The sequence below is a fragment of the Streptomyces sp. NPDC104371 genome (assembly GCF_055583785.1).
In genome coordinates this window covers 1-57,316 of record NZ_JBVJNF010000004.1, presented here as the reverse complement: position 1 = coordinate 57,316, position 57,316 = coordinate 1, and the positions used below count along the sequence as shown (strand labels likewise).

General features: G+C 71.4%; 46 protein-coding genes, 3 tRNA genes and 1 pseudogene (1 of these 50 cut by a window edge). 31 read left to right on the top strand and 19 right to left on the bottom strand.

Annotated features, from left to right (window positions below):
• From ACZ60T_RS14245 to ACZ60T_RS14235, 3 genes are all read left to right on the top strand, one after another.
• Positions 1–563: the 3' portion of a TetR family transcriptional regulator gene (locus tag ACZ60T_RS14245; RefSeq protein ID WP_469666131.1), read on the top strand. 79 nt of this gene lie to the left of the window's left edge; 563 of the gene's 642 nt are visible here — the last part of the coding sequence; its start codon lies beyond the left edge, outside the window; its stop codon occupies positions 561–563.
• 121 nt (positions 564–684) lie between these two features.
• On the top strand, positions 685–1,893 hold the full coding sequence (locus ACZ60T_RS14240; RefSeq protein ID WP_469666129.1) for an alpha/beta hydrolase: 1,209 nt from the start codon (positions 685–687) through the stop codon (positions 1,891–1,893).
• 98 nt (positions 1,894–1,991) lie between these two features.
• Positions 1,992–2,858, top strand: coding sequence for a DUF4429 domain-containing protein (locus tag ACZ60T_RS14235; protein WP_469666127.1), 867 nt, complete (start codon positions 1,992–1,994; stop codon positions 2,856–2,858).
• A gap of 19 nt (positions 2,859–2,877) precedes the next feature.
• On the opposite strand, the gene ACZ60T_RS14230 is transcribed toward ACZ60T_RS14235, so the two are convergent.
• Positions 2,878–3,894: an aldo/keto reductase gene (locus ACZ60T_RS14230; RefSeq protein ID WP_469666126.1), complete on the bottom strand. Its 1,017-nt coding sequence runs from the start codon at positions 3,892–3,894 to the stop codon at positions 2,878–2,880.
• Complete coding sequence (locus tag ACZ60T_RS14225; protein WP_469666125.1) at positions 3,891–4,337, bottom strand: MerR family transcriptional regulator; 447 nt, start codon at positions 4,335–4,337, stop codon at positions 3,891–3,893. Before ACZ60T_RS14225 ends, ACZ60T_RS14230 begins: the two co-directional genes overlap by 4 nt.
• Before the next feature lie 95 nt (positions 4,338–4,432).
• On the opposite strand from ACZ60T_RS14225, the gene ACZ60T_RS14220 reads away from it, so the two are divergent.
• Positions 4,433–4,900 (top strand): GNAT family N-acetyltransferase, encoded by a 468-nt coding sequence (locus tag ACZ60T_RS14220; protein ID WP_469666124.1) that lies wholly within the window; start codon positions 4,433–4,435, stop codon positions 4,898–4,900.
• A 19-nt stretch (positions 4,901–4,919) separates the two neighbouring features.
• Positions 4,920–5,744, top strand: coding sequence for a serine hydrolase domain-containing protein (locus ACZ60T_RS14215; protein ID WP_365619558.1), 825 nt, complete (start codon positions 4,920–4,922; stop codon positions 5,742–5,744).
• 71 nt (positions 5,745–5,815) lie between these two features.
• Here ACZ60T_RS14215 and ACZ60T_RS14210 read toward each other — a convergent pair whose 3' ends face one another.
• A complete protein-coding gene (locus tag ACZ60T_RS14210) occupies positions 5,816–6,472 on the bottom strand; it encodes a pirin family protein (protein WP_469666572.1) in 657 nt (218 codons plus the stop codon).
• An 85-nt stretch (positions 6,473–6,557) separates the two neighbouring features.
• On the opposite strand from ACZ60T_RS14210, the gene ACZ60T_RS14205 reads away from it, so the two are divergent.
• The 5 genes from ACZ60T_RS14205 to ACZ60T_RS14185 all read left to right on the top strand — a co-directional run bounded on the left by ACZ60T_RS14205 (position 6,558) and on the right by ACZ60T_RS14185 (position 11,560).
• Positions 6,558–7,763, top strand: coding sequence for a PucR family transcriptional regulator (locus tag ACZ60T_RS14205; RefSeq protein WP_365619555.1), 1,206 nt, complete (start codon positions 6,558–6,560; stop codon positions 7,761–7,763).
• Positions 7,764–7,852: 89 nt separating this feature from the next.
• The gene (locus ACZ60T_RS14200; RefSeq protein ID WP_469666123.1) at positions 7,853–8,767 is read left to right on the top strand and encodes an ACP S-malonyltransferase; all 915 of its coding nucleotides are present in this window, start codon (positions 7,853–7,855) and stop codon (positions 8,765–8,767) included.
• A 19-nt stretch (positions 8,768–8,786) separates the two neighbouring features.
• Positions 8,787–9,818: a beta-ketoacyl-ACP synthase 3 gene (locus ACZ60T_RS14195; protein ID WP_469666122.1), complete on the top strand. Its 1,032-nt coding sequence runs from the start codon at positions 8,787–8,789 to the stop codon at positions 9,816–9,818.
• A 103-nt stretch (positions 9,819–9,921) separates the two neighbouring features.
• Entirely contained in the window at positions 9,922–10,170 is a 249-nt protein-coding gene (locus ACZ60T_RS14190) for an acyl carrier protein (RefSeq protein ID WP_252427114.1), read from the top strand.
• A 118-nt stretch (positions 10,171–10,288) separates the two neighbouring features.
• Positions 10,289–11,560, top strand: coding sequence for a beta-ketoacyl-[acyl-carrier-protein] synthase family protein (locus ACZ60T_RS14185; protein WP_469666121.1), 1,272 nt, complete (start codon positions 10,289–10,291; stop codon positions 11,558–11,560).
• Positions 11,561–11,647: 87 nt separating this feature from the next.
• Here ACZ60T_RS14185 and ACZ60T_RS14180 read toward each other — a convergent pair whose 3' ends face one another.
• Positions 11,648–12,142 carry a DUF3145 domain-containing protein gene (locus tag ACZ60T_RS14180; protein WP_252427118.1) on the bottom strand — a complete coding sequence of 165 codons (495 nt, stop codon included), beginning with the start codon at positions 12,140–12,142 and terminating at the stop codon, positions 11,648–11,650.
• Positions 12,143–12,382: 240 nt separating this feature from the next.
• Between ACZ60T_RS14180 and ACZ60T_RS14175 the strand changes: the two genes are divergently transcribed.
• The 5 genes from ACZ60T_RS14175 to ACZ60T_RS14155 all read left to right on the top strand — a co-directional run bounded on the left by ACZ60T_RS14175 (position 12,383) and on the right by ACZ60T_RS14155 (position 19,456).
• On the top strand, positions 12,383–13,270 hold the full coding sequence (locus ACZ60T_RS14175) for an SGNH/GDSL hydrolase family protein (protein ID WP_469666120.1): 888 nt from the start codon (positions 12,383–12,385) through the stop codon (positions 13,268–13,270).
• 9 nt (positions 13,271–13,279) lie between these two features.
• Positions 13,280–14,254 (top strand): aldose epimerase family protein, encoded by a 975-nt coding sequence (locus tag ACZ60T_RS14170; RefSeq protein WP_469666119.1) that lies wholly within the window; start codon positions 13,280–13,282, stop codon positions 14,252–14,254.
• Between the two features lie 84 nt (positions 14,255–14,338).
• Positions 14,339–17,287, top strand: a complete 2,949-nt coding sequence (locus ACZ60T_RS14165; protein WP_469666571.1) for a beta-galactosidase — start codon at positions 14,339–14,341, stop codon at positions 17,285–17,287.
• A 40-nt stretch (positions 17,288–17,327) separates the two neighbouring features.
• Complete coding sequence (locus ACZ60T_RS14160; protein ID WP_469666118.1) at positions 17,328–17,924, top strand: hypothetical protein; 597 nt, start codon at positions 17,328–17,330, stop codon at positions 17,922–17,924.
• A gap of 83 nt (positions 17,925–18,007) precedes the next feature.
• Positions 18,008–19,456: an acyl-CoA synthetase gene (locus tag ACZ60T_RS14155; RefSeq protein WP_469666117.1), complete on the top strand. Its 1,449-nt coding sequence runs from the start codon at positions 18,008–18,010 to the stop codon at positions 19,454–19,456.
• Between the two features lie 82 nt (positions 19,457–19,538).
• Here ACZ60T_RS14155 and ACZ60T_RS14150 read toward each other — a convergent pair whose 3' ends face one another.
• Positions 19,539–23,183 carry a S8 family serine peptidase gene (locus ACZ60T_RS14150; RefSeq protein ID WP_469666116.1) on the bottom strand — a complete coding sequence of 1,215 codons (3,645 nt, stop codon included), beginning with the start codon at positions 23,181–23,183 and terminating at the stop codon, positions 19,539–19,541.
• 324 nt (positions 23,184–23,507) lie between these two features.
• Between ACZ60T_RS14150 and ACZ60T_RS14145 the strand changes: the two genes are divergently transcribed.
• The 3 genes from ACZ60T_RS14145 (at position 23,508) to gap (ending at position 26,792) form a co-directional block, all read left to right on the top strand.
• A complete protein-coding gene (locus ACZ60T_RS14145) occupies positions 23,508–24,545 on the top strand; it encodes a rod shape-determining protein (RefSeq protein ID WP_365619525.1) in 1,038 nt (345 codons plus the stop codon).
• A gap of 173 nt (positions 24,546–24,718) precedes the next feature.
• Positions 24,719–25,684 (top strand): GlxA family transcriptional regulator, encoded by a 966-nt coding sequence (locus ACZ60T_RS14140; RefSeq protein WP_469666115.1) that lies wholly within the window; start codon positions 24,719–24,721, stop codon positions 25,682–25,684.
• 109 nt (positions 25,685–25,793) lie between these two features.
• Positions 25,794–26,792, top strand: coding sequence for a type I glyceraldehyde-3-phosphate dehydrogenase (gene gap, locus ACZ60T_RS14135; protein WP_365619521.1), 999 nt, complete (start codon positions 25,794–25,796; stop codon positions 26,790–26,792).
• A gap of 356 nt (positions 26,793–27,148) precedes the next feature.
• On the opposite strand, the gene ACZ60T_RS14130 is transcribed toward gap, so the two are convergent.
• Both ACZ60T_RS14130 and ACZ60T_RS14125 read right to left on the bottom strand, forming a co-directional pair.
• Positions 27,149–27,799 carry a response regulator gene (locus tag ACZ60T_RS14130; protein ID WP_469666113.1) on the bottom strand — a complete coding sequence of 217 codons (651 nt, stop codon included), beginning with the start codon at positions 27,797–27,799 and terminating at the stop codon, positions 27,149–27,151.
• Positions 27,787–29,025: a sensor histidine kinase gene (locus tag ACZ60T_RS14125; RefSeq protein ID WP_365619517.1), complete on the bottom strand. Its 1,239-nt coding sequence runs from the start codon at positions 29,023–29,025 to the stop codon at positions 27,787–27,789. Before ACZ60T_RS14125 ends, ACZ60T_RS14130 begins: the two co-directional genes overlap by 13 nt.
• 134 nt (positions 29,026–29,159) lie before the next feature.
• Between ACZ60T_RS14125 and ACZ60T_RS14120 the strand changes: the two genes are divergently transcribed.
• Together ACZ60T_RS14120 and ACZ60T_RS14115 are read left to right on the top strand one after the other, a co-directional pair.
• Positions 29,160–29,648 carry a hypothetical protein gene (locus ACZ60T_RS14120; RefSeq protein WP_469666112.1) on the top strand — a complete coding sequence of 163 codons (489 nt, stop codon included), beginning with the start codon at positions 29,160–29,162 and terminating at the stop codon, positions 29,646–29,648.
• A 542-nt stretch (positions 29,649–30,190) separates the two neighbouring features.
• Entirely contained in the window at positions 30,191–30,502 is a 312-nt protein-coding gene (locus tag ACZ60T_RS14115) for a tyrosine-type recombinase/integrase (RefSeq protein WP_469666111.1), read from the top strand.
• A gap of 108 nt (positions 30,503–30,610) precedes the next feature.
• Here ACZ60T_RS14115 and ACZ60T_RS14110 read toward each other — a convergent pair.
• The 3 genes from ACZ60T_RS14110 to ACZ60T_RS14100 form a co-directional block, all read right to left on the bottom strand.
• A tRNA-Ile gene (locus ACZ60T_RS14110) sits at positions 30,611–30,684 on the bottom strand.
• A gap of 168 nt (positions 30,685–30,852) precedes the next feature.
• Positions 30,853–30,925: transfer RNA gene (locus ACZ60T_RS14105), tRNA-Asn, on the bottom strand.
• Positions 30,926–30,930: 5 nt separating this feature from the next.
• A tRNA-Asn gene (locus ACZ60T_RS14100) sits at positions 30,931–31,003 on the bottom strand.
• A gap of 165 nt (positions 31,004–31,168) precedes the next feature.
• Between ACZ60T_RS14100 and ACZ60T_RS14095 the strand changes: the two genes are divergently transcribed.
• From ACZ60T_RS14095 to ACZ60T_RS14080, 4 genes are all read left to right on the top strand, one after another.
• Complete coding sequence (locus ACZ60T_RS14095; RefSeq protein WP_365619510.1) at positions 31,169–31,468, top strand: YtxH domain-containing protein; 300 nt, start codon at positions 31,169–31,171, stop codon at positions 31,466–31,468.
• A gap of 57 nt (positions 31,469–31,525) precedes the next feature.
• On the top strand, positions 31,526–32,980 hold the full coding sequence (locus ACZ60T_RS14090) for an FGGY family carbohydrate kinase (RefSeq protein ID WP_469666109.1): 1,455 nt from the start codon (positions 31,526–31,528) through the stop codon (positions 32,978–32,980).
• A 110-nt stretch (positions 32,981–33,090) separates the two neighbouring features.
• The gene (locus ACZ60T_RS14085; protein ID WP_469666108.1) at positions 33,091–34,824 is read left to right on the top strand and encodes an ABC transporter ATP-binding protein; all 1,734 of its coding nucleotides are present in this window, start codon (positions 33,091–33,093) and stop codon (positions 34,822–34,824) included.
• Entirely contained in the window at positions 34,824–36,743 is a 1,920-nt protein-coding gene (locus tag ACZ60T_RS14080; RefSeq protein ID WP_469666106.1) for an ABC transporter ATP-binding protein, read from the top strand. The genes ACZ60T_RS14085 and ACZ60T_RS14080 overlap by 1 nt, the downstream gene beginning before the upstream one ends.
• Before the next feature lie 63 nt (positions 36,744–36,806).
• Here the strand turns inward: ACZ60T_RS14080 and ACZ60T_RS14075 are convergent.
• The 4 genes and pseudogenes from ACZ60T_RS14075 to ACZ60T_RS14060 form a co-directional block, all read right to left on the bottom strand.
• A pseudogene (locus ACZ60T_RS14075) lies at positions 36,807–38,011 on the bottom strand (RNA polymerase sigma factor).
• 183 nt (positions 38,012–38,194) lie between these two features.
• Complete coding sequence (gene dnaG / locus ACZ60T_RS14070) at positions 38,195–40,099, bottom strand: DNA primase (protein ID WP_469666105.1); 1,905 nt, start codon at positions 40,097–40,099, stop codon at positions 38,195–38,197.
• A gap of 102 nt (positions 40,100–40,201) precedes the next feature.
• Positions 40,202–41,467, bottom strand: a complete 1,266-nt coding sequence (locus tag ACZ60T_RS14065; RefSeq protein ID WP_365619495.1) for an NAD(P)/FAD-dependent oxidoreductase — start codon at positions 41,465–41,467, stop codon at positions 40,202–40,204.
• Positions 41,468–41,593: 126 nt separating this feature from the next.
• A complete protein-coding gene (locus tag ACZ60T_RS14060) occupies positions 41,594–42,937 on the bottom strand; it encodes a deoxyguanosinetriphosphate triphosphohydrolase (RefSeq protein WP_365619493.1) in 1,344 nt (447 codons plus the stop codon).
• A gap of 155 nt (positions 42,938–43,092) precedes the next feature.
• Here ACZ60T_RS14060 and ACZ60T_RS14055 point away from each other — a divergent pair, with 155 nt between their 5' ends.
• Positions 43,093–43,788 carry a SanA/YdcF family protein gene (locus ACZ60T_RS14055; RefSeq protein ID WP_365619490.1) on the top strand — a complete coding sequence of 232 codons (696 nt, stop codon included), beginning with the start codon at positions 43,093–43,095 and terminating at the stop codon, positions 43,786–43,788.
• Positions 43,789–43,790: 2 nt separating this feature from the next.
• Positions 43,791–45,260, top strand: coding sequence for a membrane-associated oxidoreductase (locus ACZ60T_RS14050; RefSeq protein WP_469666570.1), 1,470 nt, complete (start codon positions 43,791–43,793; stop codon positions 45,258–45,260).
• A gap of 21 nt (positions 45,261–45,281) precedes the next feature.
• Here the strand turns inward: ACZ60T_RS14050 and ACZ60T_RS14045 are convergent, their stop codons facing one another.
• Positions 45,282–46,175: an intradiol ring-cleavage dioxygenase gene (locus ACZ60T_RS14045; protein ID WP_469666104.1), complete on the bottom strand. Its 894-nt coding sequence runs from the start codon at positions 46,173–46,175 to the stop codon at positions 45,282–45,284.
• 331 nt (positions 46,176–46,506) lie between these two features.
• Between ACZ60T_RS14045 and ACZ60T_RS14040 the strand changes: the two genes are divergently transcribed.
• Positions 46,507–46,935 (top strand): VOC family protein, encoded by a 429-nt coding sequence (locus ACZ60T_RS14040; RefSeq protein ID WP_469666103.1) that lies wholly within the window; start codon positions 46,507–46,509, stop codon positions 46,933–46,935.
• A gap of 58 nt (positions 46,936–46,993) precedes the next feature.
• Here the strand turns inward: ACZ60T_RS14040 and ACZ60T_RS14035 are convergent, their stop codons facing one another.
• A complete protein-coding gene (locus ACZ60T_RS14035) occupies positions 46,994–47,593 on the bottom strand; it encodes an NADPH-dependent FMN reductase (RefSeq protein WP_469666102.1) in 600 nt (199 codons plus the stop codon).
• Between the two features lie 280 nt (positions 47,594–47,873).
• Here ACZ60T_RS14035 and ACZ60T_RS14030 point away from each other — a divergent pair, with 280 nt between their 5' ends.
• Positions 47,874–48,395 (top strand): hypothetical protein, encoded by a 522-nt coding sequence (locus ACZ60T_RS14030; RefSeq protein WP_469666101.1) that lies wholly within the window; start codon positions 47,874–47,876, stop codon positions 48,393–48,395.
• Positions 48,396–48,488: 93 nt separating this feature from the next.
• The gene (locus ACZ60T_RS14025) at positions 48,489–49,163 is read left to right on the top strand and encodes a class F sortase (RefSeq protein WP_469666100.1); all 675 of its coding nucleotides are present in this window, start codon (positions 48,489–48,491) and stop codon (positions 49,161–49,163) included.
• 4 nt (positions 49,164–49,167) lie between these two features.
• Here the strand turns inward: ACZ60T_RS14025 and ACZ60T_RS14020 are convergent, their stop codons facing one another.
• From ACZ60T_RS14020 to dusB, 3 genes are all read right to left on the bottom strand, one after another.
• Positions 49,168–49,950: a sulfite exporter TauE/SafE family protein gene (locus ACZ60T_RS14020; protein ID WP_469666099.1), complete on the bottom strand. Its 783-nt coding sequence runs from the start codon at positions 49,948–49,950 to the stop codon at positions 49,168–49,170.
• A 203-nt stretch (positions 49,951–50,153) separates the two neighbouring features.
• A complete protein-coding gene (gene ppdK, locus ACZ60T_RS14015) occupies positions 50,154–52,895 on the bottom strand; it encodes a pyruvate, phosphate dikinase (protein ID WP_469666097.1) in 2,742 nt (913 codons plus the stop codon).
• A gap of 485 nt (positions 52,896–53,380) precedes the next feature.
• Positions 53,381–54,538, bottom strand: coding sequence for a tRNA dihydrouridine synthase DusB (dusB, locus tag ACZ60T_RS14010; RefSeq protein ID WP_469666096.1), 1,158 nt, complete (start codon positions 54,536–54,538; stop codon positions 53,381–53,383).
• A 105-nt stretch (positions 54,539–54,643) separates the two neighbouring features.
• On the opposite strand from dusB, the gene ACZ60T_RS14005 reads away from it, so the two are divergent.
• Both ACZ60T_RS14005 and ACZ60T_RS14000 read left to right on the top strand, forming a co-directional pair.
• Complete coding sequence (locus tag ACZ60T_RS14005) at positions 54,644–56,089, top strand: MFS transporter (RefSeq protein WP_469666094.1); 1,446 nt, start codon at positions 54,644–54,646, stop codon at positions 56,087–56,089.
• Positions 56,090–56,324: 235 nt separating this feature from the next.
• Entirely contained in the window at positions 56,325–56,948 is a 624-nt protein-coding gene (locus tag ACZ60T_RS14000) for a histidine phosphatase family protein (protein WP_469666569.1), read from the top strand.
• Positions 56,949–57,316: the final 368 nt, after the last annotated feature.

Genomic DNA, 57,316 nt, shown 5'->3' with positions numbered 1-57,316 from the left:
AACTGTTCCTCGCGCAAGGGTACGAGCGCACGACGGTCGACGAGATCGCCGAGGCCGTGGATGTCTCGCAGCGCACGTTCTTCCGCTACTTCGCCGGCAAGGAGGAGGCCGTCTTCTTCGCCCAGTCGGTCACGGAAGCGCAGTTCCTCGACGCCGTACGCCAACGCCCGCCCCACGAGGCACCGTTGGAGGCGCTGCGCCAGGCGGTCCTGGAGGTCTGGGACGCGCTCGGCGAGGTCGTCGGGCAGCTCCTCCCGCCCGAACTGCACCTGCGCGTCTGCCGGTTGATCGAATCGACCCCGGCGCTGCTCGCCACCCAACTGCGCCGCTCGGCGGAGCTGGAGGAGCGGCTCGCCGAGGTGATCGCCGAGCGCGAGGGGCTCGACCTGGACAAGGACCCGCGACCGCGCGTCGCGGTGGCCGTGTTCTGCGGCGTACTGCGCGTCACGAAACGCCTGTGGAGCTGCGGCGACGACAACAGCCCCGCCTCGATGCGCGAGCTGACCGCCTGCCATCTCGACGCGGTGCGGCCCGCGCTGGCGGAGAAGTGGCGGACCGGCTGAGCGGCGGGTGACACGTGCGGGCACAAGCCGCATCGGAATTGCCGCAATTGGCGCACGCGAAACGTGATATCAGTCACTCGGTTAACGCGAGACACTCTCGTTCTCCTAGTGTGTCCTTCCAGTGACTTCCTTCGACAGCTCCCCACAACTCAACGTCTGGCGCGCGCTGCTCGCGGTCGGCGTCGTCTTCGTGATGCTCGCCACTACCGGCTGGACCGCTGTGCACAGCCACCGCGGCGAAAGCCCCCTCCAGGCGTCGCGCTCCGCGTGGGAGCACGGAGTGATCGCCGGACACCGGCTGCCGTCCCCGGACGCGAGCCCGCCCCGGCTCGCCCACTTCTTCGCCTCGCTCAGCGCCCCGCAGCGCTCCCGGCTGGCCCACCGCTACCCGCTCGCGGTCGGCAACATGAACGGGGCGCCCGTAGAGCTGCGCTACGAGGCCAACCGCGTCGCCCTCGGTCAGCAGCGCGAGGTCGAGCGCGCCCGCACGCACGACGACCGGCTCTCGCCCGTCGGCCAGCAGGAGGCGGACCGCCGGATGCAGCGCTTCCAGGCGCTGATGCGGAGCCACCGGCAGATCCTCGCCTTCGACCCGGAGGGCACGGGACGCGTCGCCGAGGTCTTCGGGAACCTGGACCGGGCCCAGCGGATCTCGGTCGTCGTCCCCGGGGTGGACACCGACGTGCTCACCTTCCAGCGCACCTTCCGCCCGTACTCGGCGCCGGTCGGCATGGCCCGGTCGCTGTACCGGGCCGAGCACGCGGCGAGCCCGGGGACCCGTACGGCCGTGATCGCCTGGGCCGACTACACCGCGCCCGGCGGGCTCGGCATGGAGGCGGCCACGGCGATGCGCGCCGAGGAGGGTGCCGTACGGCTCGACGCCCTGGTGCGCGCCCTGCCCGGCCGCGCGCCGGTCCAGCTCTACTGCCACAGCTACGGCTCGGTGCTGTGCGGGGTCGCCGCGCACCGGCTGCCCGCGCGGGTGTCCGACATCGCGGTGGCGGGCAGCCCCGGCATGCGCAGCCAGAGCGCCGCCGGGCTGCGCACCACGGCCCGCGTGTGGGCCATGCGGGACGCCGACGACTGGATCCAGGACGTGCCGTATCTGGAGGTCGGGGGCCTCGGCCACGGCGCCGACCCGGTCTCCGGCGGCTTCGGGGCGCGGGTGATGTCGGCGCGGGGGGCGAAGGGGCACGCCGGGTACTTCGTGCCGGGCACCACGAGCCTGCACAACTTCGCCGCGATCGGCACGGGCACGTACCAGGCCGTACGGTGCCTGGGCGACGGCGACGCCTGCCGGGCCGCGCTGCCCGGCGCGGCGCGGGCCTGACGCGGAGCACGGCGTCGACCCGACGCGCGTAGAAGACCCCTCATCACGGTCTGTCCAGGGAGGCGACGGAAGAGCACGTGCCGCATACGATGAGCCGCATGGGTGACGTACTGGCCGGATTTCATGCCGCCTGGGAGTTCGAGTCCGACTCCGTGCTCATCCGCTTCGAACGGGGAATCCGCACGCCGAGGCTGTTCCAGGCACTCGGTGAACGCCGTGTCCCGCTGGAGGCGATCACGGAGGTGACAGTGAGTGCCGGAAGGCGCGGAACGGTCGTTCTGCACGCGCGGCCACGGCCCGGTGCCGACCCGCTGATGGAGGCGGCGGACGGACAGCTCAAGGAGTCCGACGACCCCTACCGGCTGGTCCTGCCCGCCGACCGCGAACGCCTCGCCGAGTACTACGCGAGCGAACTGCGCCTCCTACTCGGCGACGACACCCCCGCGGAGCGGTTCCTGGTCGCGCCGCCCGAGGCGCCGATGCAGTTCAAGGCCTACGACGGGAAGGCGTCCTTCGACGGCAAGGCGGTGGCCTTCCGGTGGTCCTCGACGGGCGCGTCCTCCGCCAAGTGGAAGGTCGGCGACCAGAACTTCCCGGTCGCCGACCTGGGCGGGGTCCAGTGGCGCTCCCCGCGGGGCGTCGAGGGCCATCTGCGGCTGCTGCGGCGTGAGCCCGCCTGCGGCGCCCGGCCGGCCCCGCCGGACCAGGATCCGGCCGCCGTCGTCTTCGGGCTCGGGTACGGGTCGGTCCACGAGTCGTTGCCGTTCGCCGCGGCGGTGCTGGCCGCGGTGCGCCCCACCGGTCCCGCGCCCGCCGTGCCCGCCCCGGTCACGGTGCCCGCGCCCCGCCGGGACCCGGCGGACATCGCCGAGCGGATCCGGCATCTCGGGGAGCTGCACGAGGCGGGGCTGGTCACGGACGAGGAGTTCGCGTCGAAGAAGGCGGAGCTGCTGGCGGAGCTGTAGCTCCGGCCCCTCGGGAGCCCTACTCCCGCCCGGCGGACGTCATCGACATGTTCGGGTAGCGGTCGCCCGACACCCGCGCGGCGATCGGCTCCAGCAGCGCCAGTTCGTCCTCGGTGAGCACGATCCGCGTCGCCGCCGTGTTCTCCTCCACCCGCGCCCGCTTGGTCGTCCCCGGGATCGGCACGACGGTGAGGCCGTGCACCGCGGCCCGCTGCTGCGCCCAGGCCAGCGCGATCTGGCCCAGCGAGGCGTCATGGGCCTGCGCGACGGTCCGCACCGGCTCCAGCAGGGCCGCGTTGGCCGCCGCGTTCTCCCCCGTGAAGCGGGGCATCGTACGGCGGAAGTCCTGGTCCGTGAGGTCCGCCTCGGCGTTCGCGAAGGAGCCGGTGAGGAAGCCGCGGCCGAGCGGCGAGTACGGCACCAGAGCCACGCCCAGCTCCCGGGCGGCGGGCACCACACGCGCCTCGATGTCCCGGCTGAACAGCGACCACTCCGACTGCACGGCGGCGATCGGATACACCGCCCGCGCGGCCCGCAGCTCGTCCGCCGTGACCTCGCTCAGGCCCAGATGCTTCACCTTGCCCTCGCGCACCAGCTCGGCCATGGTCCCGACGCTGTCCTCGATCGGGACGCGCACATCGCGCCGGTGCATGTAGTAGAGGTCGATCACGTCCACGCCGAGGCGCCGCAGGCTCGCCTCGACGCACCGGCGGATGTAGGGCGGGTCGTTACGGATGATCCGCTTGTTCGGGTCGGTCGGGTCCGTCGACAGCGCGAACTTCGTCGCGATGACCACCTCGTCCCGGTGCGCCCGGAAGAACGGCGAGAGGAACGTCTCGTTCTCCCCCGCGCCGTACATGTCCGCCGTGTCGAAGAGCGTGACGCCCCGTTCCAGCGCCCGCTCCAGCGCGGCGCGGGAGGACTCGGCGTCGGCGGGGCCGTAGGCGAAGCTCATGCCCATGCAGCCGAGGCCCTGCACACCGACCTCGGGGCCGCTCTCGCCGAGCCGTACCGTCGCGATCCTGCTGTCGTTCATCGGGTGGCCGTCCTCTCCGTCTCGCAGCGGCATCCCGCCTCCGCGTAGAAGCTGATCTTGCGGTCCAGTACCGCGAGCGTGTCCTGAAGTTCGCCGACCCGGGCCAGGACGTCCCTCCGGGTGGCCTCGAGAAGTTCGCGCCGCGCGCCGTACGTGCTCTCGCCCTCGCGCAGCAGCTCCGCGTACCGGACCATGTCGGCGACCGGCATCCCGGTCATCCGGAGCTTGCCGACGAAGTCGAGCCAGTTCAGGTCGGCGTCGGTGTAGCGGCGCTGACCGGTGTGGGAGCGGTCGATGTGCGGCATCAGCCCGATCCGCTCGTACCAGCGCAGGGTGTGCGCCGTCAGCCCGGTGCGGGCGGCGACCTCGCTGATCGTGTAGCGGTCCTGCCCGTCGGGGCGCGGCTGCGGGCGGGGCGGGGCAGGGGTCTGCGTCACCGTCATGGCCCCCACGCTAGGAGGTTGGAGTGCACTCGAAGCAAGCGGGACGGGGAGGAATCGGCGAGCCCCTGCCGGGCGGGCCGATTAGCGTGGCGGTCATGAGTCTCGTACGACGGGCCGTGCCCGAGGACGCCGAAGAAGTGCTGCGCCTGCGCCAGGTGATGCTGGACTCCGTCTACGCCGCGGGCTCCACCGAGTGGCAGGCGGAGTCCCTGCCGACCATCCGCCACCGGCTCGCCGTTCCGGACGACGGCTTCGCGGCGTTCGTGGTCGACCATCCGCAGCGGCTGGGCGCGCTGGCGGCGCTGGCGGCCGGGACGGTCGAGTACCGGATCGGCCGCAAGGGCAATCCGCACGGGCGGGTGGGGCATGTCTTCAGCGTCGCGACCGACCCCGGCACGCGTCGCCGGGGGTACGCCCGCGCCTGTATGGAGACCCTGCTGGACTGGTTCCGGGAGCAGGACGTACGACAGGTCGGTCTGAACGCGTCCGCCGAGGCCGAGCCGCTGTACGCGTCGCTGGGCTTCGTCCGCAAGCCGGACCCCTCGATGCGGCTGGAGCTGTGAGCCGCATAGGCTCGTGCCCATGTCCCTGGAGAGCCTGGCGCTGATCGAGAACTGGCCCGTCCCCACCGCCGCGACGGCGGTCGTCCGCGCGGACGGCACCGTGTCCGGTACGCACGGCCCGGTCGGCCATCGCTTCCCGCTGGCGTCGGTCACCAAGCCGCTCGCCGCGTACGCGGTGCTCGTCGCGTACGAGGAGGGGGCGATCGAGCTGGACGAGCCCGCGGGGCCGCCCGGCGCCACGGTCCGCCATCTCCTCGCCCATACCTCCGGGCTCGCGTTCGACGAGCACCGCGTGATGTCGGCGCCCGGCGAGCGGCGGCTGTACTCCAACACGGGCTTCGAGGTGCTGGGCGATCATGTGGCGAAGGCGACGGACATCCCGTTCGCCGAGTACGCCCGCCAGGCGGTGCTCGAACCGCTGGGCATGACCTCGACGAGCCTCGTGGGCTCCCCGGCCAAGGACGGCGTCTCGACGGTCGCGGACCTGGCGCGCTTCGTGGCCGAGGTCCAGGCACCGCGCCTGCTGGACGCGCGCACGGTCGCCGAGGCGATGACGGTCCAGTACCCCGGCACGAAGGGCGTCCTGCCCGGCTACGGCCACCAGAACCCCAACGACTGGGGCCTCGGCTTCGAGATCCGGAACACCAAGTCCCCGCACTGGACGGGCAGTTCGTCCTCCCCCCGCACCTTCGGCCACTTCGGCCAGGCAGGCACGTTCCTATGGATCGACCCGACCGCGGAAGCGGCCTGCGTCACCCTGACAGACCGCGCGTTCGGCCCGTGGGCGATAGAGACCTGGCCCCCCTTCACGGACGCGATCCTGAAGGAACTGCGCACAGCGTGACGGCTCAGGCGGCGTTGCCGTGAGGGGTGAGGTTGATCGTCAGGTCAGCGTCGAGGGCGCGGGCGAGGCGTTCACCCCTCCATCTCCCACACCAACACCTCCGCGCTCGTCACCGCCCGCAGCTCCGTCTCCTTCGCGGCGGACGTGATCCGTGCCGCGTCACCCGGCCTCAGCTCCTCGCCGGACAGCCGTACTTCACCCCGTACGACATGGACGTACACATACTCGGCGCCCGGCACCTCCGTGCGTTCGCCCGCGTCGAGGCGGCGTACGTGGAGTACCGCTCCTGCGCGAGGCACCGCGTACGGGGTCGAGTCCGGGAGGCCGGGGATCGTCTTGTAGGCCGGGGTGTCCGTCGGGGGCGTCGGGGTCAGCCACATCTGGAGGAAGACCAGCGGGGTCTCGCCGTCGTTGCGTTCCACATGGCGGACGCCGCTCGCCGCGCTCAGGTGCTGGACGTCGCCGGGGCGGATCACCGACGTGCGGCCCGTGGAGTCGCGGTGGGTCAGCTCGCCCTCCACCACCCACGTGACGATCTCCGTATGGCTGTGCGGGTGCTCGTCGAAGCCCGCGCCGGGGGCCAGCCGCTCCTCGTTGCAGGCGACCAGCGCGCCGAAGCGGAGGTTGTCCGGGTCGTAGTGCGGTCCGAAGCTGAAGGCGTGCAGGGACTCGATCCCGGCCGCCGGGTCCCCGCCGCGGTAGCGCTCACCGGCGCGCCGTACATCCATCACGGCCCCCACCGTAGTCCCGCGCCCGGCGCCCTCGGAGACCCGCCGCCGCACGACCCCGTCCTGATAAGGCACTCTTGTCCCCGTGCCCGAACCCCAATCCCACACCCCCGAACCCGCAGCGCACTCGGTTCATCCGCATGCAGCGTCCCTGAAGCGGCTGGAGAAGTCGTCCGGAAGCCTCGCCGCGCAGGCCATCGCGCGCATGGACGAGACCCTGTCGTGGTACCGGGCGATGCCCCCGGAGAACCGTTCCTGGATCGGGCTGGTGGCCCAGGCGGGCATCGCCGCGTTCACGGAGTGGTTCCGGCACCCGGACGCCCCGCAGGCCATCTCCACCGATGTCTTCGGCACCGCGCCCCGCGAGCTGACCCGGGCCATCACCCTGCGCCAGACCGTGGAGATGGTGCGGACCACCATCGAGGTCATGGAGTCCGCCATCGACGAGGTGGCCGCCCCCGGTGACGAGTCCGTGCTGCGCGAGGCGCTCCTCGTCTACGCCCGTGAGATCGCTTTCGCGACCGCCCAGGTCTACGCCCAGGCCGCCGAGGCGCGCGGCGCCTGGGACGCGCGCCTGGAGTCACTCGTCGTCAACGCCGTACTCAGCGGGGAGGCCGACGAGGGGGCGGTCAGCCGGGCCGCCGCGCTCGGCTGGAACTCTCCGGAGCATGTGTGCGTGGTCCTCGGCACGGCGCCCGACGGTGACAGCGAGTTGACCGTCGAGGCCATCCGGCGGGCGGCCCGGCACGCCAAGCTCCAGGTCCTGACGGGCGTGCTCGGGGACCGGCTCGTGGTGATCTCGGGCGGCAGCGACAACCCGCTGGCCGCCGCCAAGTCGCTCATCGGGCCGTTCGCCGCGGGACCGGTCGTCGCCGGGCCGATCGTGCCCGATCTGCAGTCCGCGACCCGGTCCGCGCAGGCCGCCACGGCGGGCCTCAAGGCGTGCTCGGCCTGGCAGGACGCACCGCGTCCGGTCCTGGCGGACGACCTGCTCCCGGAGCGCGCGATCGCCGGTGATCCCAGCGCGCGGGAGCAGTTGGTGGAGGAGATCTACAGACCGCTGGAAGAGGCGGGCTCCGCGCTCCTGGAGACCCTCAGCGTCTATCTGGAGCAAGCCTCCAGCCTCGAAGGAGCGGCCCGCATGCTGTTCGTTCACCCGAACACCGTGCGCTACCGGCTGCGACGTGTGACTGACGTCACCGGCTGGTCACCCTCTGATGTACGCTCCGCGTTCACGCTGCGTATCGCCCTGATCCTGGGGCGCCTCGCCGAGGGAGATCCTCAGATCTAGACGCTTGTAGGAGTTGTACAAAACACCCTGCTGTTCTTCGTCCCTGTCCCCACGGGCGGCCCCGGCCGTCCCCACGAGAGAGTGTGAGAGTGCTCGTACTCGTCGCTCCCGGCCAGGGCGCCCAGACGCCCGGCTTCCTGACCCCCTGGCTCGAACTCCCCGGCGCCGCCGACCGCATCGCGGCCTGGTCGGACGCCATCGGGCTCGACCTCGTCCACTACGGGACGCAGGCCGACGCCGACGCCATCCGGGACACGGCTGTCGCCCAGCCGCTGCTGGTCGCCGCCGGGCTGCTGTCCGCCATGGCCCTCGGTGATGTCACCCCGGGCGCCGTCGCCGGACACAGCGTCGGTGAGATCACGGCCGCCGCCTTCGCGGGCGTCCTGGACGAGAAGTCCGCGCTGGGCCTCGTCCGCGGACGCGGCCTCGCCATGGCCGAGGCCGCCGCCCTCACGCCCACGGGCATGTCGGCGCTGCTCGGCGGCGACCCCGAGACGACGATCCCGCACCTGGAGAAGCTGGGCCTGACCCCGGCGAACGTGAACGGCGCCGGACAGATCGTCGCCGCCGGCACCCTGGAGCAGCTCGCCGCGCTGACCGAGGACAAGCCCGCGGGTGTCCGCCGGGTCGTCCCGCTGAAGGTGGCGGGCGCCTTCCACACCCGTCACATGGCCCCCGCGGTCGACGCCCTCGCGCGGTCCGCCGAGGCCCTGACGCCCGCCGACCCCCGCGTCACCTACGTCTCCAACAAGGACGGCCAGACCGTCTCCGGTGGCGCGGAGGTGCTCCAGCGCCTGGTCGGCCAGGTCGCCAACCCGGTCCGCTGGGACCTGTGCATGGAGACCTTCCAGAAGCTGGGCGCGACCGCGTTGATCGAGGTCTGCCCCGGCGGCACCCTCACCGGCATCGCCAAGCGCGCGATGCCGGGCGTCACCACCCTCGCCCTGAAGACCCCCGACGACCTCGACGCCGCTCGCGTTCTCGTCGCCGAGCACAGCGCCTGACAAGGAGCCCTAGAGCAGCATGTCGAAGATCAAGGCACGGAAGGGCGCCCCGTACGCGCGCATCCTGGGCGTCGGCGGCTACCGCCCCGTCCGCGTGGTGCCCAACGAGGTGATCCTGGAGAAGATCGACTCCTCCGACGAGTGGATCCGCTCCCGGTCCGGTATCGAGACCCGGCACTGGGCGAACGACGAGGAGACCGTCGCCGCGATGGCCATCGAGGCCTCGGGCAAGGCGATCGCCGACGCGGGCGTCACCGCCGAGCAGATCGGCGCGGTCGTCGTCTCGACCGTCTCGCACTTCAGCCAGACCCCGGCCGTCGCCACCGAGATCGCCGACAAGCTCGGGACGAACAAGGCGCCCGCCTTCGACATCTCGGCCGGCTGCGCGGGCTTCGGCTACGGCCTCACGCTCGCCAAGGGCATGATCGTCGAGGGTTCCGCGGAGTACGTCCTCGTCATCGGCGTGGAGCGGCTGTCCGACCTGACCGACCTGGAGGACCGCGCCACCGCGTTCCTGTTCGGCGACGGCGCGGGCGCGGTCGTGGTGGGCCCCTCCGACGAACCGCACATCGGTCCGACCGTGTGGGGTTCGGAGGGCGACAAGAACGAGACCATCAAGCAGACGATCCCGTGGAACACGTTCCGGATCGGCGACCTCTCCCACCTGCCGCTCGACAGCGAGGGGAACGTGAAGTTCCCCGCCATCACGCAGGAGGGCCAGGCGGTGTTCCGCTGGGCCGTGTTCGAGATGGCGAAGGTCGCCCAGCAGGCGCTGGAGGCCTCCGGGATCACCGCGGACGACCTGGACGTCTTCATCCCGCACCAGGCGAACGTGCGGATCATCGACTCGATGGTCAAGACCCTCAAGCTGCCGGAGCACGTCACGGTCGCCCGTGACATCCGCACCACCGGCAACACCTCGGCCGCCTCGATCCCGCTCGCGATGGAGCGGCTCCTGGCGACCGGGGAGGCGAAGAGCGGCGACACCGCGCTCATCATCGGCTTCGGGGCGGGGCTCGTGTTCGCCGCCACGGTCGTTACCCTCCCCTAGGTACTCCGTGCCGGATCATGCGGTCCGGTGCGGGAACCGCAGACCCCTGCCGCTGACGCGGCGGGCGCCACACCGTCTGAATATCAATGAAGGAGCGCCTGACATGGCCGCCACTCAGAAAGAGATCGTCGACGGTCTCGCCGAGATCGTGAACGAGATCGCCGGGATCCCCACCGAGGACGTCGAGTTGGACAAGTCCTTCACCGACGACCTGGACGTCGACTCGCTGTCCATGGTCGAGGTCGTCGTCGCCGCCGAGGAGCGCTTCTCCGTGAAGATCCCCGACGACGACGTCAAGAACCTCAAGACGGTCGGTGACGCCGCCGAGTACATCCTCAAGCACCAGGACTGATCGACCGATCATCCGGGCAGACTGCCGGACTCCGGGCCCTGCCCGGCTGTCGGGCCGCTGCCCCGCCACCCGGCGGTGGCGCCGCTGAATCCTCGCATCCGTTGGAGAAAGAATTCCCGTGAGCTCGACCAATCGCACCGTGGTCGTCACCGGTATCGGCGCAACCACACCGCTGGGTGGCGACGCGGCCTCTACCTGGGAAGGCCTGGTCACCGGCAAGTCCGGTGCCCGACCGCTGGAGCAGGACTGGGCCGCCGCGCAGGCGGTCCGGATCGCCGCTCAGATCGCCGTGGAGCCGTCCGAGATCATCCCCCGGCCCCAGGCCCGCCGCCTCGACCGGTCGGCGCAGTTCGCGCTGATCGCCGCCAAGGAGGCCTGGGCGGACGCCGGCTTCACCGACAAGGCCGGTGCCGACGACTCCGTCGACCCCGACCGGCTGGGCGCGGTCATCGCCTCCGGTATCGGTGGCGTGACGACTCTGCTCGACCAGTACGACGTGCTGAAGGAGAACGGCGTTCGCCGTGTCTCCCCGCACACCGTGCCGATGCTGATGCCGAACGGCCCGGCCGCCAACGTGGGCCTGGCCGTGGGCGCCCGTGCCGGGGTGCACACCCCGGTCTCCGCCTGCGCGTCGGGCGCCGAGGCCATCGGCTACGCCATCGAGATGATCCGCACCGGCCGCGCCGACGTCGTCGTCGCCGGCGGCACGGAGGCGGCCATCCATCCACTGCCGATCGCCGCGTTCGGCAACATGATGGCGATGTCCAAGAACAACGACGACCCCCAGGGCGCGTCGCGGCCCTACGACACCGGCCGTGACGGCTTCGTCCTCGGTGAGGGCGCGGGCGTCCTGGTCCTGGAGTCGGCCGAGCACGCCGCCCGGCGCGGTGCCCGCGTCTACGCGGAGGCGGTCGGCCAGGGCATCTCGGCCGACAGCCATGACATCGTGCAGCCGGAGCCCGAGGGCCGCGGTATCTCGTGCGCCCTGCAGAACCTGCTGGACAACAACGACCTGGACCCGGCGGAGGTCGTGCACGCGAACGCGCACGCCACCTCCACCCCGGCCGGTGACGTGGCCGAACTGAAGGCGCTGCGCAAGGTGTTCGGCGACGACACGGACCACATCGCGATCTCCGCGACCAAGTCGATGACCGGTCATCTCCTCGGTGGCGCGGGCGGCGTGGAGTCGGTGGCGACCGTGCTCGCGCTGTACCACCGCATCGCCCCGCCGACGATCAACATCGAGAACCTCGACCCGGAGGCGGAGGCCTGCGCCGACATCGTCCGCGGCGAGGCCCGCAAGCTGCCCGTCGAGGGCCGGATCGCGGCGCTGAACAATTCGTTCGGCTTCGGTGGCCACAACGTGGTCCTGGCGTTCCGTACGATCTGATCCGACGCTTCACGGTCTGATCCGACGCTTCACGAAGAAGGGCCCCCACCGGTCGGTGGGGGCCCTTCTCGCGCTCTTGACGGGGGATCAGACGACCTGGTGCAGCCACCGCACGGGGGCGCCCTCTCCGGCGTACCGGAAGGGCTCCAGCTCGTCGTCCCAGGGCTTGCCGAGCAGCTTGGCGAGTTCGGCCTCCAGGTCCGTCTCCTCGCGCTGGGAGCGCACCAGCGCGGCGCGCAGCCGGTCCTCGGGGATCAGGATGTCGCCGTGGATGCCGGTGACCGCGTGGAAGATACCGAGGTCGGGGGTGCAGCTGTAGCGCTCGCCCTCGGCGGTCGGGCAGGGCTCCGAGGTGACCTCGAAGCGCAGCAGTTGCCAGCCGCGCAGCGCGGAGGCGAGCTTGGAGGCGGTGCCTGCCTGGCCCTGCCAGGAGAACTCCGAGCGCCAGGTGCCGGGGGCGGCGGGCTGCCGGATCCAGTCGAGGCTGACGCGCGTCCCCAGCACGCCCGCGACGGCCCACTCGACATGCGGGCACAGTGCGCGGGGCGCGGAGTGCACGTACAGGACTCCACGTGTCGTCACCTGAACCTCCGGGCAGACCGCGACATCTTGTAACTTTACGGAACGGGTGTGGCAGGGCAGCCACGGGGCGAGGCTACCGTGCGGCAGGCCAAGGAGTGTGACGTACCGTCGGTCATGGTGCCCGCGAACTCCTAGGTTTCACCCAAGGGGACGCGGGTTTGACACAGCATGTTCGAAGATAGATCGAACAACTGCGGCACGGACCGGCCGGGCGTGGACGAGGAACGAGGGGATCAGGGGATGCGGAAGCGAAGCCACCGTTCACGTACCGTCATCGCGTTCGCCGCGGCGGCGGCGCTGGGTCTCACCGGGTGCGTCGCCGGGGAGGGCGGCTCCACCTCGCCGAGCACGGCCACGCGGGCCAAGCCCACCCCCGCCTGGAACCGCTCCCCCGACTCGATCGCCGCCGTCGGCGACTCCATCACCCGCGGCTTCGACGCCTGCACCGTGCTGTCCGACTGCCCCGAGGTGTCCTGGGCGACGGGCGGCGACAAGGAGGTCGACAGCCTCGCCGTACGGCTGCTCGGGACGACCGGGGCCGCCGAGCGGAGCTGGAACTACGCGGCGACCGGGGCCCGGATGTCGGATCTGTCCGAGCAGATGACGCAAGCGGCGGTGAAGAAGCCGGAGTTGGTGACGGTGATGGCGGGCGCGAACGACGTCTGCCGTACGTCCACCGCGTCGATGACCCCGGTCGCGGACTTCCGCACCCAGTTCCAGGCCGCGATGGACACGCTGCGCAGGACACTGCCCCGGACCCAGGTGTATGTCTCCAGCGTGCCGAATCTGAAGCGGCTGTGGTCGGAGGGGCGGACCAACCCGCTGGGCAAGCAGGTGTGGAAGCTGGGGATCTGTCCGTCGATGCTGGCCGACGCGGACGCGCAGGACGCGGCGGCGATCAAGCGGCGCGACACGGTCCAGGCGCGCGTGGAGGCGTACAACAAGGTGCTCGGGGAGGTCTGTGCGAAGGACCAGCGCTGCCGCTTCGACGGCAACGCGGTCTTCGACTTCCGCTTCGGCCCCGAGCAGCTCAGCCACTGGGACTGGTTCCATCCGAGCAGGAACGGTCAGGCCCGCCTGGCCGAGATCGCCTACCGAACGGTCACGGCGAAGAAGCCCGTGGCCTAGGGTTCCCACATGCGTGAACATTTCGGCACACTGCCCGACGGGACGCCGGTCCACCGCTGGACGCTGGAGCGAGGCGGGGTGCGGGTGCGGGTCCTGTCGTACGGCGGGATCGTGCAGTCGGTCGAGGTCCCGGGCCGCGACGGCCACCGCGCCGATGTGGTCCTGGGCTTCCCGGAGCTGGACGGCTATGTCGGCCACCCGCAGCCCTATCTCGGGGCGCTGGTGGGGCGCTACGCCAACCGCGTCGCGGGCGCCCGCTTCACGCTCGACGGCCAAACCCACGCTCTGGAGGCGAACGACGGGCCGAACTGCCTGCACGGCGGTGCGCGGGGCTTCGACAAGCGGGTGTGGGAGGGCGAGTCCGTCGAGCACGGCGTACGGCTGTCCCGGGTGAGTCCGGACGGCGAGGGGGGCTTCCCGGGCCGGCTGGAGGTCTCGGCGACGTACTCGCTCGACGCGGACGGCGCGCTGCGGATCGCGTACGAGGCGGTCACGGACGCGCCGACCGTGGTGGCCCTGACGAACCACACGTACTGGAACCTGGCCGGTGCGGGCACCGCGAGCGGGCATGAACTGCGGCTCGCCGCCTCGCGGTTCACCCCCGTGGACCCGGCCCTGATCCCGACGGGCGCGCTCGACGCCGTGTCGGGCACGCGCTTCGACTTCCGGGCGGCCCGGAAGGTCGGCTCCGGGTACGACCATAACTTCGTGCTCGACAAGGGCGTGACGGGCGCCCCCGAGGAGGTCGCCGAGCTGTACGACCCGGCGTCCGGGCGGCTCCTCACCGTGGCGACGACCGAACCGGGCCTTCAGCTCTACACCGCGGACCACCTCGACGCCCCGTTCATCGCCTGCGAGGGCGTCGCGCTGGAGACGCAGGCCTTCCCGGACTCCCCCAACCACCCGGAGTTCCCGAGCACGCGTCTGCTGCCGGGCGAGGTGTACCGCTCACAGACCGTGTACGGCTTCGGCGTTCGCGACTGACACTCCCGGGCGAGGGCGCGGCGCACCCGGAGTCGTGCCGTGCGGCGTGGACAATGACGGCATTCCGCGCCCCTGAGGAGACTCCTGGTGTTGAGCAGACGTACCTTCGGCGCGACCGTCGCCACCGCCGCGCTCGGCCTCCCGCTCGCCACGCACCAGAGGGCGTACGCCGCCACCGCACCGGCTCGGCCCGCCCCCGGCCCGGCGGATGCGGACGGGCGGGCGCACACCGTGGGCTTCGACCGGCACTCGATGATCGTCGACGGCGAGCGGGTCGTGCTGTGGTCGGGCGAGATGCATCCGTTCCGGCTGCCGAGCCCGTCGCTGTGGCGGGACGTCCTGCAGAAGCTGCGCGCCCACGGCTTCAACACGGTCAGCGTCTACGTCGCCTGGAACTACCACTCCCCCGCGCCGGGTTCGTACGACTTCACGGGCGTCCGCGACCTCGATCTGTTCCTGTGCACGGCCGCCGAGACCGGGCTGTACGTGATCCTGCGGCCGGGCCCGTACATCAACGCGGAGGTCGACGCGGGCGGCTTCCCCGGCTGGCTGACCGCGACGCGGGGCATGGCCCGTACCGCCGACCCCACCTATCTGTCGTACGTGGACGAGTGGTTGACCGCCGTGAACCGGATCGCGGTGCGCCATCAGTACACGCGCGGCACCGGCACCGTCGTCCTCTACCAACTGGAGAACGAGTACGAGAACCATGTCACCGAGGCCACCGGGCGCGCCTACATGGCCCATCTGTACCGGAAGGTCCGCGCCGACGGCATCGACGTCCCGCTGTTCCACAACGACAAGGGCAGGAACGGGTACTGGACGCCCGGCTCGTTCGACACCGCGGGTGAGCACGGGCGTTGGCTGTACGGCTTCGACGGCTATCCCTCGCCGTCCAAGACCCCGCCCGACTGGGGGTACTTCGGGACCGGTGGCCCGAAGGGCGGGGCGACCGCGAGCCCGGACACCCCTGGGTTCCTGGCCGAGTTCGGGGGTGGCTGGTTCGATCCGTGGGGTGGCGTCGAGTTCGGCGGCAAGGGGTACGCGGAATCACGCCGCACCCGGGACGCGGCGTACGAGCGGCGCTTCTATCTGACCAACCTCGCCAACGGCATCACGGCCCACAACATCTACATGGCCTTCGGCGGCACGTCCTGGGGCTGGCTGCCCGCGCCGATCGTCTACACGTCGTACGACTACGGGGCCTGCCTCGACGAGGGGCGCGGGCCGACGGCCAAACTGGTCCCGTTGCACCAGATCGGCTATCTGTTGCAGAGCGCGCCCGAACTGGCCGCGCTGGAGCGGGCGGCGGACATCGACCCCGGCGCCCCCGGGATCAAGGCCTACCACCTCGCCGATCCGGCCACCGGGACCCAGGTCCTCGTCCTGCGCAACGACACCTCCGCCGAGGCCGTCGCCACCGTCCCGCTCGCCGGGACGGACGTCCCCGTGCCCGTCCCCGGCCGGGACGCCCGGCTGCTGGCCACGGGGCTCTCCCTGGGGCAGCGGACGCTGCGGTGGTCCACCGCCCAGCCCATGCTCCGCCTGACCACCGGGCGCCAGGACATCGCGGTGCTCACCGGCCGCCTCGGGGAACAGACACGGACCGTTCTGGAGTGCGCCAGCGAGCCGACCGTCACCGTGCTCGACGGGACCGCCCGGACCGCGTACGAACACGACGCCCTCAGCGTGGACGCCACCCTCGGCGGGCTCACCCGGCTGTCGGTGAGCGGCGCGGGTGTGGCACGGCCGCTGCTGCTTCTGCTCGCGGACGACGAGACGTCCGTACGGCTGTGGCGTCACCCCACGCCGTCGGGGCCGGTCCTGGTGTACGGGCCCGAGCTGCTGCGCACCGTCGTACTGCGCGGCGCGAGCGCGCATCTCACCGGGGACACGGTCGACGCGGCCGATCTGGAGGTGTGGGCTCCGCGCGGGGTCGACGAGGTGGTCTGGAACGGGAGTCCACTGCGGACGCGCGCCACGTCCTCCGGCAGTCTGCGTGCCGTGCGGCGGCTGCCGGGCGTGGGACCGGTCCGGCTGCCCGAGCTGACCGGGTGGCGCCGCATGGCCGAGAACCCCGAGTCGGCCGCCGACTTCGACGACTCGCGGTGGCAAGTGGCCGACCGTACCGCCTCGTTCAGTACGACTCCGCTGCCCGCCGGGCAGCCGGTCCTCTTCGCCGACGACTACGGCTTCCACTACGGGGACGTCTGGTACCGGGGCCGGTTCGAGGGCGCGGCCCGCGCGCGGTCGGTCTCGTTCTCCTATGTCACCGGCGCCCAGGGGCTGTTGATGGCGTGGCTGGACGGCAGACCGCTGGGCACGCACCGGATGCCCGTGCCGGACCGGAAGACGGTACGGAAGGGGACCTGGTCGGCGACGGCGACGTTCCCCGTCGCGGTCGGGTCGTCCGGTGACCATGTGCTGTCCGTACTCGTCCGCCGTATGCAGCACGACGAGGACCTCCAGGCGAACGACGCGCACAAGGCGGGGCGGGGGATCGCCTCCGTCACCTTCGACGGGGCGACGCCCAAGCCAGGCTGGCGGATTCAGGGCGAGACGGACCCCGATCCCGTGCGTGGTCCGCTCAACAACGGTGGTCTGTACGGGGAGCGGCACGGCTGGCATCTGCCCGGGTTCCCGGACGACACCTGGCGGCCTGTGCGCCTGCCGCGCGCGGACCGGGGGCAGGGCGTGGTCTGGTACCGGACGGTCTTCCGGCTGGACGTCGATCCCGGTACGGACGCGTCGATCGGGCTGACCTTCAGCGACGACCCGGCCCGCGCCTACCGGGCGCAGCTCTTCCTCAACGGCTGGAACATGGGCCAGTACATCAACGACGTCGGCCCGCAGCACACCTTCGTCCTGCCGAACGGGGTGCTCGACACCCGGGGCGACAACACGCTGGCGCTGGCGGTCCTGGCCGACGGGACCACCGCGTCGGGTCCGGGCCGGGTCGAACTGACGCTGCTCGGCCGGGCGGCCGGAGGGGTGCCCGTGGCGCGGCTGCACTCGCCCGGCTGGATGGGCTAGAGAGCACTTCCGTGGCGACGGTGTGGGCGAGGATGGCCGTATGCCGTCCGCGAAGCGCCCCGCCGGTCCGTTCACGCCCCTCGACTTCCAGCTGGTCCTGCTGCGCCGCATGGCCGACCACCAGCCGGGGCTGGTCGAGGACGCCCGCCGCGAGCTGGGGGTCTCGCTCGCGGACATGCGCGAGGCGAACCGCCGCTGGCAGGCCATGCGGCACGCCCCGCGCTCCCGCTCCGCCCTCTCCCGGTACCGCTCCGTCCTCGGCGAGCCGGAGTCGACGGCGGCGCGCCGGATCGGCGACCTCGACTGCGACGCGCTGCTGTGGCCGGTCCCGCTCTGGCCCGACCTGCGCTTCGAGGTGCTGGTGGCACCGAACGGGGTCGTGTGGAACGAGTGGCTGGTGCGGGCACCGGGCGTACCCGGTCCACGGCTGGAGACCCTGGAGGACCTGACCCCCTGGTCCTGCACGGTCGACGAGGTGGCCCGCGCCTTCGCCCCGGCGCGCCCGCTGGAGGGCACGGCCCCCACCCGGTGGGGCCTCGCCTTCACCGCGCCGGACGCGGCGGGCGAACGGCACGCGTGCACGGTGGAGTTCACCTGGGGACTGCTCCAACGCACGAGCGTGGGCGGGCAATCCTGAGAAGCTGGGGCCTGTACATCCGATCGTCCGATCCATCCGCAGTCCGTCTCGATGTCTCGATGCCTCAACGTAAGGAGTCCCGCGTGTCCTCCCTCTTCCCGGCCCTGTCCGATCCCGAGGCCGCGCGGCGGCCCGCCCTGCGGTTCGCCGAACGGTCCCTGACGTACGCGGAGTTGGCCTCGGCGGCGGGTGCGCTCGCCGCGCGGATCGCGGGCGTGGGCCGGTTGGCCGTGTGGGCCACGCCCTCGCTGGAGACCGCCGTCGCGGCGGTGGCCGCGCTGACCGCGGGCGTGCCCTTCGTCCCGCTCAACCCGAAGTCCGGGGAGGGCGAGCTGGGGCACATCCTGTCGGACAGCGCGCCGTCGCTGGTGCTGGCCGCGCCTGGACAGCAACTTCCGCTCCCGCTCGGTGAGTTGGACCGCATCGACGTCGATGTGCGCGCGGCGGGTGCCTTCGCGCCCGCCGAGGTCTCCGGTGAAGACCCCGCCCTCGTCGTCTACACCTCCGGCACCACCGGACCGCCCAAGGGCGCGGTGATCCCCCGGCGCGCCGTCGCGACCACGCTGGACGCGCTCGCGGAGGTCTGGCGGTGGACCGGGGACGACGTCCTGGTGCACGGCCTGCCGCTGTTCCATGTGCACGGGCTGGTCCTCGGCATCCTCGGCCCGCTGCGGCGCGGCGGATCCGTACGGCACCTCGGGCGGTTCAGCACGGACGGGGTGGCGCGCGATCTGGGCGACGGGGCGACCATGCTGTTCGGCGTGCCCACGATGTACCACCGCATCGCCGAAGCGCTGCCCGCCGCACCGGAGTTGGCCAAGGCGCTGGCCGGGGCGCGGCTGCTGGTCTCCGGGTCGGCCGCGCTGCCGGTGCACGACCAGGAGCGGATCGCGGCGGCGACCGGGCGCCGGGTCATCGAGCGGTACGGGATGACGGAGACGCTGATGAACACGAGCGTGCGCGCGGACGGGGAGGGGTGCCCGGGGACGGTCGGGGTGCCGCTGCCCGGGGTCGAGCTGCGGCTCGTGGAGGACGACGGCGCGCCGATCGCCGCGTACGACGGGGAGAGCATCGGCGAGATCCAGGTCCGCGGGCCGAACCTGTTCACCGGGTATCTCAACCGCCCCGACGCCACGGCCGGCGCCTTCACCGCCGACGGCTGGTTCCGCACGGGCGACATGGCGGTGCGCGAGGCCGACGGCTCCGTACGCATCGTGGGCCGCAAGGCCACCGATCTCATCAAGAGCGGTGGGTACAAGATCGGGGCGGGCGAGATCGAGAACGCGCTGCTGGAACATCCGGGGGTGCGGGAGGCCGCCGTCACCGGGGAGCCCGATGACGACCTGGGCGAGCGGATCGTCGCCTGGATCGTCCTCGCCGACCCGGCCGCACCGCCCGCCGACGAGGAACTCGCCGACCATGTGGCCCGGCGGCTCGCCCCGCACAAGCGCCCGCGGGTCGTGCACCACCTCGCCGCGCTGCCCCGCAACGACATGGGCAAGATCATGAAGCGGGCACTGGGCAAGGGCTGATGGCGGTGCGGTAGCCGAACGCCCCGTACGCCCCCGGGACTTGGTGATTCCAGGGGCGTACGAGGCTTTGTCGGACGGGGAGTTACTGCACCCCCACCGCCCGGACGATCTCCTGTGTGACGGAGCCGCCCCGGTCGTCGCTCGCCGACGCGCGCAGGGAGACGTACCGCGCCCCGGACGGCACGGCCAGCGTGCCCTTCCAGGAGTCACCCTTGCCGCCGGTGAGCGGAACGGTCCGCCAGGAGGCGCCGTCGTCGTACGACACCTCGAGCTTCGCGCCGCCGATCGTGCCGGTGTCGGGCGCGCCCACGACGTACGAGGCGGAGATCCCGACCGGCACCCGGCCGCCGCGGACATCGCCCGACAGATCGGTGTCGACGTCGTAGGCGAGGTTGAGCAGCGGCAGGAAGGTCGCGCGGTCGGCCGGGGTCTGCGCCGAGCGGAAGGTCCACTCGGAGTGTCCCTTGGTGGAGAGCTTCCAGCGGTCCGCGTCCAGGGCGGTGTCGGTGACGACCTTGTAGGTGTGCTCGTCGGCGGGCGCGTCCCAGACGTACGCGGCGGAGCTGGTGCGCCGGTCGACGAGGGTGCCGTCCTGGTACACGGCGGTGGTCTGGTTCATGCCGCTGTCGGTGTTCCACGCGTCACCGAAGCCGGTGTGGTCGGGTCCGGAGTCGCCCCAGCCGGGCGTGTTGAACTGCAGCGTGTTCCCGGTGCGTTGCTGGCCCCAGCCGAGGCCGGTGCCGAGCCAGGGGTGCCAGACCGGCTTGAACCAGTTCAGCGCGGTGTGCGCGCCGCCACGGTAGTCGACGAGGCCGCTGCGCTCCTCCAGGGTGCCGTCGCCGACGGTCGCGGACTCGTGCCAGAGCTGACCGGGCCCGGTCGACACGTAGTCGGTCCGCTCGGCCGGGTAGTCGATCCGCTCCTGGAAGCCGATGCCGATGGGGAAGGCGTCGGTGATCGAGTAGCGGAACTCGCCGCCGCTCACCGGCTTCACCGCGTGGAACTTCGCGTCCAGCACGGCGAGTTCGCGCGGGCCGGGGGTGTAGGCGAGGCTCTTGTCGGGGACCGCTCCCTGGTGTCCCTGCGAGAGGTCGTACATGTACGGGGTGTTGCGCGTCCCCGTCATGTCGACCTTCTTGGCCTTGCGCAGCTCGGCCGCGTCCGCCGCGTTCACCGTGGCGATCTGCAGCGGCCGGTCCGCGTTGTCGTCACCGCCCCACCAGGCGTTGAGGCGTCCGGGGCTGTCGTCGGTGACGAACAGGGCCGTGACGCCCGCGTCCTGGGCCGCCTGGGCGAGCGCGGTGGGCGTGGTGCCGTCGGTCAGCCGGGCCAGGACGGCCTTGCCGCGTACGTCCGCCGGGAACGGGCCGTCCCCGACGTCGACGAGCGGGAGCCGGGTGCGCCCTTCGAGCAGGGTGGCGCCGGGCTGCGCGACCGCCTCGCCGAGCCCCTTGACCTCCACCTGCGGCTTGCCGAGCCGCCATACGGTGCGGTACTCGAAGCTGCCCTGGGTGACCTTCGCGGTGGGCGCGGCGAAGATGCTGTCGTACTTCACCGGCACCTGGAACGCGCCGAAGTAGTCGGAGCCGCGCGCGTTGCGGTCGTACTCCATCAGCAACTGCCGTGTCTGGGTGGTGCGGTGGACGTCGGCTGTGATCTCCCGCAGGCGCCGTCCGTCCAGGGTGACCTCGCGGTCGCGGTCGAGGCTGATCTCGGGTGCGGCGAGGAAGCCGAGGCCGAGCGAGTCGGCGCCGTGGCTGCCGCGTACGTCGAGGAAGGTGGCGAGGCTGTAGGCGCCCGGCTTCAACCGCAGGGCGAGGGTGCCGGATTCGCCGACGGCGGCCGGGAACGGGTCGACGCCCTGGGCGAGTTGCTGCACGACGAGGTCGGCGGGGGCGGGGCTGCCGTCACGGTCCTTGACGTGCACGGTGAGCGTGTAGCGCTCGTCCTCCTTGACCATGCCGAACGCGGTGTGGGCGACGGGCTTGCCGTGCGCGGAGGCGACGATCTGCCCGGAGACGTTCCCGACCGGCGCCTTGGCGCCGTCGCCGGTGACGGTGGTGGAGGCGGTGCCGTGCGCGGGCACGGTGAGCGTGGAGTCGGCGAGCGTGGCGACGCCCTCGGGCGCCCCCTGTGCGACGAGGCTCAACTCCACTGCTTCGTCAGAGGAGTTGGTGTAGGTGACGGTACGGGTCACCGGCTTGTTCGTGTCGTACGGCCACTTGTAGAAGCCGAGGTCCGCGCTGCCGGTGGCGGTCACCTGCGCCGTGACGGCGTCCGGGACGCTCACCCGGCCCGCGCCCACCGTGTAGGCGGAGTCGTCCAGTTGCTTCGAGGTGGACATCAGCGCGTCCTTGAGCCGTGCACCGCTCCAGTCGGGGTGCTGCTCGGCGAGCAGGGCGGCGACGCCCGCGATGTGCGGGGTCGCCATCGACGTACCGCTCATCCGGGTGTAGTAGCCGCTGCCGTCCAGGAGTTGGGAGCGCGCGGCGAGGATGTCGACGCCGGGTGCGGCGATGTCGGGCTTGAGGGCGTTGTCCCCGAAGCGGGGTCCGGCGCTGGTGAAGTAGGCGGGCTGGTCGGCGGAGTCGACGGCGCCGACGGTCAGCGCGGCGTCGGCGGCGCCGGGCGAGCCGATGGAGGAGGGCGCGCCGGTGTTCCCTGCCGCGACGACGAAGAGGGCGCCGGTCTCCGCGGAGAGGGTGTCGACGGCCTCGGCCATGGGGTCGGTGCCGTCGCTGGCCTCCGTCGAGCCGAGGCTCATGGAGATGATCCTGGCGTGTACGTCGCGGGCGGCCCACTCCATACCGGCGATGATCTGCGACTCGCTGCCGAAGCCCTCGTCGCTGAGCACCTTGCCGACAGCGAGGGTGGCGCCCGGCGCCACGCCGCGCTCGGTGCCGTCGGAGGCGGCGCCGCTGCCGCCGACGGTGGAGGTGACATGGGTGCCGTGCCCGTTGCGGTCGGCGACCTCCTGGCCCTCGATGAAGCTCTTGCTCTGGGAGACGCGGCCCGTGAGGTCCGGGTGTCCGGTGTCCGCGCCGGTGTCGAGGACGGCGACGGTGACGCCCTTGCCGGTGAGACCGGCGTCCCAGGCGGACCGCGTCCCTATCTGCTCGTTGCTCTCCGCCATGTCGGCCGTCACCCGGCCGTCGAGCCACACCTTGCCGATGCCGTGCTGCCCGGTGAAGGACCGCCAGAAGGTGCGCCCCTTCGCGGCGTCGAGGGCGGCCCCGTCGATGCTCGGCAGGGAGCGGGTCTGTGCGGCACCGCGCGGTGCCGCCTGCCGCGCGCCCTTGGCGTAGGTCACGATCAGCGGCAGCGCGTCGGCCTTGCGGTCGCCGAGCCCCTGCCGGATCAGGCCGCTGACGTCGAACAGCCGCCGGTCGAGCGTGCCCGCCCGCAGATACGGCAGCGCCTCGTCGGGCACGACGGTGACGTCCCCGTTCGCGACATCGGTCCGTACGGCCCCGGTGGCGCCCTGGGGCCGGTCGACGGTGACGGTCTTCTTCCCGCCGCCGAGGTCGGTGACGGTCACCTTGTCGCCCGTCACCAGCGTGACGGTCTGGGCGGCGGTGGCGGTACGCGCGGAGGCGGTGTGCGCGGAGGCGGTGCGCGCGGGGGTCGGCGCACCGCTCGCCGCAGCCGCGTTCCCTGACGGCAGCAGCACGAGCACGAGCCCGGCCGACAAGAGGATCCCGCCGCGTCTGACTGGTCCTGTGGACATCCCTGCCCTCTCTTCGTCGAGTGCTCCGAAGAGTGTCAGGGGGCTTGTGGGACAAGGGAGTTGACCGTGCGTGGCGGGAAGGCGAAGTGGCGGGTTCCCGCCAGGCCCCGCTCGCGGCCCTTCCCTGAGACCGCCGCGCGCACCTGAGGGGGCTTCGTACCTCGTACGTCAATCACCGCGCCCGGCGACACCGCTGTGTTCCCCCGTTCAGGCGTGCCCCGCCCGGCTCATCCTGAAGGGCGCCGGGCGTTGGGCCGCCGCAGGATACGTAGGAAGAGGTGGTCGCGCGGGGCCGCCTGCGGTCCGTTCTCGGGAGGTACCGCCATGACCGTCAGCCTCGACCAGTTGCGCCGCTGCCACTTCGCCGTGGATCTCGGGGCGGCCAAGACCCGGGTGTACGTCAAGGGCGTCGGGCTGGTGGTGGACCAGCCCAGTGCCGCTGCCGTGAACACCCGGACGGGCGCGCTGATAGCCGTCGGGGAGCTGGCGGAGCAGATGACGGGGCGCACCCCCGCGTACATCCGGGTGGTGCGGCCGGTCTCCGGCGGCACCGTCGTCGACATCGAGATGGCCCGGCGGATGCTGCGCCATCTGCTCGGCGAGAAGCTGCGCCGCGCCCTGCGCCGCAAGCCCCGGCTGCGGGCCGCCGCCTGCACCCCGCACGACGCGGACCCTCTGGCCCAGCGCGCGACCGTCGAGACCCTCGTCGGGCTGGGGGCCAGAAGGGTCGAGCTGGTGGACACCCTCGTCGCCGCGGCCGTGGGGTGCGGGCTGCCGGTCGAGCAGCCCGAGGCTTCCATGATCATGGTGTGCGGGGCGGCGGCCACCCAGATCGCCGTGCTCTCGCTCGGCAACATCGTGACCGCCGAGCGCGTGCCGGTGGGCGGCGAGGCCGTCGACCACGCGATCGCCCAACACCTGCGCCACGAGCACGCGCTGCTGCTGCCGAGCCAGTCGGTACGGCCCTTGCGGATCGCCCTGTCCGAGAACGGGCTCATGCCGAACGGCTCCGCCTCCACCGAGATCCAGGGACGGGACGTGGCCACCGGGCTCGCCCGGTCCGTACGGATCGACACCGCCGCCGTGCGCGTGGCCATCCAGACGCCACTGACCGCCGTGCTCGACGGCATCGGCAAGGTGCTGCGGGACTGCCCGCCCGATCTGGTGGCCGACCTCGCGGACCGGGGGATCATGATGGTCGGCGGCAGCGCGCTGCTGCCGGGGCTCGACCAGATGCTGCGCCAGGCGACCGGCATGCCCGTGCACATCGCCGAGCGGCCCGACATCTGCGCCGTCCAGGGCGTGGGCGCCATGCTGGAGGGCAAGATCCAGCCGCTGACCTTCAACCCGCTCGCGGCCTGACCGCTCGCACACCGCCCTCCCGTACGCCCCGTAGGCAGGCCACTCCCGTACGTCGCGCCCGTACGCCGCCTGCGGGTACCGCGCCGGTCGCCGGGATACTGGACGGGACGGAGCGCGCCCCGCGTGAGCGCGCTCTCACCGGCCGATGTCCCCGATCACCAAGAGAGCTGAGCATGCCCCCCGCCGAGGTCCCGCGTCTGCACCGCGTCGCCGTCCTGGTGCTGGCCGGAGCCAAGCCGCTCGATGTCGGCATCCCCGCGCAGGTGTTCACGACCCGCGCCAGCATGCCGTACGAGGTACGGGTGTGCGGTGCGGCCCCCGGCCTGGTCAGCGGCGGTGACGGCCTGTCCTACGCCGTCGAGCACGGACTCGACGCGCTGGCCTGGGCCGACCTCGTGTTCGTCCCCGGCTATCGGTTCCCGGACCGCGAGGACCCGCCGCAGGCCGTCCTCGACGCCCTGATCGCCGCCCATGAGCGGGGCGCGCGGCTCGCCGCCATCTCGACGGGCGCGTTCGCGCTCGCCGCCACCGGGCTGCTCGACGGCAAGCGCGCGACGACCCACTGGCACTACGCGCGCGCCCTGGCGCTGAAGCACCCCCGGGTGCACGTGGACGAGAACGTCCTCTTCGTCGACGAGGGCGACGTACTGACGTCGGCGGGCGCCGCCTCGGGCCTCGACCTGTGCCTGCACATCCTGCGCGCCGACCTGGGCGTGGCCGCGTCCAACCACGCCGCCCGGCGTCTGGTCGCGGCCCCCTACCGCAGCGGAGGCCAGGCGCAGTATCTGCCGCGCAGCGTGCCCGAACCCCGCGGGGAGCGGTTCACCGCCACCCGCGAGTGGGCCCTGCACCGGCTCGACAAGCCGCTCACCGTGGAGCTGCTCGCCCAGCACGCGGCGGTCTCCGCGCGCACGTTCTCCCGTCGCTTCGTCCAGGAGACCGGATACACACCGATGCAGTGGGTGATGCGCGCCCGCGTCGACAGGGCACGGGAGCTGCTCGAACGCTCGGAGCGCAGCGTCGAGCAGATCGCCGCCGAGGTCGGCCTCGGCACCAGCGCCAATCTGCGGCGGCACTTCCAGCGCATCCTCGGCACCTCGCCGATCGAGTACCGGCGCACCTTCACCCACGGGGCATAGCGGGTATTCCGACCTTGGCATGATCCTTGCGGATGCTGGCGTTCACGCCACTGGCAGCGGCCCGGAACGCATGCGAATCTCGCAGGGAAACCGAAGGGACGGACACCTCATGACTCGCATCGCCATCAACGGATTCGGTCGCATCGGGCGCAACGTGCTGCGCGCCCTGCTCGAGCGCGACAGCACCCTCGACGTCGTCGCCGTCAACGACCTGACCGATCCCACGGCCCTCGCGCGCCTGCTCGCCTTCGACAGCACGGCGGGCCGGCTCGGCCGCCCGGTGACGGTCGACGGGGACACGCTCGTCGTCGACGGCCGCCGTATCAAGGTGCTCGCCGAGCGCGAGCCCGCGAACCTGCCCTGGGGCGAACTCGGCATCGACGTCGTGCTGGAGGCGACCGGCCGCTTCACCTCGGCGAAGGCCGCGCGCGGCCACCTCGACGCGGGTGCGAAGAAGGTACTCGTCGGCGCCCCGTCGGACGGCGCGGATGTCACGCTCGCGTACGGCGTCAACACCGACGCCTACGACCCGGCCACGCACACGATCGTCTCGAACGCGTCGTGCACGACCAACGCGCTGGCCCCGCTGGCCGCGGTCCTGGACGACCTCGCCGGTATCGAGCACGGCTTCATGACGACGGTGCACGCCTATACCCAGGAGCAGAACCTCCAGGACGGCCCGCACCGCGACGCCCGCCGCGCCCGCGCCGCCGGTGTCAACATCGTCCCGACCACGACGGGCGCGGCCAAGGCGATCGGCCTGGTGCTGCCGAACCTCGACGGCAAGCTGTCGGGCGACTCGATCCGCGTCCCGGTCCCCGTGGGCTCGGTCGTGGAGCTGAACACGACGGTCTCCCGTGACGTGACGCGCGACGAGGTCCTGGCGGCCTACCGTGCCGCGGCCGAGGGCCCCCTGGCCGGTGTTCTCGAGTACTCCGAGGACGAGCTGGTGTCCTCCGACATCACCGGCAACCCGGCCTCGTCGATCTTCGACTCGAAGCTCACCCGCGTCGACGGCCGCCACATCAAGGTGGTCGCCTGGTACGACAACGAGTGGGGCTTCTCCAACCGCGTGATCGACACCCTCGAACTCCTCACCTCTCACTGAGCCGACGCCGCCCGCGAGGGGCGGCCGAGCGGACAGTGACCCGCGCCCCGCTCTGGACGTCCGGAGCGGGGCGCGGCGTTCGTACGAGGCGTCAGATGGGTCAGCCGTCACTCCACTTCGTGCACGTGGCCACGCCCACGTGGCGGCCGCACGCACCCATGCCCCGCACCGGGACGGAGTTGTCCGCCCTCGTGAGCACGTCGTTGCCGGTACGCACCCGGTAGAGCCCGCCGAGAAGCCCCGAGTAGGCGACCCGCGGGACCGCTTTCCACGTGGCTCGGTGTCCGCGAGACGTCGTCTGTTGGCTTGCCGGTCTGTTGGGCCGAACGGCGGTAGGGGTGCGGGCGGTGGGTCGGTCAGGTCGGGGAAGCGCCGAGGAATCTCAGGACGGCGAGAACGCGCCGGTGGTCGGCGTCGGCTGCGGGCAGGTCGAGTTTGGCGAGGATGTTGTTGATGTGCTTGGCCACTGCGCTGTCGCTGACGACCAGGGCCTCGGCGATCGCGGTGTTGGAGCGTCCCTCGGCCATCAGGGCGAGTACCTCCCGTTCGCGTGGCGTCAGCCGATCGAGCGGGTCGTTGCGGCGGCGCACGAGTAGCTGGGCGACCACCTGTGGATCCAGTGCCGTGCCCCCGGCCGCGACCCGCTGAACGGAAGCCACGAACTCCTCCACGTCGGCGACGCGTTGCTTGAGCAGGTAGCCGACGCCGCTGGTGTTGGTTGTCAGCAGGTCGGCCGCATACCGCTCCTCGACGTACTGCGAGAGCAGTACCACCGCGGTCTGCGGCCATTGCTGACGGATCATCAGCGCGGCGCGCACGCCTTCGTCGGTGAAGCCGGGTGGCATGCGGACATCGACCAGGGCCAGCCCGGGCCGGTGTTCCTCGACGGCCGCGAGCAGGGCTTCGGCGTCGCCGACTTCGGCCGCGATCTCGAAGCCGGCCATCTCCAGGACCTTGACGAGCCCGACGCGCAGCAGCAGTGAGTCCTCGGCGATCACAGCTCGCATGGCAGCTCCACGGCGATGGTGGTCGGGCCCCCGACCGGGCTGCTGATGTGGAAGGTGCCGTCGACGGAACCGACCCGTTTGGCCAGCCCGCTCAGCCCGCTGCCGGTGGAGGTGTCGGCGCCGCCGATCCCGTCGTCGGTGATGTTCACACGCAGCATTCTCCCGATCTGTTTGACAGTGGCGTCCACGCGGGTGGCGCGGGCGTGCTTGGTGACGTTGGTGAGCGCCTCGGAGACCACGAAGTAGGCGACCGACTCCACGGTGGGCGCCGCTCGCTCCTCGAGGTCGACTCGCAGCCGTACCGGGATCGGTACCCGGGCGGCCAGCCCGGACAGCGCCGCGTCCAGCCCGCGGTCTTCGAGGACGGCCGGGTGCAGGCCGCGCACCAGGTCGTTGAGTTCGGCGATGGCCTCCTTCGCCTCGCGGTGCGCCTCGTCGATCACGGTGCGGGCCTCGTCCGGCAGGTTGGTGAGGGTGGCCCTGGCCAGGCCCAGGTTGACCGCGAGGGAGACCAGGCGCTGCTGGGTGCCGTCGTGCAGGTCACGTTCGATGCGGCGGCGTTCGGTATCGACGGCGTCGATCAGGTCGGTGCGGCTCTCGGACAGGTGCTCCACACGCTGCTGAAGCCGCTGGGAGCGGCTGGTCCCGAGCAGCGCGAGCGCGATCCGGGTCTCGGCGCGGGTCACCGGCCCGGTCAGCCAGAGTGCGGCGCACAGCAGCAGCACGCCGGCCGCGGTGTAGTACACCGCTTGGGTCGCGTAGTCGACATGGTCCAGGCGAACCTGGACCGGCAACATCCAGGCCCACCCGTTGACGGTGACGCCGGCAAGACCCGCGACCCACGCGGCGAGCACCCCCAGCTCCACCAAAGCCAGGAGCGGACCGACAAGCAGGTGGTATCCGGCCTGCCGCCAGGTCTGGGCCACGGACAGCCACCGCAGAGCGCGCCTCAGCCACCCTTGCTCGCGCGCGGCCGGCAGCCGGCGGATCTCCACTCCCAGCAGCACCCGGTAACGGCGTCGCTGCACAGCGGTGAGCACAAGCACACCGAGCAGGATCAGCACAAACGGGAGCGGGAGCCACGCCCACGGCCCGTACTTCGCGGCACTCGCCATCCAGCTCCACAACGGCACCAGCGCAAGGTGCAGCGGAATCCCGGCCGCCAAGAAGCCGGTGTCCCGCCAGACCCGAACAACTCTGCGCCGCAGCGCCCGGGGAATCGTCATGACTCGACGGTAAAACGCCAGGTGAGGGCTATGCCATGCACTGTGCATCCGGATCGATGGTGAACCTGGCACCACCCTGAGAACGGCACCCGCCATTACTGACTGTGATCGCCGTGCGGCTCAGGCTGAAGGACATGCAGGAAATCACCGAACCGTTCCCGGAGCCGGACGCCGAGCACGGCATACGCAGGCCGCACGGCCCGCGCACGGGATCGCTCCCCAGCCCGCAGCGCCGTCGTCCGGACCGCCTTCCAGGCCGACGGCGGGGTCTTGTCCTGGCCGGCTGCGGGGTGGCGCTGCTGCCGTGGCTCGTCGTGTTGGCCACCAGCCTGCCGACCACCTTCCATGCCTCGCACTGGTCCGCCGCCTGGGTAGGTCTGGACACGCTGGAGGCGATCGGCCTGATCACCACAGGTCTGCTGGCCACCCGCGGGGATCGGCGACTGGCACCGCCCGCCGCCGCGACGGCCGCCCTGCTCACCGTCGACGCCTGGTTCGACACGATGACCGCGGCCAGCGGGAGCGAACTGCGCGTGGCGCTGGTCATGGCGTTGTTCGCAGAACTTCCGCTCGCAGCGATATGCGTCCGCCTGGCGGTTCGAGCACTGCCCCGCACCCCATGAAACCCGCCACACCGACCCGGGCTGCAACCACGGATACCACCCCTACGCCCAACGCAGCCTGCTGGACCTGCCGTTGCCGTTCCTCACATCCGCCCGGCTCGCCGCGGTACTCACCCCGAGCCCGGGCGAGCGGATCCTCGAAGTGGGGCCTGGCAGTAGCTGCGTTTCAACCCTGCGCCCGATCGCAACGCTCACTTCGAGGACCTGAGAGCTGATCGGCAGCCCAGCCCAGGTTTTCCGCCTCGGCGAAATCATCCCGTGCCCGGCAGCGGCAGCGGCAGCGGCAGCCGATGCGACGGTGTGGCTTGATCAGTGGGTCGAACTCAAGGAACGCGAGGGTCAGCGCATCACGACCTTGCGTTCCTACCGGCACCACATCCGGGACTACATCAAGCCATATCTGGGGCACCTTCGATGTCGCCAGGAAGGCGACGCTCCCGCAGGCCACCGATACCGAGGTCGAGCCGTGGACCGGCGAGGCGCTGGGCCTGCGTCGGGACGACATCGACCTTGCAGGGCGCACGCTGACGGTGCGTCGGCAGGTGATACAGGAGTCCGGGCGGAAGAAGCGGAAGCAGGCGGCGGCGCCGTGTCCGTACTGCGAGACCGGGCACCGACCGGCAAGGGCCGCGCGGTTGTTCGCGGCCCTGGTCGACGAGGTCGGTCTGCGCCGGGTGCGGCTGCATGATCTGCGCCACGGTTACGCGTCCCTGCTGCTCGCTGGTGGCGTACAGCTTGAGGCCATGTCAAAGATGCTCGGGCACTCCGGAATTCAGATCACGTCGAAGGTGTACGCACACCTGCTGCCCCCGCGCCCGGAAGACTCCGTCCGAGCGACCTACGGGCGTGTGTGACCACTCTGTGTCCACCTCCCAGGCAGAATCGACCACGGAACCCGGAACGGGGTCCGACGCCGATCGTTCCGACGCAGGTCAGAACGATTTTGCCCAGGAGACTGGGAGTGGGGCGGGTGGGACTCGAACCCACGGCCGACGGATTATGAGTCCGCTGCTCTAACCGGCTGAGCTACCGCCCCGTACGGCGCGTCGCGCACAAGTGTGCGCGCCGTCTGCCGCAGCATAGCCGCTCATACGATCTCCTGCTTCGGATGGTCGGCTTCATCTGACCTTGAGGACTCCGCAGCGCGTGCGGTGGTTCCTGCGGGCATGAAAAAGGACCCCTGTGGGGTCCTGATTCATCTGGGCTCCCCCGACTGGACTCGAACCAGTAACCTGCCGGTTAACAGCCGGCTGCTCTGCCAATTGAGCTACGGAGGACCGAGCTCCCCCGACTGGACTCGAACCAGTAACCTGCCGGTTAACAGCCGGCTGCTCTGCCAATTGAGCTACGGAGGAATGCCTCGTTCGCATCGAACGTACCTCCCTCGGCATCTGCCAGGGGGCGCTCGCTCGCTGCGACACATACATTAGCGCAAGCAGGGGGGTGCTCCGCCAATCGGTATCCCCCGCGATCGATGCCCCCATGGGGGACGACGCAGAAGCTAGGGAAGGGTGACCGCCATGCGCTATCGGCTCACGTTCTTCGCCGGGGTGGCTCTCGGCTATGTGCTGGGCACGCGGGCCGGGCGCGAGCGGTACGAGCAGATGAAGCAGTCCGCTCGTCAGGTCGCGCAGAACCCCGCGGTGCGCAACACCGCCGAATCGGCCGCCCAGCAGGGCCGCGACTACGCGGGCCGGGCCTATCACGCGGTGAGCGGCAAGACCCATGTGCCCGACTCCATCGCGGCCCGGGTGCGCTCCCTGCGCGAGCGGCGTACGAAGGGTGCCGGCGCGGACGACTGGGGTACGAGCACCGGCTGACGTCCGTAGCCGCGGGCGCGGCACGCACACCCCCGCGGGTACGGCAGAATTTCCGCCATGGGGATAGTCGCCGGGTTGGACAGTTCGCCCGATTTCACTCGTATCGTCGTCTGTGACGCGGACACGGGGGCCGTGTTGCGGCAAGGCTATGCACCGCATCCGGTGGAGCGCCCCGAAGGCGGAGGCCGCCCCTCCGACGTGGATCCACAGGCCTGGCTGCTGTCCCTCGGCGAGGCGGCGGCCGGCGGCCTGCTGGAAGGCGTGCAGGCCATCGGGGTCTCCGCGCAGCCGAACGCCCTCGTCCCGCTCGACGCCCAGGGCGCCACGGTGCGGCCCGCGCTGGTCGGCGGTGACCGGCGGGCGCAGGTCGCCGGAGCCGATCTCGTGGACGGCCTCGGCGGGCGGCAGGCCTGGGCCGAGGCCGTCGGGTGTGTGCCGCAGGCCGCGCAGCCCGTGACCAAGCTGCGCTGGCTCGCGCGGTCCGAACCCGACAACGCGCAGCGCAGCGCCCTGCTGATGCAGGCCCAGGACTGGCTGGTGTGGCAGCTTCTGGGGCGGCCGACGCGCAGGACCACCGATCGCGGCGGCGCCTCGGGGACCGGCTACTGGTCGGCCGCGACCGGCGCCTACCGCACCGACCTCGTCGAGCTGGCGCTCGGCCACCAGGCCGTGCTGCCCGAGGTGCTCGGCCCGTCCGAGGCGGCGGGGACGACGCCGGAGGGGCTGCTGATCTCCGCGGGCACCGGCGAGACCATGGCGGCCGCCCTGGGGCTCGGCATCGGGCTCGGCGACGCGGTCGTCTCGCTCGGCGCCTCCGGGTCGGTGATGGCGGTGCACCCCGAGGCGCTCGTGGACTCGACCGGGATGATCACCTCGCTCGCGGACGCGACGGGCATGCATCTGCCCGTGGTGACCACGCTCAACGCCGTGCGCGCCCTGCGCGGCACCGCCGAACTGCTCGGCGTACCCGACCTTCGGGCGCTGTCCGACCTCGCGATGAAGTCGACGCCGGGTTCGCACGGGCTCGTCATGCTCCCGTATCTGGAGGGCGAGCGGACACCCAGCCTGCCGCACACCGCGGGCACCCTGACGGGGCTGCGGCGCGAGTCGATGAAGCCCGAGCATCTGGCGCGGGCCGCGTTCGAGGGCATGCTGTGCGGGCTCGCGGACGCGCTGGACGTCCTGCGCGGCCGTGGGGTCGACGTACGGCGGATCTTCCTGCTGGGTGCCGCGGCGGAGCTGCCGGCCGTGCAGGCGGTGGCTCCCGCGCTGTTCGGCGTGCAGGTCGTGGTGGTGCAGCCCGCCGACTACGCGGCGATCGGCGCGGCCCGGCAGGCGGCCTGGGCGCTCGGTGTGTCCCAGGGCACTCTCGACCCCCACACCCCGCCCGCCTGGCAGGGCGCGGTCGCCCAGGTCCTGGAGCCGGGCGAGGAACTGGCGGTGGGCCAGGCCGTGCGCCAGCAGTACGTCTCGGTACGGGAGCAGACCCACCCTGGCGCATTCCGGCCGTAACACGCCGCCGTCGGGTTAATCAGTTGAGGTAACGCCGGTGGAGTGTTCGACGATAGGGGGTGGTGCATCCCGAACCACCCCGGTCCGTCGACGACTCCGAGAGATCCCGCGTGCTCATACGACTTCTGAGGGCCCATCTGGGCCCGTACAAGAAACCCATCGGCCTGCTGGTGCTGCTGCAGTTCGTGCAGACCTGCGCCACGCTCTATCTGCCCACCCTCAACGCGCACATCATCGACAACGGTGTGGTGAAGGGTGACACCGGTTACATCCTGTCCTTCGGCGGTCTGATGATCGCCGTCTCGCTGGGCCAGGTCGTGTGCAACATGGGCGCCGTCTACTACGGCGCCCGGACGGCGTCGGCCCTCGGCCGGGACGTCCGGGCCGCCGTCTTCGACCGTGTGCAGTCCTTCTCCGCCCGTGAGGTGGGCCGGTTCGGGGCGCCGTCGCTGATCACCCGGACCACGAACGACGTCCAGCAGATCCAGATGCTGGTCCTGATGACGTTCACCCTGATGGTGTCGGCGCCCATCATGTGTGTGGGCGGCATCGTGCTCGCGCTCGGGCTGGACGTCCCGCTGTCCGGCGTGCTGGTCGCGGTGGTCCCGGTGCTCGGCATCTGTGTGGCGCTGATCGTGCGCCGGCTGCGTCCGCTGTTCCGCAGCATGCAGGTCCGCCTCGACACGGTGAACCGGGTGCTGCGCGAGCAGATCACCGGCAACCGCGTCATCCGCGCCTTCGTCCGGGACGCGTACGAGAAGAACCGCTTCAAGGACGCGAACACCGAACTCACCGAGGTCTCCCTCGGCACCGGCCGCACGCTGGCGCTGATGTACCCGCTGGTGATGACCGTGGTGAACCTCTCCTCGATCGCGGTGGTCTGGTTCGGCGCGCACCGGATCGACAGCGGCGGGATGCAGATCGGTGATCTGACCGCCTTCCTGGCCTACCTCATGCAGATCGTGATGTCCGTGATGATGGCCACGTTCATGTTCATGATGGTGCCGCGCGCCGAGGTGTGCGCCGAGCGCGTCCAGGAGGTGCTCGGCACCGAGTCGAGCGTCGTGCCGCCCACCGCGCCCGTCGTCGAGATGCGCCGCCATGGTCATCTGGAGATCCGCGGCGGCGGGTTCGGCTATCCGGGCGCCGAGGAGCCGGTGCTCAAGGCCATCGACCTGGTGGCGCGGCCCGGCGAGACCACGGCGGTCATCGGGTCCACCGGCAGCGGCAAGTCGACCCTGCTCGGGCTGATCCCCCGGCTCTTCGACGTCACCGACGGCGAGGTGCTCGTGAACGGCGTCGACGTCCGGGAGATCGGCCCCGAGCTGCTGGCGCGGACGGTCGGGCTCGTCCCGCAGAAGCCGTATCTGTTCGCGGGTACGGTCGCGAGCAATCTGCGGTACGGCAATCCGGACGCCACCGACGAGGAGTTGTGGCACGCGCTGGAGGTGGCGCAGGCCAAGGAGTTCGTGTCGGCGCTCGAGGAGGGCCTCGACTCCCCCATCGCGCAGGGCGGCACCAATGTCTCCGGTGGGCAGCGGCAGCGGCTCTCCATCGCGCGCACGCTGGTGCAGCGCCCGGAGATCTACCTCTTCGACGACTCCTTCTCCGCGCTCGACTACGCCACGGACGCGGCCCTGCGCGCCGCGCTGGGCCGGGAGACCGCCGAGGCGACCGTGGTGATCGTCGCCCAGCGCGTGTCGACCATCCGCGACGCCGACCGGATCGTGGTCCTGGACGAGGGCCGGGTCGTCGGCACCGGCAGCCACCACGAGCTGATGGCGAGCAACGAGACCTACCGGGAGATCGTGCTCTCCCAGCTCACGGAAGCGGAGGCGGCCTGATGGCCATGGGACGCATGATGGCCGGCGGCCCCGACCAGCGCTCGATGGACTTCAAGGGGTCCGGGAAGCGGCTCCTCGCCCAGTTCAAGCCCGAACGCACCCTGATGTACTGGATGGTCGCCTGCGGTGTGCTGAGCGTGGCCCTGTCCGTGGTCGGGCCGAAGATCCTCGGCAAGGCGACCGACCTGGTCTTCGCCGGGATCATCGGCCGCCAGATGCCCGCGGGGGCGTCCAAGGAGCAGGTCCTCGACGCGATGCGGAAGCGCGGCGAGGGCCGCGTCGCCGACATGCTCTCGGGGACGGACTTCACGCCGGGCAAGGGCATCGACTTCGGTGCCGTGGGGAACGTCCTGCTGCTGGCGCTGGTGACGTTCCTGGTGGCCGGGCTGCTGATGGCGGTCTCCACCCGGCTCTCCAACCGGGCCATCAACAAGACGGTCTACCGGCTGCGCGAGGCCGTGCAGGCGAAGCTGTCGCGGCTGCCGCTGTCGTACTTCGACCAGCGGCAGCGCGGTGAGGTGCTCAGCCGCGCGACCAACGACATCGACAACATCGGCCAGACGCTCCAGCAGTCGCTGGGCCAGCTCGTCAACTCGCTGCTGACCATCGTGGGCGTGCTGGCGATGATGTTCTGGGTGTCGTGGCTGCTGGCCCTGGTCGCGCTGGTGACCGTGCCGCTCTCCTTCGTCGTGGCCACGCGGGTCGGCAAGCGCTCGCAGCCGCACTTCGTGCAGCAGTGGAGCACCACCGGCACGCTGAACGCGCACATCGAGGAGATGTACACCGGGCACACGCTGGTGAAGGTGTTCGGGCGCCAGGAGCAGTCGGCGCGGCAGTTCGCCGAGCAGAACGAGAAGCTGTACGAGGCCGGGTTCAAGGCGCAGTTCAACAGCGGTGTGATGCAGCCGCTGATGATGTTCGTCTCCAACCTGAACTACGTACTGGTGGCGGTCGTCGGTGGGCTGAGGGTCGCCTCCGGCTCGCTGTCCATCGGTGACGTCCAGGCCTTCATCCAGTACTCGCGGCAGTTCTCGATGCCGCTGACGCAGGTCGCGTCGATGGCGAACCTCGTGCAGTCGGGCGTCGCTTCGGCGGAACGAATCTTCGAACTGCTGGACGCCGAGGAGCAGGAGGCGGACCCCGAGCCCGGGATGCGCCCCGACGAGCTGCGCGGCCGGGTCGCGCTGGAGAACGTGTCGTTCCGCTACGACCCCGACAAGCCGCTCATCGAGGACCTGTCGCTGAAGGTGGAGCCGGGGCAGACGGTCGCGATCGTCGGCCCGACGGGCGCGGGCAAGACGACGCTGGTGAACCTGCTGATGCGGTTCTACGAGGTCACCGGCGGCCGGATCGCGCTCGACGGTGTCGACATCGCCAAGATGTCGCGGGACGAGCTGCGGTCCGGGATCGGGATGGTGCTCCAGGACACCTGGCTGTTCGGGGGCACGATCGCGGAGAACATCGCCTACGGTGCCCGGCGCGAGGTCACGCGCGACGAGATCGAGGAGGCGGCGCGGGCCGCGCATGCGGACCGGTTCATCCGTACGCTGCCGGACGGCTACGACACCGTGCTCGACGACGAGGGCACGGGGGTCAGCGCGGGTGAGAAGCAGCTCATCACCATCGCGCGGGCGTTCCTGTCCGACCCGGTGATCCTCGTCCTCGACGAGGCGACGAGTTCGGTCGACACCCGTACCGAGGTGCTCATCCAGAAGGCGATGGCCAAACTCGCGCACGGGCGGACGTCGTTCGTCATCGCGCACCGGCTGTCGACGATCCGGGACGCGGACACGATCCTCGTGATGGAGAACGGGTCCATCGTCGAACAGGGCGCCCACGGGGAGCTGTTGGCGGCCGACGGGGCGTATGCGCGGCTGTACCAGGCGCAGTTCGCGCAGGCGGTGGCCGAGGTCGACTGACGCCCGCGATCCGAGGTCCGGGGCCGGTGCTGGAGTCCAGCGCCGGCCCCGGTCGTTCGAGGGTCAGTCGAGATACCCCCTCAACTGCTCCGCGTACGCGTGGTCCCGCAGCTTGTTCAGGGTCTTCGACTCGATCTGGCGGATCCGCTCACGGGTCACGCCGAAGATGCGGCCTATCTCCTCCAGTGTGCGGGGGCGGCCGTCCACCAGTCCGTACCGGAGCTGTACGACCTTGCGTTCGCGTTCGCCGAGCGTGGACAGGACCGCGTCCAGGTGCTGCCTGAGCAGCAGGAAGGCGGCGGACTCGACCGGGCTCGCGGCGTCGCCGTCCTCGATGAGGTCGCCGAGGGCCACGTCGTCCTCCTCGCCCACGGGCGCGTGCAGCGAGACCGGCTCCTGGGCGAGCCGCAGCACCTCGCGGACGCGTTCGCCGGGCAGGCCGAGGTGCGCGGCGACCTCCTGGGGCGTCGGCTCGTAGCCGCGCTCCTGGAGCATGCGGCGCTGGACGCGGACGACCCGGTTGATCAACTCGACGACGTGGACCGGGACACGGATGGTGCGCGCCTGGTCGGCCAGGGCGCGCGACATGGCCTGGCGGATCCACCAGGTCGCGTACGTCGAGAACTTGTACCCGCGGGCGTAGTCGAACTTCTCGACGGCCCTGATCAGGCCGAGGTTGCCCTCCTGGACCAGGTCGAGCATGGTCAGCCCGCGGCCGACGTACCGCTTGGCGACGGAGACGACGAGCCGCAGGTTGGACTCGATGAGCCGCCGTTTGGCCACCCGGCCCATGACCACCAACCGGTCGAGGTTCAGGGCGAGTCGGGTGTCCAGGTCGGGGGTGTTGCCGAGCTTCTCCTCGGCGAACAGGCCGGCCTCGACACGGCGGGCGAGTTCGACCTCCTCCTCGGCCGTGAGCAGGGGGACGCGGCCGATCTCGCGCAGGTACTGGCGGAACAGGTCCGAGGACGGGCCGGGGTCGGTGGCGCCGCGGAACGATTCGACGGGCTCGGGCGCCTCGACGGCCGCGCCGGGCCCCGCCTCGGGGTGGTGCGCGGGCCGGCTCTGCGAGGGCACGGCCGAAAGGACGTCGCTCTCCACGTCCGGCTCGTCCGCAGGGGTGTCGGTCTGGGTGAGGGTCTGGGTCTGCACGGGGGCGACCTCCAGGGATGTCGCTGCGGGGGCGTGCGGCAGCGGTACGTCGGGGATGCCGCCGGGCATCCCGTGGTCGTCGAGCGGAACCGCGGGGTGCCGGACCCGCCGTACACGGGTCGGCCACGCTCCGAGGACTCAGGAACCGGAATCCAGTGTGGAGTACGACACAACGCCACCACGAGGGGCGTGCGACCACTTTCTGAGTTCGTTCCGTGACCGCCCGGTTACTCAGCTCGTCGGACCGTCGGATCGGCGACGGACGCGCGCCCCGAGGCGTGACCGCTCGTGCGGCGGTGCTACAGCGCCGTCGCCCCGCGTTCGCGCAGCGCCTGGTCGTACTGCTGGAGTACCCACAGCTCGTTCTGTACCGCGGACAGGTGGGCCGGGTCGCCGTGGGGGCCCAGGCGGGTCAGGGTGCTCTGGACGTCGCGGACGCGGCGTTCGACCGCGCGGCGGCGGACCGAGACGAGGACCGTGCCCGCGTAGACCTCGTCCACCGTGCGGCGCATGATCGCCTCGACCGCGAGTTCCGTGACCATGGCGCGGACCGTGTCGTCGGGGGCCGCCTCGCGGACGCGGATCAGATACTCCTGCGGGTCCTGGGCGCCGTACTCCGCGCCGCCCGCCTCCAGGATCGCCTCGCGGACCGCCGCGTACGGCGCCGCCGTGAACTCGTCCACGCCGTACGCGTCGAACGCCGGGGAGACCAACTCCGGCTGCTGAAGGGCCAGTTTGAGCAGCTCGCGCTCGGTCGCGTAGACCGGGTTGCGGAGGTTGAGCGCCGGGCCCGAGGCACTCCGGCGCGGCGCCGCCTCGTACGGCTGCGCCGGGCGCGGCCCGCTCGGCGCCGGACCCCTGCCGCCCCGCTGACGCGCCCAACGGGCCAACTGCCCCACCCGCTTGACCACGAACTGCGTGTCCAGGATGCCGAGCATCCCGGCGAGCTGCACCGCGACCTCGTGCTGGGCGCCGCTGTTCTTGATCCGGGCGACGACCGGCGCCGCCTCGTCGAGCGCCGCCGCGCGGCCCGCGGGGGTCTCCAGGTCATAGCGGCCGACGATCTGACGGAGCGCGAACTCGAAGAGCGGCGTGCGGGGTTGGGCCAGATCGGAGACGGCCTCGTCCCCCTTGGCCAGGCGCAGCTCGCAGGGGTCCATCCCGTCCGGCGCGATCGCGATGTACGTCTCGGCGGCGAACTTCTGGTCGTCCTCGAAGGCGCGCAGGGCCGCCTTCTGGCCGGCCGCGTCACCGTCGAACGTGAAGATCACCCGCGCCGAGCCGTTGTCCATCAGCAGCCGCCGCAGGATCTTGATGTGCTCACCGCCGAAGGCCGTGCCACAGGTCGCGATGGCCGTGGGGACGCCCGCGAGATGGCAGGCCATGACGTCCGTGTAGCCCTCGACCACGACCGCGCGGCTCGACTTCGCGATCTCCTTCTTCGCCAGGTCGATGCCGTAGAGGACCTGCGACTTCTTGTAGATCGCCGTGTCGGGGGTGTTCAGGTACTTCGGGCCGTTGTCCGCCTCGTACAGCTTGCGCGCGCCGAAGCCGACCACGTCCCCGCCGATGTCGCGGATCGGCCACATCAGCCGGCCGCGGAAGCGGTCGATGGGTCCCCGGCGGCCCTCCTGGGAGAGCCCGGAGAGCAGCAGCTCCTTGTCGCTGAACCCCTTGCCGCGCAGATAGCGGGTGAGATGGTCCCAGCCCTGGGGGCTGTAGCCGACGCCGAAGTGGAGCGCGGCGGCCTGGTCGAAGCCGCGCTCGGCCAGGAACAGGCGTCCCGTCTCGGCCTCGGGGCTGATGCCGAGCTGCTCGGCGTACCACTGCGCGGCGATCTGGTGCGCCTCGACCAGCCGGATGCGTTCGCCGCGCTGGTGGCTGGGGTTGTACCCGCCCTCCTCGTACCGCAGCGTGATGCCCGCGCGGGCGGCGAGGCGCTCGACCGCCTCCGAGAACGTGAGGTGGTCGACCTTCATCACGAACGTGATGGTGTCGCCGCCCTCTTGGCAGCCGAAGCAGTGGAACAGGCCCTTGCTCGGGCTGACCTGGAACGACGGCGACTTCTCGTCATGGAAGGGGCACAGGCCCTTGAGGTTCCCGCCGCCCGCGTTGCGCAATTGCAGGTACTCGGCCACGACGGAGTCGATCGGGACCGCGTCCCGTACCGCCTTCACGTCCTCGTCGTTGATCCGTCCTGCCACGAGGAGATTCTACGGGGGCGCACGGACAGCCCGCGGGCTCGTGCCACGCCCCCGGTGGCGAGCGGGGCACCGCGCGCGCTGCCGCGAACACCCCGCCGCCACCTAGGCGGACAGGGTCTCCAGCGGGACCGCCGGGTCCGCGAGCGCCTCCCGGTCCACCACCGTTCTCGCCCGGATCAGCGACTGAACGGGCTCTGTGACGTCCCACACATTCACGTTCATCCCGGCCAGCACCCGCCCCTCCCGCAGCCAGAACGCGAGGAAGCGCCGCTTGCCGACGTCGCCCCGGATCACCACCTCGTCGTACGAGCCGGGCGGCGCCCAGCCCGAGTACTCCATCCCCACGTCGTACTGGTCCGAGAAGAAGTACGGCACCCGGTCGTAGGTCACCTCGCGGCCGAGCATCGCGCGGGCGGCTGCCGGGCCGCCGTTCAGCGCGTTCGCCCAGTGCTCCACGCGCAGCCGGGTGCCGAACAGGTCGAGCGGGAAGGACGCCACGTCACCGGCCGCGTAGATGTCGGGGTCGGACGTACGCAGCCCGGTGTCCACCGCGATACCGCCGCCCTGCGCGCGGTCGGCCAGTTCCAGTCCGGCCGCCTCCGCGAGAGCCACCCGCGGGGCCGCGCCGATCGCGGCGAGCACCGCGTGCGCCGGGTGCTCCTCGCCGTCGTCGGTGCGGGCGGCCAGCACCATGCCGTCCTGGCCGACGATCTCGGTGAGCCGGGCCCCGAAGTGGAAGCGGACGCCGTGTTCGCGGTGCAGTTCGGCGAAGAGACCGCCCAGCTCGGGGCCGAGGACGCCGTGCAGCGGGGTCGGCTCGGGCTCGACGACGGTGACCTCCGCGCCGTACCCGCGGGCCGCCGCCGCGATCTCCAGGCCGATCCAGCCGGCGCCCGCGATCACCAGATGGCCGTTGTCCCGGCCGAGCGCGCTCAGTACGCCCTTGAGGCGCTCGGCGTGGGCGAGGCGGCGCAGATGGTGGACGCCCACGAGGTCCGTGCCCGGGATGTCCAGGCGCCGGGGCTCGGCGCCGGTGGCGAACAGCAGCTTGTCGTAGTGGACGAGCGTCCCGTCGTCGCCGTAGCGGACCGTCTTCGCGGCGCGGTCGACGGCGACGACGGTCTGGCCGAGGTGCAGTTCGACATCGTGGCGCGCGTACCAGGCGGGCTCGTGCACGAAGACGCTGTCGCGCTCCTCCTTGCCGAGCAGATAGCCCTTGGACAGGGGAGGCCGCTCATAGGGGTGGTCGCGTTCGTCGCAGATGAGGATCACGCGGCCGGTGAAGCCCTCCGCCCGGAGCGTCTCGGCCGCCTTCGCACCGGCCAGACCTCCTCCCACGATGACGAACGTCTGGTCCTCGTCGACCACGTGAATGCCTCCTCGTGAGGATGTCGCCCCTTGCGAGCGTCCCGCACGGAGCGTGATGCGGGAAGAGGGAGTGGCCCGATCAGGCCACGCTCGGTCACGTCCGGGTCAGGTCCGGGTCAGGTCCTGTCACCGGAGTCCCACCAGTCGCGCGTGCAGGGCGAGCGCCGAGATGTCCGTGAGCGAGGCGATCTGATCGACGATCACCCGCTTGCGGGCCCGGTCGTCGGCCGCCTCCTCGAACAGCGCCCGGAACTGCGGATCGAGCCCCTCGGGCGCGCGAGCGGTGAGCGCCTCGGCCAGCTCGGCGACCACGACCCGCTGGTCGGCGCGCAGCCGCTCCTGCTCGGCGCGCTGCATCACATACCGGTCGGCGACCGCCTTGAGGACCGCGCACTCCATCCGGGTGCTGCGCGGTACGACGAGTTCGGCCGCGTACCGGGTGAGCCGCCCGCTGCCGTACGCCGCCCGGGTCGCGCCCTCGGCGGCCAGGCAGAAGCGTCCGATGAGCTGGCTGGTGGCGTCCTTGAGGCGGGCCTGGGCGGCCGCCGAACCGTCGTAGCCGTGCGGCCACCAGTCCTGCGAGAGCAGCCGGTCGAGGGCCTCGGCGAGTTCGTCGGGGTCGGTGTCCGCCGGTACGTAGCGCCCGACGGCGACGGCGAAGACCGCCTGCCGCTCGGGCTCCGCGTGCAGACAGTCGGGGTCGATATGGCCCGCGTGCAGGCCGTCCTCCACGTCGTGCACCGAGTAGGCCACGTCGTCGGACCAGTCCATGACCTGCGCCTCGAAGCAGGTGCGGTGGCCGGGGGCGCCCAGGCGGACCCAGTCGAAGACCGGCCGGTCGTCGTCATAGACCCCGAACTTGGGGGAGGCGGGGTCGCTGGGGTGGGCGCCGCGCGGCCAGGGGTACTTGGTGGCGGCGTCGAGGACGGCGCGGGTGAGGTTCAGGCCGACGCTGACGAGCTTCCCCGTCGTCGCGTTGCTGACGAACCGTTTCGGCTCGATCCGGGCGAGCAGCCGCAGGGACTGGGCGTTGCCCTCGAAGCCACCGCAGTCCCGCGCGAACTCGTTCAGCGCCTGTTCGCCGTTGTGCCCGAAGGGCGGGTGGCCGAGGTCGTGGGAGAGACAGGCGGCCTCGACGAGGTCCGGGTCGCAGCCGAGGGCGGCGCCCAGCTCGCGGCCGACCTGGGCGCATTCCAGCGAATGGGTGAGCCGCGTGCGGGGGGTGGCGTCCCAGGCCGGGGCCTGGCCCGAGGTGCCGGGGGTGACGACCTGGGTCTTGCCCGCGAGGCGGCGCAGCGCCGCCGAGTGCAGCACCCGCGCGCGGTCCCGCTGGAACGCGGTGCGCCCCGGGCGCTTGTCGGGCTCGGCCGCCCAACGCTCGACGTCCGCCGGTCCGTACGGCGGGCCGTCCGCCCAGCCGTTCTCATGCCGCGCGGGGCTCTCGGAGGCCTTCGGTGCAGTCCCGTCCATGACCCGACAGTAATCGCAGCCGCGGACAATCGGGATGCGGGGCCCCGTATCCGGCGGCCACATCGCCACGGAGACGTTCCTGGTGTGGGGCGTGAACCGGAACGGCGTCCGCCGCGTCCCCACTGACGTAACCGAATGTGGGGGGAATGTGTGCGATGGGCCTGCCGCGCCTGACGATCCGCAGACCGCGCCTGCCGCGCACCCGCGCCGGGCAGCGCCGGGCCGTGCAACTGCTGATGCTCGTGTGCGTCCTGGCGCTGCTGCCGGCGACCTGGCTGTTCGTGTCGACGGCCGACCGGCTCCACACGACCGCCGACGTGCCCCGCGCCAAGGTCGCCGTCGTCTTCGGCGCCGGTCTGTGGGACGGCGAGCCCTCGCCGTATCTCGCCCACCGGCTGGACGCGGCGGCGCGGCTGTACCGGGCGGGCCGGATCGAGGTCGTCCTCGTCACGGGCGACAACAGCCGTAAGGACTACGACGAGCCGGACGCGATGCGCGCCTATCTGACCCGGCACGGGGTGCCGGACCGGCGGATCGTCAGCGACTACGCGGGCTTCGACACCTGGGACTCCTGCGTCCGCGCGAAGAAGGTCTTCGGCGTCGACCGGGCGGTCCTGATCACCCAGGGCTTCCATGTCCGCCGCGCGGTCGCCCTGTGCCAGGCGGCGGGCGTGACCTCCTACGGCGTCGGGGTCGCCGCCAAGCACGACGTGACCTGGTACTACGGCGGCGCCCGCGAGGTCTTCGCGGCGGGCAAGGCCGCCCTGGACGCGCTGTTCCAGCCGGACCCGACCTTCCTCGGCCCGAAGGAGCCCGGAGTGGCCAAGGCGCTGGCGGCGGGGCGGGAATGACCGTGGAGATCGCCGATCTGACCCCCGCCGAGCGCCGCGTCTGGGAGGCCTTCCCGAGCGGTGCCGCGGTCGACTTCCGCGAGAGCCCCGACGAGGACCCCACGACCGGCGCGTCCTGGGGCCCCGAACGGACCGTCCGGGGCGAGGTGCTGCGGGCCCTCCTGCTCGACGGTCCCGCGCAGGACGGCGAGATCGCCGGGCTGAAGCTGTGGGGCGCGCGCATCACCGGGACGCTCCATCTGATGTACGGGACGATCGAGCATCCCGTCCGGCTGCGCGGCTGCCACTTCGAGAAGCCCCCGAACCTGTACGGCGCGCGGATCCCCGCGCTCGTCCTGACCGACTCGGTCCTGCCGGGGCTCACCGCGGGAACGCTCCGCGTCGACGGGGTGCTGCGGCTCACGTGCTGCCGTATCTCGGGGCCGGTACGGCTCGCGGGGGCGAAGTTCTCCGGCGCGGTCTTCGTCAACAAGGCGCGGTTCGGCGACCCCGACGAGCCCGCCGAGGAACCCGTCCTCCAGCTCAACCACACGGAGGTGGGCACGGACATCTGGGCCGCCGGGCTCGTCGCGTACGGCCAGGTCCGGCTGAAGGGCGCCGTCGTCAGCGGGCAGGTCAACCTCAACGACGCGCAGATGCATGCCCCCGGCGACACGGCCCTGCACGCCGAGACGCTGACGGTCGGCACCGACCTGCACGCCAGAGGGTTACAGGCCGAGGGCCGGGTCAATCTGACCGGTTCCCGGATCCCGGGCCAACTCAACTTCTCCCACGCCCGTCTGTCCCACCCGGAGGGTCAGGCCCTGCGCGCCAGTAGCTGCGTCATCGGTGAACTGTGGCTGCGTGAAGTCGCCCCGATCGAGGGCACGGTGAACCTGCGCCGCACCCAACTCGACCTGCTGCACGTGCCGCCCGAGGTATGGCCCCGGCAGGTCCGTATCAACGGGCTCGACTACCGTGTCCTGGCCCCGCATCTGCCCGCCGAACAGCGCCTGCCCCTGCTGGAGCGCGAGGCCGACGGCTATCTCCCGTACGTCTACGAGCAGTTGACCACCGCGTACCGCACGGTGGGCGACGAGACCGCGGCCCGTACCGTCCAACTCGCCAAGCTCCGCAGGCATCGCCGTACGCTGCCGGCCTACGCCCGGCTGTGGGGGCATGTGCAGGACGCGGCCGTCGGCTACGGCTTCCGCCCGATGCGGGCCGCGGGCTGGCTGCTGTTGCTGCTGTGCACCGGCACGCTCGCCTTCGCCCTGCACCACCCGCCCGCGCTCAAGCCGTCCGAGGCGCCCGGGTTCAACCCGCTCTTCTACACCCTCGATCTGCTGCTGCCGATCATCGACTTCGGACAGGAGGCGGCGTTCGCGCCGCGCGGCGGCTATCAGTGGCTGTCGTACCTGCTGATCGCCACGGGCTGGGTGCTCGCGACGACGATCGCGGCGGGCATCACGCGGTCGCTGTCGCGCCAGTAGGCGGCGCAGGTGTCGTGGGCGTCATACGCGTCCTGGAGCGGAACCAGGTGGTGCCGGACTCGGCGGCGCCGAACTCGGCCGCGCGGGGCTCTCGCCGTCCACCTCCGCCCCGGCGTTCTCCCGCGTCGGGTCGATCCCGACGGTCAGCGTGGCCACGAACCCCGCGTCCGCGTTCCCCGTGACGCGCATCAGACCGTCCCGCTCACCGCCCCCGTGATACACGGTGTCCTGCGCGAGCCGCGCGCGTGTCCCGACGTGCTCGGCGTACGGGGCCCTCGCGTACACCGCGTCGGTGTACCGGTCGTCGAAGAAGAGCTGCCCGGTCCAGTTGACCCGGCCGCCCTCGTAGGTGCCGCCCGCCTGGCGGCCGCCGGTGTGCACCTTGACGTAGAGGTGCGGGGCGCGGGACCGGTACCAGCCGGGGAAGATCGTCCGGAACTCGGCGACGCCGTCGGCGCCGGTCCGCTGGTAACCGCGCAGATACGTCCCGGAGTTCGCGCCGCCGGGGTCCGGGTCGGCCGGGGGCACCGTGCCGCCTGGCGGCAGGGCCGTGTAGCCGGAGAAGTAGCCCCAGGCGTCGGGCTGCCAGATCTCGACGTACGCGCCCTTCAACGGAGCGCAGGTATGGGGCTGGTCGCGCACGGTCAGCCGGACGGTGAGCGGGACGCCCCGCCTGCCCTCGGTGACGTCCCTGCGGAAGAGCGCGCCCTGAAGGTAGTACGGGCCTTCCGTGGTGCTCGGGTTGAGCATGCACAGTTCGGCGTCCGGGACGCTGTTCGAGGCGTCGTCCGGCCCCGACGCACGGGAGCCGTGCTCCGAGAAGGAGCAGGAGGCGATACCGAGTCCCAGAACGGCACCGGCCGCGGCGCCGCCCAGCGCGAGGGCACGCCGCCGGGTGAGGTCGCTATCGGTCATGGCCGGGACCCTAGGCGCGAGCGCCGGGACGCCCGACGGGGCGCACGGGCCGATCGCCCGCACGAGCGACGCGGGCGCCCCCGACTGCCAGCGCGATGCAGGGGCGACTGCGGGACGGGGAAGGGGCGTTGCCTGCCGTCCAGGGTGATCGCTAGAGTCGTTCGGGTGACTGCCGGGTCGGCCTTGGGCCATGCACGAGTGAGGTTCCCGGCCTCGGCGTGAGCGCGAGGCGGGCAAGAGCCCCGCCCCTTCTCCGCGTCTTCGCTTCGGCGCCCGCGTGCGGCGCCCCGTTCCAGCGGATACGGATCCCAAGACCGGAGATACCTCACTGATGTCCCATGCCCAGCAGTACCCGAGTGAACCCGCGCCGTCGACGGCCGGTGTCCGGCTCGACCACACCGCCGTCTACGCGAGCGACCCGTACCTGTCCGCCGAATTCCTCGCCGTGATCCTGGACTTGACGGTCGGGGCCCGGTTCGGGCCGTTCCTGCCCGTCGACCTCGGCAACGGCGTGACGCTCGACTACTACGAGAAGAGGGACGAGCCGATCCAGTCGCAGCACTACGCCTTCCTCGTGCCCGACGAGCGGTTCGACGCCGTGATCGCCCGCCTGGAGGCGGTCGGCGTCACCTACTACGCCGACCCCCGCCGCAAGGAACCCGGCCGGATCAACCGCCTGTTCGGCGGTCGCGGCGCCTACTTCGACGACCCGGACGGCCACAACATGGAGATCATGACCCGCCCTTACGCCCGCCCCTGACAGCGGGCACCGCGCTGGGCCACCGTGCGGTGACGGAGGCCCTCGCGGACCCGCAGGTCTAGGCGGCGTACGGGCGCTTCTTCTTCGCCTCCCGCAACGTCCGTGCCCACCAGAGCAGTTGGTCCATCATCTTCTTCGCGGCGGCGTCCGGGCCGGTCGTGTCGCGCGGGTTGCCCTCGTCGTCGAACGCGGCGCTCGCCCCGGCGAACGACACCGTGTCCCGTACCGTCACCGCGTGCAGTTCCGCGAAGACCTGGCGCAGGTGCTCCACCGCGCGCAGGCCGCCGGAGACGCCGCCGTAGGAGACCAGGGCCACCGGCTTGGCCTGCCACTCGGTGAAGTGCCAGTCGATCAGGTTCTTCAGTCCGGCCGGGAAGGAGTGGTTGTACTCGGGGGTGAGGACGACGAACGCGTCGGCGGCGGCCAGCTTCGGGGTGACGTCGGCCAGCGCGGCCGTCGCCTCCGGGGACGGGGCGAAGGTCAGGGGCAGCGGGACCTCCGCCACGTCCACGACGTCGACCACGAGGTCCTCGCGCTCACGGGCGCGGGCGAGCAGCCACCGTGCGACGACGGGGCCGAAGCGGCCGTGCCGGGTGCTGCCGATCACGACGGTGACGCGGACGGGGGAGGCGAGAGAGGTGTCCGTAGCGGTGTTCATGCGGCACAGCCTGGTACCTCGACCATTCTTGAGGTCAAGCGAAGCCGAGCGCCCCGCCCCCGTCCACCCTTTGCGCACCTCTCGGCCCTCCGTTCGCGACTCGTCCGCCGTACGCCGTTGACCTGCCGGAACGCCGGACGTACGCACCACTTGGAGCACATCGCCGACACCCGTTCACCGCAGTTCTGACACCCCGTCAGCGAGCGCCCGCGGCCGACTGCCCGTTACCTCGGAAGGGCAGGGGTACGACCGACACGGCGGCACAGCGGAGGAGGACGAGATGCGACGTACGGCCCGTCTGCTGACCGGTACCGCGCTCGCCGTCGCCGCGGGCGGCATGGCCGTGCCGGCGTACGGCGAGGGCGCCGGGAACCTGACGGTCCTGCCCTCCAACGCCGTACCGGGGGCCCGGATCACCGTGACCACGGCGGCCTGCGGCACGGGCGGCGCCGCGATGGGCAACGCCAGCGCGGTCGGCGCCGGTATGTTCACGCTCGCGCCCGGCTCGCCCGGCAAGGACGCGACCGGGCACTTCAGGGTGCCGCCGAGCGCGCAGCCGGGGACGTACGAGATCGTCGCGACCTGCTCCGGTGGCGGGCGCGCGACCGTGACCGGTGATCTGACGGTCACCCTGACCCCGGTCGGCGGCGCCACGCAGCCGCGGGGAAGTGTGAAGACGGGGGTCGGCGGCGCGTTCGGCGCCGACCCTGTGCAGACCGCGGTAGGCGTGGCGGCCCTCGCCGTCGCCGCCGCGAGCGGTACCTGGCTCCTGCACCGCCGTGTGCGACGTGACAGGAGCTGACGGGCGCTCTTAGCTGCCCGTCGGCCGGTACCGCCGTCCGCTCCCCCTCCGGGTGCCGATGCCCCTCGCGGCCGGAGGGGGGCAGGGGGCGCCGTGTCCGTGAAGGAGGCCCAGGTGCAGCAGGCCGGCAGTGCCAGAGAGGTCGCCAACGCCGCCATAGCCTCCGCCTCGGCGATCGCCCTCTGCGGGGGCCTGTGGCTGCTGCACCACGCGGCCGAGGGCCACTCCCCGCCGCAGCCGTCGGTCGCGCAGGCGGCCACGGGCGCCGACCGCATACGGTCCGCCGCGCCCGCGCTCGCGCCCTCGGTCCCCGTACGCGTCCGCATACCGGAGATACGCGTGGACGCCCCGCTGACCGGCCTCGGTCTGACCCGGACCGGCCGCCTCGAGGCCCCGCCCGCGGGACGGAGGAACCTCGCGGGCTGGTACGCGGCCGGGACCGTCCCCGGCGGCGTCGGCACCGCGATCGTCGCCGGGCACGTCGACACCGCCCGGGGCCCGGCCGTCTTCTACGCCCTCGGCGCGCTGCCGAAGGGCAGCACGATCGAGGTGGGGCGGCGCGACGGCTCGACGGCCGTGTTCACGGTGTACGCGGTGGAGGTGTACGCGGCGAACGCCTTCCCCGACGACAGGGTGTACGGGGCGGCCGGGCGCCCCGAGCTGCGGGTGATCACCTGCGGCGGGGGCTATACGAAGGCGACGGGCTACCAGGGGAACGTGGTGGTCTTCGCCCGCCTCACGGGAAGCCGTGTCAGCGGCGGCAGTTGACGCCTCAGGCCAGCCACTGCTGGTACGCCATGTTCACCACCAGCGCGAACACCACCGTCAGCAGCACGATCCGGACGAACCCGCTGCCCTTCTTCAGCGCGGTGCGCGCGCCGAACATCCCGCCCGCCAGGTTGAAGACCGCCATCACCGCGGCCAGTTGCCAGAAGACCGTGCCCTTCCAGGCGAAGGTGGCGAGGGCACCGGCGTTGGTGCAGCAGTTGACGATCTTGGCGATGGCGGAGGCGTTCACCAGGTCGAGGTGGAGGACCGCGGTGAGCGCCAGGATGAGGAAGGTGCCCGTGCCGGGGCCGATGAGACCGTCGTAGAAGCCGATGCCGAGGCCCGCGAGCCCGATCGCGGCGAGCACACGGCGCGCGGAGACCGGCTCGGCCGAGGGCACGGTCCCGAAGGCGGGCCGCAGGATCACGAAGGCGCCGACCGCGAGCAGGACGACCATCACGACCGGCTTGAGGACGTCCGTGCTCATCCCGGCGGCCACGAACGCCCCGCCCGTGGACCCGGCGAGCGCCGCGAGCCCGATCCGTACGGCCAGCGCCACGTCGACCCGCGTCTTGCGTACGTACGTCACGGCGGCGCCCGTCGTACCGACGATCGCGACCGCCTTGTTGGTGCCGAGCGCGGCCGACGCCGCCGTACCGGCGGGCAGGCCGAGCAGCAGGGCGGGGAGCAGCAGCAGCCCGCCACCGCCGACCACCGCATCGACCCAACCGGCCGCGAGCGCGGTGAGACAGAGGACAACGACCATGGTCAGCGATATATCGGGCATGATCGCGACCTTAAGGACCGGACCACGGCGCGGTCCATGATCCTGAGCGTCTTCTGAGGTTGGCGACGTCTTCCAGAGGTGGGGAAACGGGGAGGGCGGCACCCCCCGCACAGGGGTGCCGCCCTCTCCCGGCGGTCCGGAGCCGTCCTCGTGTCGGCGAGGGAGGTGACCGATGGCGGCTCCGGGAGTTGTCGGCGGTCGGGTCAGCGGTGGTCGCTGCCCTGCGCCTGCGAGGCCGCGCGTCCGGCCTCCAGCCGGGCCACGGGGATACGGAACGGGGAGCAGGAGACGTAGTCGAGTCCGGCCTCGTGGAAGAAGTGGACGGACTCGGGGTCGCCGCCGTGCTCGCCGCACACGCCCAGCTTCAGGTCGGGGCGGGTCGCCCGCCCGGCCTTGGCCGCGTCGCGGACCAGCTTGCCGACGCCGTCCTTGTCGATCGTCTCGAACGGGCTGACGCCGAAGATGCCCTTCTCCAGGTAGGAGGTGAAGAACGAGGCCTCCACGTCGTCGCGGCTGAAGCCCCACACCGTCTGGGTCAGGTCGTTGGTGCCGAAGGAGAAGAACTCCGCGGCCTCGGCGATCTGCCCGGCCGTCAGCGCGGCGCGCGGCAGCTCGATCATCGTGCCGATCGCCAGCTTCAGCTCGGTGCCGGTGGCCGCCTCGACCTCGGCGATGACCCGGTCGGCCTCCTCCCGTACGATCTCCAGCTCCTGCACGGTGCCGACGAGCGGGATCATGACCTCCACGCGGGGGTCGCCCTTCGCGTTCTTGCGCTCGGCCGCGGCCTCGGCGATCGCCCGTACCTGCATGGCGAACAGACCGGGGATCACCAGACCGAGGCGCACACCGCGCAGACCCAGCATCGGGTTCTGCTCGTGCAGGCGGTGGACGGCCTGGAGCAGCCGCAGCTCGTTCTCGTGCGGCTCCTGACGGGACTCGGCCAGGGCCACGCGCACCGACAGCTCGGTGATGTCGGGCAGGAACTCGTGCAGCGGCGGGTCCAGCAGGCGGACGGTCACGGGGAGCCCGTCCATCGCCTCGAACAGCTCGACGAAGTCGGACTTCTGGAGCGGGAGCAGCTCCTTGAGGGCCTCCTCGCGCTCGGTCTCCGTGTCCGCGAGGATCAGGCGCTCGACCAGCTCGCGCCGGTCGCCGAGGAACATGTGCTCCGTACGGCACAGGCCGATGCCCTGCGCGCCGAAGCGCCGCGCCCGCAGCGCGTCCTCGGCGTTGTCCGCGTTGGCGCGCACCCGCAGGCGCCGCTTGCGGTCGGCGAACGCCATGATCCGGTGCACGACCTCGACCAGCTCGTCGGCGTCGTCGGCGCCCGCGTGCATCCGGCCCTCGAAGTACTCCACGACGGGCGAGGGGACCACCGGGACCTCGCCGAGGTACACCTTGCCGCTGGAGCCGTCGATCGAGATGAGGTCGCCCTCCTCGACCACGTGGCCGCCGGGCACGGTCATGCGCCGCCGCTTGGTGTCGACCTCCAGCTCCTCGGCGCCGCAGACACAGGTCTTGCCCATGCCGCGCGCGACGACGGCCGCGTGGGAGGTCTTGCCGCCGCGCGAGGTCAGGATGCCCTCGGCCGCGATCATGCCGTCGAGGTCGTCCGGGTTCGTCTCACGGCGCACCAGGATGACCTTCTCGCCCGAGCGCGACCACTTGACGGCCGTGTACGAGTCGAAGACCGCCTTGCCGACCGCCGCGCCCGGCGAGGCGGCGATGCCCCGGCCGACCTGCTCGACCTTGGCCTTCTCGTCGAAACGCGGGAACATGAGCTGGGCGAGCTGGGCGCCGGTGACGCGCTGGAGCGCCTCGGCCTCGTCGATGAGCCCCTGGTCGACGAGCTGGGTCGCGATCCGGAAGGCGGCGCCCGCCGTGCGCTTGCCGACGCGGGTCTGGAGCATCCACAACTGGCCGCGCTCGATGGTGAACTCGATGTCGCAGAGATCCTTGTAGTGGTTCTCCAGCGTCTCCATGATCTGCATCAGCCGGTCGTACGACGCCTTGTCGATACGCTCCAGCTCCGCGAGCGGGACGGTGTTGCGGATACCCGCGACGACGTCCTCGCCCTGGGCGTTCTGCAAGTAGTCGCCGTAGACGCCCTGGTGGCCGGAGGCCGGGTCGCGGGTGAAGGCGACGCCCGTGCCCGAGTCGGGGCCGAGGTTGCCGAAGACCATGGAGCAGATGTTCACGGCCGTGCCGAGGTCGTGCGGGATGCGCTCCTGGCGGCGGTAGAGCTTCGCGCGGTCGCCGTTCCACGACTCGAAGACGGCCTTGATGGCGAGGTCCATCTGCTCGCGCGGGTCCTGCGGGAAGTCGCGCCCGGCCTCGGTCTTGACGATCTTCTTGAACTTGGTGACCAGCTTCTTGAGGTCCGCGGCCTCCAACTCCGTGTCGACCGCGACCTTCTTGGCCGTCTTGGCGGCGTCCAGCGCGTCCTCGAAGAGGTCGCCGTCGACGCCGAGGACCGTCTTGCCGAACATCTGGATGAGACGGCGGTAGGAGTCCCACGCGAACCGCTCGTCACCGGCCTGCTTGGCCAGACCCTGCACCGATCTGTCGGAGAGACCGATGTTCAGGACCGTGTCCATCATGCCGGGCATGGAGAACTTCGCACCGGAACGCACCGATACCAGCAGGGGGTTGTCGGGCTGGCCGAGCTTCTTGCCCATGCGCTCCTCGAGCGCGGTGAGGTGGGAGCTGACCTCGTCACGCAGTGCCACCGGTTCCTCGCCACTGCCGAGGTAGACCTTGCAGGCCTCGGTGGTGATGGTGAAGCCGGGAGGAACGGGAAGACCCAGATTGGTCATCTCGGCGAGGTTCGCACCCTTGCCGCCGAGAAGGTCCTTGAGGTCCTTGTTGCCCTCGGTGAAGTCATAAACGAACTTCACCCCCTCGACACCCTTTTCAGTTACGCGGTGATCTCTGTTTTCCGACACGGGTCTCGACTCCTCGAGGACGCGGTGGCTGCCCTGACGGCGAGGAACATACCCAGATCGAAGGCATCTGCGTACATCCTCTTGCGCGTCATGCGCATGCAACCACCCGTCCGCCACTGGATCGAAAGTCAAAGCTTGGCAAGCACCTGGCGCCGCGTGTTTTCACTTCTTGAACACATCACCCCCCACAGACGCCTCTAGACGCTCACATGAGCACCCATCCCGCACGTTTGATTTTGATCGATGAACGATCAAGGGGTGGCACTGAGTGCCACCCCTTGGAGAAGTGCAGTCGACCTTCAATCGCTCATCTGAGCGCATCCCCGATCAGAGGTGGCGAGAATCACGCGAACTGAGGAGGCTTTATGTCACCATGCGGACACGCATCCGGGCGTGTCGCGGACGGTCGCGGGACCCACGGACGGGGTTCACCGCGCCCACGGATCGCGTTCATCCCCCGGACGCGTTCATCCCCTCGGACGCGTTCACCCCCCGGACGTGTCCAGCTCCGCGTCCTCGCCGACGCCCGCGCAGTCGTACGGGTCCTTCAGCCAGCCGTCCGGGAGCACCACCCGGTTGTTGCCGGACGTACGGCCCCGGGGTCCGTCGGCGCCCGCGGGCCACGGCTGGTCGAGATCCAGTTCGTCCAGCCCGGCCCGCAGTTCCGCCAGTGACGACGTGATCGCGAGCCGCTTGCGCATCTCCGAGCCGACCGCGAAGCCCTTGAGGTACCAGGCCACGTGCTTGCGGAAGTCGATGACCCCGCGTGCCTCGTCGCCGATCCACTCGCCGAGCAGGGTGGCGTGCCGGACCATGACGTCCGCGACCTCGCGCAGCGTCGGGCGGGTGAAGTCGTCGCGCCCCTCGAAGGCCGCCACCAGATCCCCGAACAGCCAGGGCCGCCCCAGGCAGCCGCGCCCGACCACCACGCCGTCGCAGCCCGTCTCGCGCACCATCCGCAGCGCGTCCTCGGCCGACCAGATGTCGCCGTTGCCGAGCACCGGGATCTCGGGCACATGCTCCTTCAGCCGCGCGATCGCCTCCCAGTCCGCCGTGCCGCCGTAGTGCTGGGCGGTGGTGCGGCCGTGCAGCGCGATGGCGGTGACGCCCTCCTCGACGGCGATCCGTCCGGCGTCGAGGAAGGTGAGGTGGTCGTCGTCGATGCCCTTGCGCATCTTCATCGTGACCGGGAGGTCACCCGCGCCACTCACGGCCTCGCGCAGGATCGCCCGCAGCAGGTTCCGCTTGTAGGGCAGCGCGGATCCGCCGCCCTTGCGGGTCACCTTCGGCACCGGGCAGCCGAAGTTCAGGTCGATGTGGTCGGCCAGGTCCTCTTCCACGATCATGCGGACGGCCTTGCCGACGGTCGCCGGGTCCACGCCGTAGAGCTGGATGGAGCGCGGCTTCTCGCTCGCGTCGAACGTGATGAGCTGCATGGTCTTGTCGTTGCGCTCGACCAGCGCCCGGGTCGTGATCATCTCGCTCACGAAGAGACCCTTGCCGCCACTGAACTCCCGGCACAGCGTGCGGAACGGCGCGTTCGTGATCCCGGCCATGGGCGCGAGGACGACGGGCGGCTGGACGGCGTGCGGGCCGATCCGCAAGGTCGAGTTCATCGTGGGCGTGGGCGGGGGCGTGGACATGAGGCCATTGTCCCGTACGGCGAGGGGTACTCGACGCGGACGAGACCTGATCGTGTAGCGGTCATTAGTTAGACGCACTATCGAAACGGGCGTACGATGAGGCGCATGCCGGAGCCGACCCGACGACGAAGCCTGCTGGTCCTCGCGATCTGCTGTATGAGCCTGCTGATCGTGAGCCTCGACAACACCATCCTGAACGTGGCGTTGCCCTCGATGCAGAGAGAACTGCACGCGAGCGTGTCCGGCCTGCAATGGACGATCGACGCGTACACGCTCGTCCTGGCCTCGCTGCTGATGCTCGCGGGCTCCACCGCCGACCGGATCGGCCGCAAACGCGTCTTCATGGCGGGGCTCGTCGTCTTCAGCCTCGGCTCCCTGCTCTGCTCGCTGGCCCCCAACCTGGAGTCGCTCGTCGCCTTCCGCATGGTGCAGGCGGTGGGCGGTTCGATGCTCAACCCCGTCGCCATGTCGATCATCACCAACACCTTCACCGACGCGCGCGAACGCGCCCGCGCGATCGGTGTGTGGGGAGCCGTGGTCGGCATATCCATGGCCGCGGGCCCGCTGGTCGGCGGGTTGCTGGTGGAGTCCGTCGGCTGGCGCTCCATCTTCTGGGTCAACCTCCCGGTCGGCCTCGCGGCCATCCTGCTCACCCTGCGCTTCATCCCGGAGTCCCGGGCGCCGAAGCCCCGCCGCCCCGACCCGGTCGGCCAGGTGCTGGTGATCGCCCTGTTCGGCAGCCTCACGTACACGATCATCGAGGCCCCGCACGCGGGCCCGGCCACGCTCGTGCCGTTCGCCGTGGTCGCGCTCGCGGCCCTGCTCGGCCTGCTCCGCTACGAGCCGCGCCGCCCCGAACCGCTCATCGATCTGCGCTTCTTCCACTCGGCGCCGTTCAGCGGAGCCACGGTGATCGCGGTCACCGCGTTCGCGGCCCTCGGCGGCTTCCTGTTCGTGTCCACGCTCTATCTCCAGAACGTGCGCGGCCTGGACGCCCTGCACGCGGGCCTGTGGATGCTGCCGATGGCCCTGCCGACGTTCCTGTGCGCGCCGCTGTCCGGCCGACTGGTCGGCACCCGCGGCCCACGCCTGCCGCTGCTGATCGCGGGCTGCGCGATGACCACGAGCGCCGTGCTGTTCGCCGCGTTCGAGGCGGAGACGTCGAACGTCACGCTCTGCGTCGGGTACGTGCTGTTCGGCATCGGCTTCGGGTTCGTCAACGCCCCGATCACCAACACGGCCGTCTCCGGGATGCCCCGCGCCCAGGCGGGAGTCGCCGCCGCCGTCGCCTCCACCAGCCGCCAGCTCGGCCAGACCCTCGGGGTCGCGGTGGTCGGCGCGGTGCTGGCCTCGGGCATCGGCTCCTCGCCGTACCGCGACGCCTTCGTGGCCGCCGCGCGCCCCGGCTGGTGGATCCTCGTGGCCTGCGGCCTCGCGGTCCTGGCCCTCGGCGCGCTCACCACGGGCCGCTGGGGCCGCCGCACAGCGGAACGGACCGCTGAGCGGCTGGAGTCGGCGGAGGTGCGGGAGGCCGCGGGCATCTCCGCGTAGGCCTGGCCGTACGAACACTTCGCCGCCCCGGCCGCGCCGAAGCCGGAGTGTCCGGTGGCTCTGCTCGGACTGTCGGCCCGGTAATCAGTCGACCGACAGGCAGGAGCCCCGAACCAAGGGAGGGACGGTGTCCCTTTCGGCCGTTGATCGCAACTGCCGGAACCAGGGCGGGAAGAGACGGCGTCGAACCCAGGACGACCACGAGACCGTGATGGATCGCGAAGGAGTCCTGGGGATGATGGGAACGGCCACCCGCTATCTGTATCTGGTTCGGCATGGTGAGGCGTTGCCGGACGAGAGTGGGCTGTCGGAGAACGGGCGTCGGCAGGCGGTTCTGCTCGGCCGCCGACTGGCGAACCGTCCCATCTCGGTGGTTCACCATGGCCCACTGCCCCGGGCCGCGCAGACCGCGCACCTGATCGGCGAACACCTGGACGGCGCCGCAATCGCGGTCTCGGAGACTGCCGGTGACTATGTTCCGTACTTTCCGAATCGGGATGAACTACCGCCCGACTGCGCCGACTTCCTCCTGCGTTTCCTCGCGCAGTCCACGGCCGAGGACCGTGAGCGCGGTCCGGTACTGGCAGGTCAGGCCTTGGAGCAGTTCACCGGCCCGGTGGCGGGCAATGAGGAGCGCCACGAACTGGTCGTCACCCACAACTTCCTGGTCGCTTGGCTGGTGCGGCATGCCACGGACGCCCCGGAGTGGCGCTGGCTCGGCCTCAACCACGGCAACGCCGCCCTGACCGTCATCCGCTACACGCCGGGTCGGCCGTCCTCGGTCCTGGTCTACAACGACATGCGGCATCTACCCGCCGAATTGCGCTGGACCGGGTTTCCTCCTGAGGTACGGCTGTGAGTGCGCCCGCTCCAGCCGGCTACGCGGCCTTGGCCGGGTCATGGGTCCAGGTTATGGCGAAGACGGTCGCCAAGGCCCTGGCCAAGTAACGAGGCCGGGAGCAACAGGGAGCGGGTGAAGATGCGGCTTCCGGCGCGGTCGATCGCAAACGCCGGAAGACACCAGTGCCGCGTCAGGCAACGTTTGCCCCGTCGCAAACGCTGCCTGACGCGGCATTAGGGCCTGTTTGGAGTTGTGATCTGGCGAGCCCCAGATCACAACTCCAAACAGGCCTTAGAGGTCCTAACAAAGGCGTCGGACGTGGCGGTAGGTGATCAGGCAGGTCGCGAGGCCGAGGAAGGCTTCGTGGATGTCGTCGCGTCGCTCCC

What these genes read in the sequence shown, in the direction of transcription:
- ACZ60T_RS14235 (WP_469666127.1), top strand. Translation starts at nt 1,992, where the DNA reads ATGGGTGACGTACTGGCCGGATTTCATGCCGCCTGGGAGTTCGAGTCC.
- ACZ60T_RS14230 (WP_469666126.1), bottom strand. Translation starts at nt 3,894, where the DNA reads ATGAACGACAGCAGGATCGCGACGGTACGGCTCGGCGAGAGCGGCCCC.
- ACZ60T_RS14225 (WP_469666125.1), bottom strand. Translation starts at nt 4,337, where the DNA reads ATGACGGTGACGCAGACCCCTGCCCCGCCCCGCCCGCAGCCGCGCCCC.
- ACZ60T_RS14220 (WP_469666124.1), top strand. Translation starts at nt 4,433, where the DNA reads ATGAGTCTCGTACGACGGGCCGTGCCCGAGGACGCCGAAGAAGTGCTG.
- ACZ60T_RS14215 (WP_365619558.1), top strand. Translation starts at nt 4,920, where the DNA reads ATGTCCCTGGAGAGCCTGGCGCTGATCGAGAACTGGCCCGTCCCCACC.
- ACZ60T_RS14210 (WP_469666572.1), bottom strand. Translation starts at nt 6,472, where the DNA reads ATGGATGTACGGCGCGCCGGTGAGCGCTACCGCGGCGGGGACCCGGCG.
- ACZ60T_RS14195 (WP_469666122.1), top strand. Translation starts at nt 8,787, where the DNA reads ATGTCGAAGATCAAGGCACGGAAGGGCGCCCCGTACGCGCGCATCCTG.
- ACZ60T_RS14190 (WP_252427114.1), top strand. Translation starts at nt 9,922, where the DNA reads ATGGCCGCCACTCAGAAAGAGATCGTCGACGGTCTCGCCGAGATCGTG.
- ACZ60T_RS14175 (WP_469666120.1), top strand. Translation starts at nt 12,383, where the DNA reads ATGCGGAAGCGAAGCCACCGTTCACGTACCGTCATCGCGTTCGCCGCG.
- ACZ60T_RS14170 (WP_469666119.1), top strand. Translation starts at nt 13,280, where the DNA reads ATGCGTGAACATTTCGGCACACTGCCCGACGGGACGCCGGTCCACCGC.
- ACZ60T_RS14160 (WP_469666118.1), top strand. Translation starts at nt 17,328, where the DNA reads ATGCCGTCCGCGAAGCGCCCCGCCGGTCCGTTCACGCCCCTCGACTTC.
- ACZ60T_RS14150 (WP_469666116.1), bottom strand. Translation starts at nt 23,183, where the DNA reads ATGTCCACAGGACCAGTCAGACGCGGCGGGATCCTCTTGTCGGCCGGG.
- ACZ60T_RS14145 (WP_365619525.1), top strand. Translation starts at nt 23,508, where the DNA reads ATGACCGTCAGCCTCGACCAGTTGCGCCGCTGCCACTTCGCCGTGGAT.
- ACZ60T_RS14140 (WP_469666115.1), top strand. Translation starts at nt 24,719, where the DNA reads ATGCCCCCCGCCGAGGTCCCGCGTCTGCACCGCGTCGCCGTCCTGGTG.
- gap (WP_365619521.1), top strand. Translation starts at nt 25,794, where the DNA reads ATGACTCGCATCGCCATCAACGGATTCGGTCGCATCGGGCGCAACGTG.
- ACZ60T_RS14130 (WP_469666113.1), bottom strand. Translation starts at nt 27,799, where the DNA reads ATGCGAGCTGTGATCGCCGAGGACTCACTGCTGCTGCGCGTCGGGCTC.
- ACZ60T_RS14125 (WP_365619517.1), bottom strand. Translation starts at nt 29,025, where the DNA reads ATGACGATTCCCCGGGCGCTGCGGCGCAGAGTTGTTCGGGTCTGGCGG.
- ACZ60T_RS14120 (WP_469666112.1), top strand. Translation starts at nt 29,160, where the DNA reads ATGCAGGAAATCACCGAACCGTTCCCGGAGCCGGACGCCGAGCACGGC.
- ACZ60T_RS14095 (WP_365619510.1), top strand. Translation starts at nt 31,169, where the DNA reads ATGCGCTATCGGCTCACGTTCTTCGCCGGGGTGGCTCTCGGCTATGTG.
- ACZ60T_RS14090 (WP_469666109.1), top strand. Translation starts at nt 31,526, where the DNA reads ATGGGGATAGTCGCCGGGTTGGACAGTTCGCCCGATTTCACTCGTATC.
- ACZ60T_RS14080 (WP_469666106.1), top strand. Translation starts at nt 34,824, where the DNA reads ATGGCCATGGGACGCATGATGGCCGGCGGCCCCGACCAGCGCTCGATG.
- ACZ60T_RS14060 (WP_365619493.1), bottom strand. Translation starts at nt 42,937, where the DNA reads ATGGACGGGACTGCACCGAAGGCCTCCGAGAGCCCCGCGCGGCATGAG.
- ACZ60T_RS14055 (WP_365619490.1), top strand. Translation starts at nt 43,093, where the DNA reads ATGGGCCTGCCGCGCCTGACGATCCGCAGACCGCGCCTGCCGCGCACC.
- ACZ60T_RS14045 (WP_469666104.1), bottom strand. Translation starts at nt 46,175, where the DNA reads ATGACCGATAGCGACCTCACCCGGCGGCGTGCCCTCGCGCTGGGCGGC.
- ACZ60T_RS14040 (WP_469666103.1), top strand. Translation starts at nt 46,507, where the DNA reads ATGTCCCATGCCCAGCAGTACCCGAGTGAACCCGCGCCGTCGACGGCC.
- ACZ60T_RS14035 (WP_469666102.1), bottom strand. Translation starts at nt 47,593, where the DNA reads ATGAACACCGCTACGGACACCTCTCTCGCCTCCCCCGTCCGCGTCACC.
- ACZ60T_RS14030 (WP_469666101.1), top strand. Translation starts at nt 47,874, where the DNA reads ATGCGACGTACGGCCCGTCTGCTGACCGGTACCGCGCTCGCCGTCGCC.
- ACZ60T_RS14020 (WP_469666099.1), bottom strand. Translation starts at nt 49,950, where the DNA reads ATGCCCGATATATCGCTGACCATGGTCGTTGTCCTCTGTCTCACCGCG.
- dusB (WP_469666096.1), bottom strand. Translation starts at nt 54,538, where the DNA reads ATGTCCACGCCCCCGCCCACGCCCACGATGAACTCGACCTTGCGGATC.
- ACZ60T_RS14005 (WP_469666094.1), top strand. Translation starts at nt 54,644, where the DNA reads ATGCCGGAGCCGACCCGACGACGAAGCCTGCTGGTCCTCGCGATCTGC.
- ACZ60T_RS14000 (WP_469666569.1), top strand. Translation starts at nt 56,325, where the DNA reads ATGATGGGAACGGCCACCCGCTATCTGTATCTGGTTCGGCATGGTGAG.